We start from the raw sequence: 53,999 nt of genomic DNA, 5'->3' as shown, positions 1-53,999 counted from the left end.
TTCTTCAGGAACCCGGTGTCGTCCACGATCAGCACGCCGCCCGGCTCGCCGAGATGCTCGACCACGTAGTCCCGCACGTCGTCACGCACCCCGTCGATGTCCCAGTCCGCCCAGCGCAACAACCGCTGCATCCCATCCGGAGACACCTCACCGGACTGCTCCGCCAGTGTCCAGCCGTTCTTCCGCTCCAACCCCGCGACCAGCCCGGACACATACTCCCGAGCCCGGCCCCGCGGCTCCGACCGCCTGAACCGTCCCGCGATCCGATCATGAACCCGATCCAGCTGCCCCATCACCACATCGACCACCACAACGATGATCTACCACACGACGACCAACTGCCGTTGCAGTCCTAGGGCCAGGCTGCCTCGCGTGTGCTGCGTCAACGAGGTTTGTGCCTGCCCGAGGCAGGGTCCAGGTCATGCCGGAGGCCATGCTTGGCCGGTGGCGATGACCTGGACGAACGCCGATTATGGCCGGAGAATCAGAGCCTGTTCCAGCCCTCGACCTCTTCCGGGCTGCGCGGGCCGGGGCCCACGTAGGACGCCGACGGCCGGACCAGTCGTCCGGTGCGCTTCTGTTCCAGGATGTGTGCCGCCCAGCCCGCGGTACGGGCCGAGGTGAACATCGCGGGCATCATGTGCGGTGGCACCTTGGCGAAGTCCAGGATGACGGCGGCCCAGAACTCGACGTTGGTCTCGATCGCCCGGTCCGGACGCCGCTCACGCAACTCCGCCAGTGCCGCCTGCTCCAGTGCGGCAGCGGCCTCGTAGCGCTCGGCTCCCAGCTCCCGGCAGGTGCGGCGCAGCACCCTCGCGCGCGGGTCCTCGGCCCGGTACACCCGGTGCCCGAACCCCATCAGGCGCTCCTTGCGGTCGAGGATGCCCTTGACGACCGCCCGCGCGTCACCGGTCCGCTCGGCTTCGGCGATCATCGGCAGGACCCTGGCGGGCGCGCCACCGTGCAGCGGACCGGACATGGCGCCAATGGCGCCGGACATCGCCGCGGCGACGTCGGCTCCGGTGGAGGCGATGACCCGCGCGGTGAAGGTGGAGGCGTTGAGCCCGTGCTCGGCTGCCGACACCCAGTAGGCGTCCACCGCTTTCACGTGTGCCGGGTCCGGCTCGCCGCGCCAGCGGACCATGAACCGCTCGGTGATCGACGTCGCCTCGTCCACGGTGGACTGTGGCACGGCGGGCTGGCCGATGCCGCGCGCGGACTGGGCCACGTAGGACAGTGCCATCACCGAGGCACGCGCCAACTGGTCGCGGGCGGCCTCGTCGCTGATGTCGAGCAGCGGCTGGTAGCCCCAGATCGGGGCGAGCATGGCGAGCGCGGCCTGGACGTCCACGCGTACGTCGCCGGTGTGCACCGGGATCGGGAACGCCTCGGCGGGTGGCAGGCCCTCCCCGAACTTGCCGTCGACGAGCAGCCCCCACACGTCGCCGAAGGTGACCTTTCCGGCGAGATCCTCGATGTCCACACCGCGATAACGCAGTGCGCCACCGTCCCGGTCGGGTTCGGCGATCTCCGTGCGGAAGGCGACGACGCCCTCCAGGCCAGGCCGGAACCCGTCATCGGGCTGCTCGGCGGAAGCAGACTGACCGGTTGAGACAGGCGTGGGCGTCGTCATGTGAGAAGACCTTTCGATACACGTTCCCCGGCAAGTTCTCGCAAGGCGTGCGGGGGCGAACGCGTGTGGCGTGCCCCATCGCACGGATGGACAAACACTGCCCCTCCGGCCGCCTGGGAGCAATCGAAACAAGTGGTGGTTTCGGTCACGATTACGAGAACGATTCAGTCCAGGGGGTCAACCAGCGGTAAATCCTCCACCCGCGCAAGTGTTCCGGGCCGGTTTTCCGGCGAAGCGCGAGCCGAGCCAGTCCATCGCGATCGGCCCGCCGACCGAGACGCCGATGATGTGCTCGGCCAGCGGGATCCGCTGCCACTGCACGGTTGCCCCGAGGTCGCAGTACCGCGAGAGCAGGGCCTTCCCGGTCCTGTAGGGGATCAGCTCGTCGTACGCGGCGTGGTACAGGAACATCGGTGCGCCGGGCCGATCCTGACCGGCCTTGTTCTCCTCGAGCCGTGCCTGCCAGCTGGGGTGGGACAGCGGGTCGGGGATGGTCACGAAATCCTGGAGCCGGGCGAACGGAGCCGCGGCCCCGAGCTCCACGACACACGCCTGCCGCACCCGCTGCACCAGCGCGCGGCCGCGGTCGTTGAGGATCTCCGCGAACGGCACGTCCGGGTAGGCGCTGGAGAGCCCGGTCGCCGCGCCGATCACCAGACCGAAGGCCGCTCCGCCGTCGTTGAACCTGGCCACCTCGGCGAGGTCGGCGGGAACACCGCCGGGTGCGGCGCCGACGACGCGCACGTCCGGCGCGTAGCTGGGCTGCAGTTCGGCCGCGAACGCCGCGGCCTGCCCACCCTGGGAGTAGCCGAAGATGCCGACCGGCCCCGAGGAGGACAGCCCGGAGCCGGGCACCTTCGCGGCGGCCCGCGCCGCGTCCAGCATGGCCCGCCCTTCCGACTGCCCGGTCGCATAGGTGTGGGTGCCGGGAGTGCCGAGGCCCTCGTAGTCGGTGAGGACGACAGCCCAGCCCTTGAGCAGGGCCTGGGCGATCAGCGCGATCTCGTTCTCCGTGCCGGTGCGCAGTTTGTAGGACGGGGCGCAGGAATCGCCGAGGCCGTGCGTGCCGACGGCGTAGGTGACCAGCGGGCGGGGACCCTCCTGCCACGGGGTCGGCGGAACCAGCAGCGTGCCGGAAACGGCGTTCGGCGTTCCGGTCGCGGAGGTCGAGCGGTAGAGCAACTGCCAGGCCCTTACCGGTGCGGGCAGCACCCGCAGCGGTTCGGCGAAGACGTCGACCGGCCGCTGACGAAGGATGTCGCCAGGTGCCACGGCCGGCAGTGGGTCGGGCGGAAGGTAGAAGGGATCCTCCGCGGGTGCGGGCGGGGTGGCTGCCGCCTGAACCGCGCCGGGAGCGGCGGTGACGAGCAGCGTCACCGCCAGAAGCAAGGGAGCCAGCAGACGACGAACCACGATGTCCTCCGTGTGACGCAAGCTACAGTGGTAACTGAGATTTTCGCAATGTAGACCAGGCGGCCGTATTTGGCAATTCGCGTTACCAAATAAGCCGTCGATCTAGGAGGCCGCATGTCCGAGGAACCGGGCCGGATGTATCGCGGGGTCGCTCCCGGCCGCCGCCGGGCCGAGCGCAGGGAACGGCTGCTGGCCGCCGCGCTCGACGAGTTCACCTCGACCGGTTACCAGGCGACGAAGATCGCCGAACTGTGCTCGCGGGCGGGGGTGTCCACACGCAACTTCTACGAGGAGTTCCGGGGCAAGGAGGACGTGCTGCTGGCCCTGCACGCGCGGATCAACGACATGGCCATGGTCCGCGTGGGCGTGGAGCTAGGCGCTGTGGCCGAGGCCGACGTGGTCACCAGGATCGGAAAGCTGGTGGACGTCTTCGTCGCGACCGTCGCCGTCGACCCCCGGCTGCCCCGCCTCAACTACGTCGAGGCCGTGGGGGTGAGCCCCGCGCTGGAGGCTCAGCATCAGGAGTGGGTCGGCCGCTGGGCGGATTTCATCTGCGGTGAGGCGGAGCGGGCGGCTGAGGACGGAATCGCGCCGCGGCGGGACTACCGGCTAACGGCCATCGCGCTCGTCGGGGCGGTGACCGGCCTGCTCCGGGAGTGGCAGGCCCACGATCCGCCCATTCCGGCGGCCGCGATCGCCGAGGAGATGAAGGGAATCATGATCGCGGCAATCACCCGGAAGACGGATGCACCGTGAGGTAGGAGTAAGTAAGTGTCAGGTGTCACCGTTAGGGAGGTTCCCCCACGACCCCCGCACGCCCTACCGTCGGCTGGATAGGGCCGAGGCCGAATGCTGTTCGTGGGCGCGGAGGTTGGGCGGACATGCCGGAATTGGACAACATGGACGGAAGCACCGGAATCGGTGACGTAGCGGTACGCCTGCCGGGCATGCGGGTGGCCTATGACGGTGGTGCGCTCGAGGAGGCAGCACTTGCGCCGACGTGGGCCGACCAGTTGCAGGCCTGGCTGGACGACGCGGAGTCCGCGGGGGTCGCGGAACCCAACGCGATGGTGCTCGCCACGGCCGACGCCGAGGGCAAACCCTCCTCGCGCTCGGTGCTGTGCAAGGGTCTCGATCAGCGCGGAGTGGTGTTCTACACCAACTACACCTCGGCCAAGAGCCACGACCTCACCGCGACCCGGTACGCCTCGGTCACCTTTCCCTGGTACCCGCTGCACCGGCAGGTGAATGTCCGTGGCGAGGTGGAGAAGGTCGACGTCACCGAGACCGCCGCGTACTGGGCCTCCCGGCCGCGGGGGTCGCAGCTCGGGGCATGGGCCTCACCCCAGTCACGGGTGGTCGACGACCGGAGGGCGCTGGACAACGCGCTGCACGCGATCGAGCGCCGGTTCACCGACACCGAGCAGGTCCCGTTCCCGCCGCACTGGGGTGGCTGGCGCATCCGTCCCGACGTGGTCGAGTTCTGGCAGGGCAGGCGGGACCGGCTGCACGACCGGTTGCGCTATGTCCGCAGCGAAGACGGCTGGTCCGTCGAGCGCCTCGCTCCGTAGTCCGCAGCAAACCACCTCGTTAGTTGCCGTAAACTAACGATCTGTGGCGACAGGGGCGGGTGAGCGCAGGGGAGCACGCAAGGTGCTCGGCTCGATCACCGTCGACACCCGCCCGCTGCGCGTTCCGGCGTTCCGGCGGCTTTGGGTCTCCACCGCCGTCACGGCGATCGGCAGTCAGCTCACCACCGTCGCCGTGCCCAAGCAGGTCTACGACCTGACCGGCTCGTCCGGCTACGTCGGGCTGACCGGCGCGGTCGCGCTGGTGCCGCTGCTCGTGTTCGGTCTCTGGGGCGGCGCGATCGCCGACACCGTGGACCGGCGCAAGCTCCTGCTGGTCACGAACACCGGGATCGCAGCCACCTCCGTCCTGTTCTGGGCGCAGGCCTACTTCGCCGTGAACTCCGTCTGGGTGGTGCTCGCACTGCTCGGGGTCAATCAGGCGTTCTTCGCGGTCAACATGCCCACTCGCAGCGCCGTGATCGCCCGGCTCGTCCCGCTCGACCTGCTGCCCTCGGCCGTCGCGCTCGGCGCCACGATGATGCAGTTCGGCGCGGTGCTCGGGCCGATGCTCGCGGGAGCGCTCCTGCCGGTGCTCGGGCTGTCCACGCTGTACCTCCTGGACACGGTCGCCCTCACCCTCGCGCTGCTCGCCGTGTGGAAACTGCCGGCGCTACCGCCGCTGGAAGGCCCGACCCGCCGTGCCGGGCTACGCGACGTCCTCGACGGCTTCCGCTACCTCGCGACGAGAAAGATCCTGCTCGCGTCCTTCCTCGTGGACATCATCGCGATGGTCGCGGGCATGCCGCGGGCGCTCTTTCCGGAGATGGCCGAGCGCACGTTCGGCGATCCGTCCGGCGGCGGGCTCGCACTGGGCTGGCTGTACGCCGCGCTCCCGCTCGGCGCCCTCGCCTGTGGGCTCGCGTCCGGCTGGTTGACCCGGATCGGGCGGCACGGCGTCGCCGTGACCATCTCCATCTGCGTGTGGGGCGCCGCGATCATCGGCTTCGCGCTCGCCGACTCGCTCTGGCTGGCGGTGCTCTTCCTCGCGATCGGCGGCGCGGCCGACTTCGTGAGCATGGTCTTCCGCAGCGCGATCCTGCAGACCGCGACCACCGATGCCATGCGCGGGCGGTTGCAGGGCGTCTTCACCGTCGTCGTCGCGGGTGGGCCCCGGATCGCCGACGTCACGCACGGCTGGGCCGCGGCCGGCGTCGGCACCACGGTCGCCGCGGCCGGTGGCGGTGTGCTGGTCATCGTGGTCGTCATCGTGGCCGTCGCGCTGATTCCCGCGTTCTGGCGCTACCGCGCGCCCTCCGGAGACCGTCCGGTGGGTGAATGACGAAGTCATGAGCGAGTCGGTCTGTCGCTGACCTCGCTGGTCGGGCACACTCTTGCTCCATGGCGGATGCGCGCACGGAGCACGTCGAGACCGGCCCTTCCGGGCAGCCCGCGCTCAAGCGGGTGATGGGTTCGAAACTGCTGTTGTTCTTCGTCGTCGGCGACATCATCGGCACCGGCATCTACGCCCTGACCGGGCAGGTCGCGGGCCGGGTCGGCGGCGCGTTGTGGCTGCCGTTCCTGCTGGCCTTCGCGGTCGCTTTCATGACCGCGTTCGGTTATCTGGAACTGGTCGGCAAGTATCCGAGGGCGGCAGGCGCCGCGCTCTACACCAACCGTGCGTTCCGGATCCCGTTCCTGACGTTCATGGTCGCGTTCGCGGTGATGTGCTCCGGGATCACCTCCGCGTCCTCGGCCGCGGTCGCGTTCGGCGACACCTACCTGGCCGAGTTCATCAGCTCCCCGATGCCGTTGGTGGCCATCCTCTTCATCGCCGGACTCGGACTGATCAACTTCCGGGGGGTCAGCGAGTCCGTCAAGACCAACGTGGTGCTGACCTGCATCGAGATCGCCGGTCTGCTGATCATCATCGGTGTCGGCGTGTGGGCGGTACTCAACGGCAGCGGGGAGCCGGGCAGGCTTGTCGAGATCGACACCGCCGACCAGACCTGGCTGGTGGCGATCACCTCGGCGACCTCGCTGGCGTTCTTTGCGATGGTCGGTTTCGAGGACTCGGTCAACATGGCCGAGGAGTGCAAGGACCCGGTGCGGATCTTCCCCAAGGCCATGCTGTGGGGCATGGTCATCGCCGCCACGATTTACATCCTGGTGTCGGTGACCTCCTCGCTGCTCGTACCCGCCGACGAGTTGAAGGCCGCCGAGAGCGGCGCGCTGCTGAAGGTGATCGACGTCGGCGCGCCCGGTATGCCACGCGAGATCTTCTCCGCACTCGGACTGTTCGCCGTCATCAACTCCGCGCTGATCAACATGCTGATGGCCAGCCGGCTGCTCTACGGCATGGCCAACGAGAAGATCATTCCGAAGCAGTTCGGCTCGGTGCACCCGTTCCGGCGCAGTCCTTGGGTGGCGATTCTCTTCACCAGCGCGATCGCGATCGTTCTGGTGTCCACAGTGGATATCAGTGTGCTCGGCGGGACGACGGCACTGCTGCTGCTCGTGGTCTTCGCCGTCGTCAACGTGGCCGTGCTCGTACTACGCAGGGAGAAGGTGGAGCACAAGCACTTCCGCGCGCCCACCGCTATCCCGGTGTTCGCCGCGATCTTCTGCCTCTACCTGGTGAGCCCGTTGTCCGGTCGTCCCGCCCGGGACTACACGGTGGCCGCGATCCTGCTCGCCGTCGGGCTCGTACTGTGGGGCGTCAACTGGTTGATCATGCGTGCCCGCCACGAGCGGCCGCCGCAGCTCGACGCCAAGGACCTGGAAGGATGACCCGGGGACGCCGCTCGGCTATGCGGATGACGTGGCGCACGTACTCGGTGGATGAGGACGACCAGCTCACGGTGTACTGGTTTCGCAAAGAGCTGGACTGGCGCACGGGCTACGTAGCGAGCGCACTGGGCGTAGAGGGTCTGTCGCACGAGTACGTGGACGTGCTCGGCACAGCCGATGAGATCACTGGCTGGACCGCCGCCGCGACAGTGTATGTGGACGAGGTCGCTCTGGCCGTGGCCGAGTTGAACCGGGTGAAATGGCGGACCTGGCGATGGCGCAGGCGGCCGTTGGTACGCCGGTCGGCGGACGCGAAGTACAACGAGGCCAAGGCGCGCTATCTGCAGCGCGTACGGGCGGCTGTGTCGGTCTACCAACCGGTCCGGGATGTCATCGAGCAGCGGGTCGCCGAGCAGGAGGCGATCCGGCTCGCGGAGGCCGAGCGGTCGCGGCGGGAATGGGAGCGCCGCCAGCGCGAGGCGGAGGCCCGGTTCGAGGCGTGGCAACAGCGGCAGGCGGGTAGTCACGACTCGGTTCGCAACGAACAGGCACGGGCGGAAGCCGTGCGGACAGTGATCGAGGGGATCACTGCTACGGCAGCGGTTCTGGAGAAGGCGGGCCGGCCTGGGAGAGCAGTCATCGACGACAAGCCGCGTGAGGTGCTGCATGGCTGGTGGGTCGACTTCGACTGGCCCGACGTGTCCGACTTCCCGGGGCTGGACACGCCACCGGATGTGCCGGTGGACCACCTGCCGTCGGGAAACTGGGACGTGGACCTGTGCCTGTATCTGCCGGACCGGATGCTCTTCACTCCGACACCCTTCGGTGAGTACCAGTTCGCGACCGTCGTCAGCGAGCGGATCGGCTCGAGTGACTACACCCGGCCCGGGTGGTGGAAACGAGACATCGAGGAGTTCGCGGAAGACCTGTTCCCCGACTGGGTCACCTACCACACAGCCTTTTCCGGAATCGGCCCGGACGAGGACCTCCGAATCCCGTTCACCGACCACGCCGACCCGGCCGTCTTCGTGCCGTACGTCCGGGCGGTGGCCCAGCAGGCGTTGGCCGGTGTCCGGGCCTTGGTGCCGGGACCTCCACAGCCGAAACCGATGTGATTGCCGTCCACGCGCATGTGTTTGCCCGCTGTGCGCATGTGTTTGCCATCGGTGGACTCGACATTGCCATTCGCGCTCGGCAACAGTCGCGTCCATCGGCTCCGTAGTGAATTGGCGGCGCTGAGAATCCCAGATCGTCGTTCCCGTACGGCATGATCGCGTGATCACTCGGGTACGGGAGGTAACGGGGTGAGCACTCGCACCAGCCCGGTGCTGCGGAAACGGCGGCTGGGACGCAGGCTGCGGCAGATGCGGGAACGGGCCAGGATGAGCCTGGAGGAGGCGTCGGCCCGGCTGGACACCACGCGCAGCAGCCTGAGCCGGATCGAGAAGGGCGAGAGCCGCGCCGACGTGCACCTGGTCCGCTCGATGATGGACCTCTACGACCACTACGACGCGGACCTGCTCGACCTCGCCAGAGCGGCAAAGCGCAAGGGCTGGTGGCACGCGTACGGGATCAAGGATCGCGGCTACATCGGCATGGAGACCGAGGCGGTCGAGGTGCTGACCTCGCAGCTGGTCTACGTCCCGGGACTGCTGCAGACCGAGGACTACATGCGCGCGGTCTTCGCGTCGGGCTCGGTACGTCGAACGCCGGACGAACTGGAAAACCAGGTACATGCACGGCTTTACCGCCAGGAGCGACTTCGGGACGAGGAGTCGCCGTTGGGATTGACCGCGATCGTGGACGAGTCCGCGTTGCGCCGACCGTTGGGTGGCCCAACCGCGATGCGTGCACAACTTCGGCACCTAGTCGAGGCCGCCCAGTTGCCCAGCGTCACTCTTCAGGTTCTTCCTTACACCCCGAAAGCCCATTCCGGTCTGGAAGGCGCCTTCACGATCCTGCGATTCGCCGATCTGGAGGACCCGGACTTGCTCTACGCCGAGTACCCGACAGGCGCGATCCACGTGGAGAAACCGGACGAGCTACGCGCGGTTATGCTGGTCCTGAACCAGCTGCGTTCCGAGGCGCTGACGCCGGAAGACTCGGTAGCGTTCATCGAAACGGTGGCTACGCAGATGTAGGCGATGTGAGCGAGGCGGTCTGTATGTCCACTGTGGATTTTTCTGGAGCAGTCTGGCGAACGAGTAGCTACACCGGGAACGGCAACAATGGTGACTGCGTGGAGGTCGCCTTCGCGCCCGAGGTGACCGCGCTCCGGGACTCGAAGGACCGCTCAGGTGGGGTGCTCGTCGTCGATCGTGCCTCCTGGGCCGCGTTGCTGGAGATCACCCGCCGGTAGATTCGCTGGCATGGGAAATCCGACCGGGGAACAGTTCGAACTCACCAGGGGCAGTGCCAGGGCGGTGGTCACCGAGATCGGCGCCGGGCTGCGGGCCTTCGAGATCGGCGGTGTGCCGTACCTCGAGTCCTTCGACGCCGACGAGAAGCCGCCGAAGGGTGCCGGCCAGGTGCTGCTGCCCTGGCCCAACCGGACCAAGGACGCCCGCTGGACCTATGACGGTGAGCCCCAGCAGCTGAAGGTCACCGAGCAGGCCCGGGGCAACGCGATCCACGGCCTCACCCGACACGAGGAATGGCAACTGCTGGAGCACGCGGAGTCCTCGGTCACGATGTCGATCGACATCCCTGAGCAGGAGGGCTGGCCGGTGCCGCTGCATGCGGTGATCACCTACGACCTGGCGCCTCGCGAGCTGACCGTCACGCACCAGGTGCGCAACGACGGGGACTCGCCGATCGGTTTCGGCGTCGGCACGCATCCCTACTTCCGGATCGGTGACGTGCCCACCGACGACCTCACGCTGACCCTGCCCGCCGCGCGGGTGCGTCCGTACCTGGCCGACGAACAGCTGCCCTACGGCGAGGAGCAGGACGTCGAGGGCACTGAGTACGACCTGCGCTCGGGTGTCCGGGTCGGTGAGCTCGACCTGGACACGGCGTTCGGCGGCCTGGTGCCCGGGGTTGACGGCCGTCACCACCACCTGCTGGCCCACGAGTCCACGACCGTGGACGTCTGGACCGAAGCGGACTTCCGGTGGGCCCAGGTCTTCACCCCCGCCGAGCTGAACGGCCGGGGCCGAGCGGTGGCGATCGAGCCGATGACCTGCCCCGCGAACGCACTGAATTCCGGCACCGACCTCATCACCCTCGCCCCAGCCGAAACCTGGACCGCGAGCTGGGGCATAGCTGTCCACCTCTGAGCCCACCCCACCCCTCGCACTTTCCCGGGAAAGTGCGGTACTTGCGCGTGCACGGATCGCACTTTCCCGGGAAAGTGCGAGGTGGCTGGATCGTGACTGGCGGGTGGTGGCGTTGGGGGCGGGTAATTCGTTAGCGTGTCGAACTATGTACAGCGCGATCACTGGTGGCTATGTAGTTCCCGTCGACGGAGACCCCATCGACGGCGGCACTGTCCTCATGTCCGACGGCAAGATCGTCGCCGTGGGGACCGAGGCCGACGTCGACATCCCGGACGAGGCGAGGCTGATCGACGCCTCCGGCTCGTGGGTGCTCCCCGGCTTCATCGACGCGCACGCCCACCTCGGCGTGCACGAGGACGGCGAGGGCTGGTCCGGCAACGACACCAACGAGATGACCGACCCGAACGGCGCCCGGTTCCGTGCGCTGGACGGCATCGACCCCTACGAGGTCGGTTTCGACGACGCACTCACCGGTGGCATCACCAGTGTGGTGATCAAGCCGGGCTCGGGTAACCCGATCGGCGGGCAGACCGTCGGCGTGAAGACCTGGGGCCGCAACGGTTTCGACATCGTGTTCGCCGAGGACGTGAGCGTGAAGAGCGCGCTGGGGGAAAACCCGAAGCGCGTGTACGGCGAGAAGGACAAGACCCCTTCGACGCGACTCGGTGTCGCCGCCGTGCTGCGCGAGGCGTTCACCAAGGCGCGCAACTACGCCGCCCAGCGGGACCACGCGCTCGCCGAGGGCAAGCCGTTCGACGTCGACCTCACGCTGGAGACGCTGGCCAGGGTGCTCGACGGCGAGCTCTACTGGGACCAGCACGTGCACCGGGCCGACGACATCGTCACCGCGATCCGCCTCGCCGAGGAGTTCGGCTACAAACTCGTGCTCAACCACGGCACCGAGGCGCACCTGATCGCCGACCTCGTCGCCGAGCGGAACATCCCGGTCATCCTCGGGCCGCTGTTCACCAGCCGCGTCAAGGTGGAGGTGCGCCACCGCACGATCCGTTCGGCAGGCATTCTCGCCCGCGCGGGGGTCAAGCTGGCGATCACCACCGACCACCCGGTCATCCCGATCAACTTCCTCGTCTACCAGGCCGCGCTGGCGGTGAAGGAAGGGCTGGACACTGACACCGCGCTGCGCGCGCTCACCGTCAACCCGGCCGCGATCCTCGGACTGCAGGACCGCATCGGCGCCCTCAAGCCAGGCCTGGACGGCGACGTCGTCATCTGGTCCGGCGACCCCCTGGACGTGATGAACCGGGCCATGCGCGTGTTCGTCCGGGGCCGCGAGGTGTACCACTTCGACGAGGCTCGGGGCGAGGGTGTGGTCGCGGAGCGCCGCTACCAGGAGAGCTGATCTGCCAACTCGCGCCCCGGATCTGCCAAGTCAGGCGTTTTTGAGGTCGCGGGCTATGACCAGACGCTGGATTTGGTTGGTGCCTTCGAAGATCTGCGGGACCTTGGCCTCGCGCATGTACCGCTCCACCGGGAAGTCCCTGGTGTAGCCGGCGCCGCCGAGTACCTGCACGGCGTCGGTGGTCACCTTCATCGCGGCATCGGTCGCGACGAGCTTGGCCACCGACGCCTGCCGCTGGAACGGCTTACCACGATCGCGTCGGCGGGCGGCTTCGAGGTAGGTGGCCCTTGAGGACTCCACGGCCGCGGCCATGTCCGCCAGCAGAAACTCGACGCCCTGGAAGTCGATGATGTTCCTGCCGAACTGCGCCCGGCCCTTCGCGTAGGCGACGGCCTCGTCGAGCGCGGCCTGTGCGAGACCCACCGCGCAGGCCGCGATGCCCAGCCTGCCCGAACTCAGCGACGACAGGGCGATACGCAGTCCCTCACCCTCCGCCCCGATCAGCCGGTCGGTCTCCACCCGCGCGTCAGAGAAGATCATTTGCGATGTGGTGGAGCCGGTCAGGCCCATCTTGCGCTCCGGCGGCGCGGCGGAAAGGCCCTGCGTCTCCCGGTCCACCAGCAGGCAGCTGATGCCGCTGCCGGTCTCCTCGCCGCTCTCACTGGTCCGGGCCATTGTGGTGTAGAAGTCGGCCTGGCCGCCGTGGGTGATCCACGCCTTTGTCCCGTTGATGACGTAGTGGTCCCCTTCGCGCCGGGCCCTGGTGGACAGTGCTGCCGCGTCCGAGCCCGCGTGCGGCTCCGACAGCGCGTAGGCGCCGAGCAGTTCGCCGCCGAGCATCGCGGGCAGCCAGCGGTCGCGCTGCGCGTCCGTGCCGTGGTGGGCCAGCGCGAAGCAGGACATCGTGTGCACCGAGAGTCCGACACCGACCGACATCCAAGCCGAGGCGATCTCCTCCAGCGCCTGCAGGTAGACCTCGTAGGGCACCTCGCCGCCGCCCCAGCGCTCGGAGTAGGGCAGGCCGAGCAGGCCGGACTTGCCGAGCAGGGCGAACTGTTCGCGCGGGAAGCGTTCCGCCTCCTCGTACTCCGCGGCGAGCGGCGCCAGCTCGTCACGGGCGATCTCGCGGGTCAGCGCGATGAGGTCCGCCGCCTCGGTGGTGGGGAGCAGTCGGTCCGCCAGCATGAAGGTCCTCCGCAAGAGCTGAAAGTACTGAAGACAGTACTGTGGACCTCTCTACGGTACTGTATGGGGATGGGACCTGTCGACGCGTACGCTTCGGTCGTGCTTCCCGGATCACCGGCCCGCAGGCCGCTCACCAACCGGCAGCGGGCATTGCTTGCGGACCTGGAGGAACTCTTCCTCGCCGAGGGGTTCGTGGAATTCACCCTCGAGGATCTCGCGGCCCGCATGCACTGCTCGAAGTCGACGCTGTACGCACTCGCCGCGAGCAAGGAGCAGCTCGCGGTCCGGGTGGTCGGGCACTTCTTCAAGGGCGCGGCCGAACGCATCGAACGCCGGATCGACGGGGTCGACGACGCGGCCAAACTCATCGAGACCTACCTCTCCGGCGCGGCGGAGGAACTGCACAGGGCCTCGCCGGAGTTCATGCGTGACGTCGCCGCGTTCGCCCCGGCTCGGCAGGCCTACGAGCTGAACTCGCAGGCCGCGGCGGCACGGATCCGGGCGTTCATCGCGAAGGGGGTCGACGACGGGGCGTTCCGCGACGTGCACGCCGGGTTGATCGCGGAGATGGCCGGGCTGATCGTGGAGGCCATTCAGACCGGGGTGGTGGGTGAGCGCGCCGGGGTGAGCGACGCCGAGGCCTTCCGGGCCCTCGCCGACGTGCTGCTCGGCGGGCTGGCCGCCGACTGAGGCGGCGGGATAGCATCGCGACGTGATCGTGGTGGGTGGAGAGGCACTGGTCGACCTCGTGCCAGGAGAGTCCAATCCGGACAGTGGAGTGCGGCCCCTGTGGCCGCGACTCGGCGGTGGTCCGTACAACGTCGCGCTCGCCGCGGGCAGGCTCGAAGCGCCGGTGTCATTCCTGTCCAGGGTGTCGAACGACCGGTTCGGCATCGCTCTGCTGAAGCGGCTAGAAGAGTCCTCAGTAGACGTATCCATGGTCCAGCGTGGTGCCGAACCGACCACGCTCGCCGTCGTCGCGCTCGACGAAACCGGCTCGGCGCACTACACGTTCTACACGGAGGGCACCGCCGACCGGCTGGTCAGCGACCCCGGCCCGCTGCCGGAGTCCACCTTCGCGCTCTCGCTCGGCACGCTCGGCATGGTGCTCGAACCAGGGGCCACCGCGTACGAATCGGTGCTTCGGCGGGCGGCGGCCGACGGGGTCCTCACGGCGCTCGACCCGAACATCAGGGAGGCGCTGATCGTCGACGGCGCCGCCTACCGGGCCCGGTTCGCCTCCTGGCTGCCGCACGTCCGGTTGCTGAAGCTCTCCGTGGAGGACGCGGCGTGGCTGGCAGGCGGGGGCGACCCGGTCGAGGCGGCGAGGTCGTGGTTGGACACAGGCGTCCACGCCGTCGTGCTCACCCGAGGCGGGGACGGCCTGAGCGTGCTGACCGCGGGGGGAATTGACGTGACGATGCCCACAGCTCCGGCGACGCTGGTCGACACGATCGGCGCGGGCGACACCGTCCAGGGTGCCCTGCTGGCGTGGTTGCACCAGCGGAAGGCCGGTGACCTGACCGCGCTGGCCGAGGCGGATTGGCGCCAGGCGTTGGATTACGCGGCACGGGCCGCGGCCGTCACCGTGTCCCGGAGCGGCGCCGAACCACCGTGGACAGCGGAGCTGACGGCCTCCGGCGTGTGAACCTGGTCCCAAACCCTTAGCTGTGGGTAACTCAATGGCTGCGCGCACAGCTATTTGTGGACTAGCGTAGGGAAGAATTCATACCCCAGCGGGGCGGTGTGCGGCGAGAGGACTCCTGCTCGCGTGCTGACGAGGTGACCTGCGCAACCTGTGGGCACCGCCGTCCCGTGTGACCGTGAGAGGGACCTGCATGTCCGACGCGACCAACACGGGGGCGCAGACCGGTACCGGGAAAGTCGCGCTCCGCCTGCCCACCGGCGACGAGCACGAACTGAAGGTGGTCCAGGCCGTCGAGGGCGCTCCCGGTATCGAGCTCGGGAAGCTGCTGGCGCAGACGGGGTACATCACCCTCGATCCCGGCTTCGTGAACACCGGCTCCGCTTCCTCGGCCATCACCTACATCGACGGTGACGCGGGAATTCTGCGGTACCGGGGTTACCCGATCGAGCAGCTTGCCGAGCACTCGACCTTTATCGAGGTCTCCTACCTGCTGATCTACGGCGAGCTGCCGAACACCCAGCAGCTGGAGGACTTCACCTCCCGGATCAACCGGCACACCCTCCTGCACGAGGATCTGAAGCGCTTCTTCGACGGTTTCCCTCGCGACGCGCACCCGATGCCGGTGCTCTCCAGCGCAGTGTCCGCGCTGTCCACCTTCTACCAGGACTCGCTCAACCCGTTCGACGAACCGAACGTGGAGCTGTCCACCATCCGCCTGCTGGCCAAGGTGCCGACGCTGGCGGCGTACGCCTACAAGAAGTCGATTGGTCAGCCGTTCCTCTACCCGGACAACTCGCTGAACCTGGTGGAGAACTTCCTGCGGATGACCTTCGGTCTGCCCGCGGAGCCCTACGAGGTCGACCCCGAGGTCGCGAAGGCGCTGGACCTGCTCTTCATCCTGCACGCCGACCACGAGCAGAACTGCTCCACGTCGACCGTCCGGTTGGTCGGCTCGTCCGAGGCGAACCTGTTCGCCAGCATCTCCGCGGGTATCAACGCCCTCTTCGGTCCGCTGCACGGTGGCGCGAACGCCGCGGTGCTGGACATGCTCGAGGGCATCCGCAACGACGGTGGTGACGTCGCCAAGTTCGTGGAGCGGGTGAAGAACAAGGAGAAGGGTGTCCGCCTGATGGGCTTCGGGCACCGGGTCTACAAGAACTACGACCCGCGGGCGAAGATCATCAAGAAGACCGCGGACGAGATCCTGCGCAAGATCGGCGGCAACGACGAGCTGCTCGACATCGCGATGCGGCTGGAGGAGACGGCGCTGTCCGACGACTACTTCGTCGAGCGGAAGCTGTACCCGAACGTCGACTTCTACACCGGCCTGATCTACCGCGCGCTGGGCTTCCCGACAAAGTACTTCACCGTCCTCTTCGCACTCGGCAGGCTGCCGGGCTGGATCGCGCACTGGCGCGAGATGATCCAGGATCCGGCCACCAAGATCGGCCGTCCTCGGCAGATCTACACCGGCGAGAAGGAGCGGGACTACGTTCCGATGACCGAGCGCTGACTCCGGTTCTCAGCTGATCCGTCAGGGCCGCCTTGCCGACGCAGGGCGGCCCTGACCGCGTTTACGGCCCGATCTGCGGCGAGCTGGTCGGGCACTTAGTGTCTGGCTGTGCCCTCGGTGCTGTGGTTCCGTCGTGATCTCCGGCTGGGTGACAATCCGGCCCTGCTGTCCGCCGCCCGTGCCTCGTCCGGTGTGCTCGCGCTCTACGTCCTGGACGACGCGCTGATCGCCCCTGCTGGGGCCGCGCGCACCGCGTTCCTGCACGGCTGTCTGCGTGCCCTCGACGCCCAGCTCGGCGGCAGGCTGCTGGTCGTCCGGGGCGATCCGGTGCGGGTTGTGCCGCGCATCGTGGCGGCCGTCGACGCCTGCAGTGTCCATATCGGCGCCGACGCGGGTCCCTACGGGCGCAGGCGCGACGCCGAGGTCGAGCGGGCGCTGGACGGCGTGGAACTCGTGCGGACGGGTTCGCCGTACGCCGTCACCCCTGGCCGGGTGCGCAAGCCGGACGGCGAGCCGTATCTGGTGTTCACGCCGTTCTTCCGTGCCTGGCTCCGCCACGGCTGGCCTGCCCCCGCGGACACCGGTAGGTCCACAGTGGAATGGGTGGAGTCGTCGAAGCTCGGATGTGCCGCCGAGGTGCCGAACACTCCGGCACCCGCAGGGATGGTGCTGCCCGAACCGGGTGAGGATGCGGCCCTCGCTCTCTGGCACGACTTTCTCGGCCATGGACTGGCGGCGTACGCCGAGGACCGGAACCGCCCCGACCGGCCTGCCACCACACGGCTCTCGCCGTATCTGCGCTGGGGTTGCCTGCACCCACGCACCCTGCTCGCCGAGCTCGCGGGCCAGGAGGGCACGGGTCCGGACACGTTGCGCGGTGAGCTGGCTTGGCGGGAGTTTCACGCCGACGTCCTCTGGCACCGTCCGGACGCCGCGAGACACAACCTGGACAGTAAGTTCGACGCGATGGTCACGGAGACCGGAGCGGCCGGACGGGCGGCGTTCGACCACTGGCGCGAGGGTCGCACGGGTTATCCGATCGTCGACGCGGGAATGCGTCAACTGCTGGCCGAAGGCTGGATGCACAATCGGATCCGTATGGTGGTGGCCAGTTTCCTGATCAAGGACCTGCACCTGCCGTGGCGCTGGGGAGCTCGGCATTTCATGCGGTATCTCGTGGACGGCGATCTCGCCTCGAACCAGCTCAACTGGCAGTGGGTGGCCGGATCGGGTACCGATGCCGCACCCTACTTCCGGATCTTCAATCCGGTGACGCAGGGAGAGAAGTTCGATCCTTCGGGCGACTACGTGCGGACGTATGTCCCGGAACTTCGTCAGATCGCCGGCAAAGCCGTGCACCAGCCCTGGAAACGGCCGCCTGCCGAGTGGAGCGGCTACCCGGCGCCCATGGTCGAGCACGCACCTGAGCGCCGGGTCGCACTGGAGCGCTACGGCCGGATCACCGGGTAGCGCGCCGAATCAGCCGCGCAGTGCCTCGGTGAGCTTGACGCGGCTGCCGGTCCGCAGCACCGCGTTGCGGTACACCTTCCCGCTGAGCCAGGTGAACAATGCCACCGTTGCCGCCGTAAGCAGGATCGAGACCGCGATCTCCCAGCCTGGAACGGTTCCGGTCGCGATCCGGCCGGGCATCAGCACCGGGGAGAGCAACGGAATCATCGAGAGGACCTCGGTGCCAGTGCCCTCGGGGTCCTGGATCATCAGGTTGAGCCCCACGATGAACCCGATGATCAGCACCATGGAAACCGGTGTCACCACCGACTGCACGTCCTCCTGTCGCGACACCAGGGATCCCGCGCCTGCGAAGATCGTGGCGTAGAGGAAGAAGCCCAGCAGGTACCAGAGCAGACCCCACAGGATCGCGCCGGTGGCCACACCGGACAGGGTCAGCACTCCCGTCGCGGTCGCCATCGCCAGCCCGGCGCCGGCCAGGATCACCAGCTGGGCGAGCCCGACAAGGCCGAGCCCGATCACCTTGCCGAGCAGGAGGTGCCACGGTCGCACGGTGGACAGCAGGATCTCGACCACCCGGCTGGCCTTCTCCTCGACCACGCCCTGCGCGACAAGACTTCCGTAGGTGACGATGCTCATGTAGAGCAGGAAGACCATGATGAGCCCGATCGCCATCCGCTGGCCGCGCTCGGGGTCAGCTGGTTCGATCGACGTGACGGAGACCTGCGCCGCGTTGACCTCGCTCATCACCTGCGCCGGGTTGACGCCCGCCTCGGCAAGTTTCGCGTTCAGCACCTCGTTCTGCGAGATGGCGTTGAGCAGGACGCGAAGCTCTTCGTCCAGTTCGGACTTGACCAGCACCTGCAGGCTCGCGGCGTTACCGGAGACCACCGCGTCCAGATCGCCGTTCGCGACCTGTTCGCGTCCTGCTTCCACACTGGACACCTGAGTGGTCTCGATGTCCTGGCCGAGCTGCTCGGCCTGTGTCCGCAGCGGGGCGTCGATGCCCGCGGCCTGCCCGGCGAGCCCGACCTCCTTCTTGTCCGCATCGCTGAACAGGGAGGCCTGCAGCAGCAGGTAGCCGGCGAGGACCAGCAGGATCACGGCCGTGCCGATCACGAAGGACTTCGTGCGCAGCCGCATGTTGAGCTCACGCTGAGCCACCAGGCGGATCGCGGTCAGCGGCCGGACCGAACGGCTGTTCCCCGTTGCCGGAGTAGTCGTGGGAGTGCTCATGCTCGGGCCTCTCCTTCCGGGGAAGCGGTGTCGTCGGAGACGGCGCTGCGGAACAGTTCGGTGAGCGAGGGACGTCGCCTGCTGAATTCGGTGACGGGTCCCGTGGCGAGCGCGGCGTTCAGCACGGCCTGGTCGTCAGCTTCCGGAGTCAGCTCGAGCAGCGTGCCGGACCCGTTCTGCGAGAGCACGCGAACACCGGGCAGCTGCGCGGCCCAGCCTTCAGGCGCGTGCGGCGCGCCGACCCTGAGCTGGGTGGCCGCGGATGTGGTGAGCTCGTCGACGGTACCCGTGGCGACCATCCGTCCTGCCCGGATGATTCCGACCCGGTCACAGAGCCGTTCGACCAGGTCGAGCTGGTGACTGGAGAACACCACCGGCACACCTTCGGCCGCCTTCTCCCGCAGCACCTGGCTCATCACGTCCACCGCGAGCGGGTCCAGGCCGGAGAAGGGCTCGTCCAGCACGAGCACGGTGGGGTGGTGCACGAGGGCCGCCGCGAGCTGAACCCGTTGCTGGTTGCCGAGACTGAGCTTCTGCACCTCGTCACCGCGTCGTTCGCGCAGGCCGAGCCGGAGAATCCACTCCTCGGCACTCTTGTGCGCCTCGTTGGTGCTGAGGCCGTGCAGCTGCGCCAGGTAGACGAGCTGGTCGAGCACCTTCATCTTCGGGTAGAGCCCGCGCTCCTCCGGCATGTAGCCGATACGCGTCCTGGTCTCGTGATTGATGGGATGGCCGTTGTAACGGACCTCACCGGAATCGGCGGCGAGCACGCCGAGCGCGATCCGCATGGTCGTGGTCTTTCCGGCGCCGTTGCTGCCGACGAAGCCGAACAGCTCACCCGGCCGGACGTCGAAGCTGACCGAGTCGAGGGCGACGATGTCGCCGTACCGCTTGGAGATCCGATCGATCTCCAGCGTGTTGTCTGGCACGGGAATACGCTCCTTGCACAATCGCGAGATCTGTCAGGTCGTGAGCCGGCAGCCTGTTCTGTTCTTGACCAGAATCGTGCCTGATTTGCTACGGAGCGTGCCCCCGGCCCCCAGTGGTTTATCCAGGGTCCAGTACTGGACCCGCTTTACAACCGTACGTTGGCAAAAACCCGAAAAAAGGTCAACTTTGGCGGTGCTACCGGTTCCGCAGCCCGGCCAGCGAACGCCGGACCAGATTCACCACGACGGGTTCGGCCGCTGCCCGTTCATCCGGAATGAGACCGAGTCGTGTCCTTCGATCGAGCACGTCGGCCGCGTCGAGTGCTCCCTCGTGGCGCACGGCCCACACCACCTCGGCAGCCGTGACCGCGCAACCCGGGAACAGCGGTGCCGCGAGGTCCGGGTCCAGTTCGCCGGGTGCGGCGACCCGTGGGGCCTCGATCCCGTACTTCTCCACGAGGCGTGCGGGCGCTTGGACCGCGGGCAGGCGGTCCCTCCTGGTCGCGCCGAGCAGTGGCAGCCATCGCGTGCGCGCCGGTGCCGCCTCCAGCGCCGCCGCCGAAATCGCGGCGTCTACGGCATCCTCGGCCATTTTCCGGTAGGTCGTGAGCTTGCCGCCGACCACGGTGAGCACGCCCTCCGGTGAGGTCAGCACGGCGTGCTTCCTGGAGAGGTCCGCCGTGTTCCCGTCGGCCTGGAGCAGCGGCCGCAACCCCGCGTACCGTCCCAGAATGTCGGCTTCCCTGAGATCCCTTTCGAGCGCCGTCGACGCCGTGGCGAGCAAGAAGTCCACATCGGACTGCGGAACCACCGGCACGTCCGGCGGGTCACCATGTGTCGGCTCGTCGGTGAGACCGAGGTACAGCCTGCCGCCGGGTTGGGGCAGCAGGAAGACGAACCGGTTGTGCTCGCCGGGAACCGGCACCAGCACGGACGTGCCGGTGAGACCGGTTGCTCCCGTGTCGAGCACGAGGTGTGAACCACGGGAGGGTGAAAGCCGGACCGAGGGGACCAGCTTTCCCGCCCACACACCCGTCGCGTTGACAACCTGGCGTGCCCGCAGTTCGAGTGTCTCGCCGGTCAGTTCGTCGGTGGCCAGCACGCTGTCGCGGTCCAGCGCGCTCGCCCGCACCCGGGGGAGAATCCTGGCGCCGAACGCCGCCGCGGTCCTGGCGAGGGAAATCACCAGGCGTGCGTCGTCGGTGAGGGCGCCGTCGTACGACAGCAGTGCGCCACGCAGGCCACTGCGGCGCAGGCCAGGCGCGAGTGCGAGTGCCTCGACGGGCGGGATCGCCCTGGGCCTCGGCAGTACCTCCGAGGACGTGCCCGCCGCGCGGCGCAGTACGTCCCCGGCCCGCAGACCCGCGCCGACGATCGCGCGTTCCGCTCGTGATGTCTGTGGCAGCAAGGGAAAGACCTGGCCGAGTGGCCGGGTCAGGTGCGGAGCGGTCCTGGTCATCAGGATGTGCCGTTCGACCGCGCTCTCGTGGGCGAGCGGGAGATTGCCCTTGGCGAGATAGCGCAGTCCACCGTGTACCAGTTTGCTGGACCACCGGGAGGTGCCGAACGCGAGGTCGTTGGCTTCGATCAGCGCGACCGACAGGCCCCGGGATGCCGCGTCCAGCGCGATCCCGGCTCCGGTGACACCGCCACCCACCACCAGCACGTCGACCGTCTCGCCCTCGGCCATGCGCTCGAGTTCGGTGCGTCTGCGGTCCGCGTTGAGCGAGCCGTGGATCATCTCGCGGACCCCGGGCGCAGGGTGGTGTCCAGGATGTGCCGAAGCTCCGCGAGCAGGGCGGCCTCGTCGACGTCGGCTGTGGCCGGGCGCAGGGAGAGAACGAAGGACTGGACCACGAGCAGTACTGCCCGCACCTGTGCGGCCGTGTCGGTCCTGCGGATGGAGCCGTCCTGGTGGCCTGCCGCGACCTGGGCGGTCAGTACCTGCTCGGCAAGACGTTGGGTGGCTCCCAGGCGTTGTACGACGTACGGCATGAGGAGTTCGGCGTCGAGGTCGAGCACCGTGCGCATCAGCGGGTCGCCGACCAGGGCGTGCACCGCGGCGACGGAGCTGTCGACGAGTCGTTCCCGTGCGCTGGCCGCCGTGGCCGCACCGGCACTGGCGCTGCGCAGCAGGGCGCCGAACTCCCTGGTCATCAGCGCGGCCAGGACGTTGCGAACGTCCGGAAAGCGTCGGTACAGCGTCATCCGGCTGACGTGGGCCGTGCGGGCGATCTCAGCGAGGGTGGTGCGGCGCACGCCGCTGGCGAGCACGCACGTGCGGGCCGCGTCGAGCAGCACATCGTCGGAGACTCGGGATGCGGCCGAGCGGGCACGCGTGCCGGACAGCGCACTACCGGTGGCGAGGTCGCTGTGACGTTTGGGCTCCATGTGTCACACTGTAGCGGTGAACGACATTGTTGACCACCGCATTCGACGCACCTGGACGCCTGAGGGTGCCTCGGCCGCGGAGCTTCCCGCCAAGGCCCTTCGCTGGCTCTCCGAGCGTATCGGCCCGCTGACGCCGGAGACAGCCGAACAAGCGGTCGCACCCGATTCGGCGATCGCCGTCCCGGTGTCCGGGCTGCCCGCCGATGCGGCGGCGGATCTGCTGGCCGTCGTGGGCCGCGAGAACGTGCTGGACGACCGGGCCGAGCGCCTCGGCCGGGCAGGTGGGCTCTCGTACCTGGACCTGATCCGCAGGCGGCATCCGGCACTGGGGCTCGCGGTGCCCGATGCGGTGGTCCTGCCCGCCGACCCCGACGAGGTGCAGCGGGTGCTGGAGGTGTGCACCGCGCACGATGTCGGAGTGGTGCCGTTCGGCGGTGGCACCTCCGTGGTCGGCGGGGTGAACGCCCTGCGTGGCAGCAAGGAGTCCGTGATCGCCCTCGACCTGGCTCGGCTGGACCGGCTGGTGTCGGTGGACCCGGTTTCCAGGACGGCGGTGTTGCAGGCAGGGGTGCGTGGACCTGAGGCGGAACGTCTGCTCGCCCTGCACGGGTTCACGCTGGGCCACGTGCCGCAGTCGTTCGAGCGCGCCACGATCGGTGGTTTCGCGGCCACGCGGTCCGCTGGTCAGGCGTCCTCGGGATACGGCCGGTTCGAGGACATGGTGACCGGGGTGCGTCTCGCGACCCCGCGCGGGCAGTGGCGGCTCGGTGCGGCTCCCGCTTCGGCGGCGGGACCCGACCTCCGGCAGCTGGCTGTCGGCAGTGAAGGTGCACTGGGGGTGATCACCGAGGTCGAGGTCCGGGTGCGGCCGCTGCCCGGGGTGGAGCGGTACGAGGCCTTCGTGCTGAACGGTTGGCAGCAGGGCAGTGCCGCGGTGCGGGCAATGGCACAGGCCGGATTGCTGGCGGATATCACGCGGCTCTCCGACAGCGAGGAGACCGAGGTGTCCCTGTCGCTGAACTCCGGCTGGAAGATCTTCGCCCTGCGCCGCTACCTCGCCGCTCGCGGAGTCGGGGAGCCCTGTCTGCTCGTCCTCGGCTGGCACGGATCGTCACGTGGCCGGATCGCCGAGCGTCGTCGCCGTACCGTGCGCCTGCTCCGCGCGGCGGGCGCGGTCTCCATCGGAACGGCTCCGGGGGAGTCGTGGCGTCGTGGCCGTTTCCACGGGCCACGTCAGCGCGATGCGCTCATGGAGCACGGCGTCTGCGTCGAGACGCTGGAAACGGCGACCTACTGGTCCAGTCTGGACCGGTTGCGGGACGAGGTCCGCGCGGCGTTGCGTGGTGCGTTGCCGAGCGGCGCGGTGGTGATGTGCCACATCTCGCACGCGTACGAGACCGGCGCCTCGCTGTACTTCACCACCCTGGCCGCCAGGGACGGTGCGGATCCGGTGGGTCAGTGGGAACGTGCCAAGGCAGCCGCGTCCAGGGCGATCAGCGAGGGGCAGGACCGCCCGCTGGGCACCATCTCGCATCATCACGCTGTCGGCGTCGATCATGCTCCCTATCTCGGTGCGGAGATCGGCGAACTCGGCCTGCAGGTGTTGCGTGCGGTCAAGGCCACGGTCGATCCCGAGGGAATCCTGAACCCCGGCAAGCTGCTCGAACAGGACCCGGCCGACGGCCGGGCCTGGATCAGGGACTGATCACGTAGACGACGCCACCGGGGCCACCGGCCACGTCACCGTCCGCGTCGATGCGCTGTGTTCGTTGCCAGATCGTCTCGAACTGCGCGCGGTCGTACACGTTGCGCACCCCGGCGTTGCTGTTGGACGCCGGATCGTTGGCGATCACGTCACCGTCCTCCGTGAACCCGACGACGACCATGATGTGTCCAGCGGTGCCGTAACCCGCCCCGTCCAGCTCGCTCTCCAGGAACGACTGCGACGTGATCACCGGGATGCCCCTGGCGATGTAGCCCTCCAGTTCCGCCAGTGAGTGCAAGCGGGTGATGTGGCCGCGGAGCCCGTAGTGCGCGGCGTAGGCGGTGTTGAAGGGCCAGTTTCCGGTGCCCTCGTAGGAGTAGTCGTAGGTGTGGCGGGCGGCATGCGCGACGCTGCGATCGGTGTAGCCGGCCGGGATCCAGGACAGCTCCCGCTGACTCGGCTTCCGGCCCCAGTACTCGATCACCATCTGCGTGGCCGTCGGGCTGCACCAGTTCTGCCCGCCCCCGCCGTACTCCGGATACTGTCCTTTGTGGAGATTCTGCGCGTAACGCGGCACCGGAAGTTCGATTCCCCGTGCGGCACCCGGCTCGGAGATGGGCACCTCGAAGCGGTCCGGCACGGTAGAGGTCATCGCGCCGACGGCGCGCAGTACCGGCGTGGTCCTGCTGCCCTGCTCGCGGTACAGGGTGACCCGCAGGCGGTAGGACCGCAGAGTCACGCCCGCTTTCGTCGCCAGCGTGTCGACGAAGACGGTGGCGTGTTCGTCGCGCTGGCCCTCGACCGTGGTGCGCTGGATGTCGTCGTCGCCGTGCGCCCACTGGCCGAGCACGTACCAGTTGGTGTCGTCTCCCTGCGCGGTCCTGGCGCTGGCCTCGACCTGCAACCAGGTCTTGCGCGGCGTGCGCGCGCTCCAGGAGGCGATGAGCTCGGTGGCATCGAAGCCCGGCTTGTAGCTCGGCGAGGTCCACGTGCCGAACTCGTAGGTCCGGTTGGTGCCGAGTGCGGGTTCACTGCGCTGGATGGTGCCCGCGGGGCGGCTGATCCTGAGCCCGCCCGCGCCGAGGGAGACGCCGTCGCGCACGCCCTTCGCGAAGTCTCTGCTGGAGTCCCACTGGTGGTAGTCGATCGACTCGTCCCCGCTCGCCGGGGTGGTGGAAGGCCGCGCGGCAGGTTGTGCGGCCGCGGGTACGGCCATCGCCGCCATCGTCAGGACCAGCATCATCGTGACGGCACGTCCGCGCATATCGCTCCCACTCTCCGAACTAGCAAGGTAGTGGAGGATTTTCTCCCTTCTTCTCCGTGTTGTAAACCTCTGTCTGGACTAATCGCGAACTCGTCGGCGAGGTCCGGTCAGAGCACGGCCTGGGTCTGGGTGACCTTGGCGATCAGGGAGTGCTGGTCGTCGTGGATCTCGGTCTCCACGACGATCACCCTGCGGCCCGGGTGCAGTGGCCGGGAGGAGGCGACCGCGTTCCCGGACCGCAACGCGCGCAGGAAGTTGGTCTTCGACTCGATCGTGGTCGTGCCCTGTGCGCCCTCCGGCAGGTTCAGGAAGGCGCAGACCGCCGCGTTGGCGTCGGCCAGTGACATCAGCACGCCGCCGTGCAGCGCGCCGCCGAGCGTGCAGAGCGTCTCGTCCCACGCCACGCTGCTGCGGACCAACTCGGCCGCGTGTTCGAGCACCCGGACGCCGAGGCGTTCGGTGAACGGCATGGTGCGGTGGAAGAGCGCGGTTCCTTCGGTGTCCATGCCGAAAGCCTGCACGGGCGCCCGAAGTAGGTCCATTACTCCCGGGGTAATGGCGAGGTCGTCAGCGCAGTGGGTGCACCAGGAGCAGTTCGGTGTTGCGGTCCGCCGCGGAACCTGCCCGGCTGAGGTCGGCGTGCACGTCGTTGTAGGACAGTTCCCGGTACAGCGAGGCCAGGGCTCCGGGAGAGGTGTCGTCGTAGTCGGCGGCGTAGGGCGCGTCGGACTCGACCAGGGTGGTGAACAGCGAAAGGGTGCCGTCGGCGTTGTCGGCGACCTCGATCACCCGCGCGTGCTGCGGGAAGTCGACGTGCGAGGCGGTGTTGATCTCCCAGAACCCCTGTGCCGGCGTGTTGCCGGGGTGGGCGACGACCTTGTTCAGGTGGGTGTGGCCGTTGACCCACGCGAGCACGTTCGGGAACCGGTTGAGCAGTCCGACGAAGGTGTCCCCGTTCAGGCGTGGGTCGAGCAGGTTGCGTGAGTCCGGCAGGACGTTGCCCATCGTGCCGCTCGTGTGATGGCTGAAGAGGACGAACAGTTCGTCACTGACGTTCTGGGTGACCCTGCTGCCCCACACGTTGTAGTAGGTGGAGCTGGCGCGCCGTAGCGTTCGCTCGACCCAGAGGTACTGGGCAAGGCCGATCGAGCCGTCGGCGAAGCCGGCCAGTGTGGTGGTGTCGAGGCTGATTCCGGTGATGCCAGGGGCGATCCGGAAGGTGTAGTAGACCTCGCGGCCGTCGGCATTGGCCTCGGTGAAACCGTGCCCGTGCGGTCCCGGTCCGGCGTTGGCCGGGTCGAGGTGGGCTTGCACGAACTCGGCGGTGCTGAACGGGGTGCGCCGGTCGTCGGGGGTGACCTTGCGGATCGTGCCGCCACCGCCGAAGAGTTCGGCCACCGGGAGCGAGCCGCCTGGCTTCTCCATCGCCGACGCCAGCGCCCTGCAGGTGCGCTCGTCCTTGCCGATCACCTTGCGCTCGCCGGTGTAGAAGTACTCGATGCCCGGGATGTTGGCGGGCAGTGTGCCGACGGGGGTGTTGTCGTGGTTGCCGAACGTGCAGTACCAGGGGATGTCCAGGCCAGGCGAGGAGAACCGCGCTATCGCGGCGTCGAGCAGTCCTGGCAGGTGCGGGAAGCCTTTCTCCGTGTAGTCGTCCCGCAGCACCGTGTCCGGATTCCAGTAGTGCGACGATCCCGAGTCCTGCACGCCTTCGTATCGGTTCGGATCACCGGTGTTGGGCGTGATGCTGCCGCCGCCCAGCAGGTCGAGGAACCAGGAGAGTTCGATCTGCTCGTGGTTGTCGGTGTTGTCCCCCGTGGTCATCATGAAGTCCAACGGCCGCCCGGTGAAGGGGCCGCCGCCGAGATCGTTGACCCGGCGCACGAGTGCGGCCGTGGAGACCACCCCTAGCGTCTCTTGTGGACGGTGGGCGGAACCGGTGAAGGAGTGCAGGTACTCGAAACGGACGGGCGACTGCGTGTCGGTGACGTGCAGATCGGTGAACTGCACGAAGGAGGCGAGGCCGGTGCGCCGGTCATCCCGGTCGGCCTTGCCCGCCACGAGTTCCTGCCGCACGACGAGCGGCCAGCCCGGCCCCGAGGTGAGCCGGGTGTAGCGCGGCCCGGAATTGACCGGTGCGGCCGCTGACTCGAGGGTGGTGCCCGCCGGGGCGATCGTGCGCCGGGTCGTTTCCCGCAGCACACGGTCGATCGCGCTCGCGGTGGGGGTGCACAGCAACAGTCCGACGCCGGAAAGCCCGGCCGCGTTGACGAATCCTCTGCGAGTCAGTTCGGCCACGGCGCTCCCCAGTCGATGTGCGGACGGTGCAGGAAACCTCACGGTGCCGCACGAGATTAACCGAGCGGTGAACGCCAGGGAAGCCAAACGCGAAAATTCATCATGTTCAGCCGCGCGCTGAAATCGCCTCCGGGCCGGCGTGTGCACCCGTTGCGTATCTGGGCAGGAACCGCATCGCGACCACGCCGAACCAACCCAGGCTGATGGCCAGGTTGATCCGCTGCCAGAGCCCGTGGTACGTCCCGGTTTGACTCTCGGCGTCGTAGAGGCCCGCGGCGATCGCGAAGGTCACCGGTACCGCGATCGCGGTGGCGACGCAGAACCACATCCAGGGCCGCCCTCCGGGTTCGGTCGCGAAGCGCCGGGCCAGCACGCAAATGAGGGCGATCAGTGACAGGTAGAACGGAATGGGATTGGCGTCGTGGATCAGGCCGTGCACTGTCGGTTCGGCCGTTCCGGCGCTGCCTTCCGGGTAGCCGGGCTTGGGGTCGGTGACGAAGACGCCGCCCGTGATGAGGCATATCCCGAAGACGGCCGCGAGTGCGGGGGCAGCTGTCGATCCGAGGCCGTCGCGCAGCACCCGGCGCAGGCCGAGGGCGAACCCGAGGACGAGTAGCCCACTGACGACAAAGTTGGCGATCTGCACCCATCCCCGCTCGCCCAGGGCGAGCTCGCTGCCGAAGCGGTGCAGCGGCTCATAACCAGCGCGGAGCGCGCCCTCGACGAGGATCACTCCCACGAACAGCATCGAGACGATCAGGCCGCAGGTCAGTAGAAGCTGAGTGGAACGCGCGCGGGACATGGCTTTCCTTATCGTTGATAAACCATCGAAGTCATGAGGATGCCTTATCGTTGGTAAGGAAGCAACTGCAGACAGGAGGTCAGGACGCGAAGTGGACCGGTCGACGATCATCAGTGCGGCGCTGGAGGTGCTGGAGGAAGTCGGGCTCGACGAGTTGACGACGCGCAGGCTCGCCGCCCGGCTGCAGGTCAAGTCCCCAGCGCTCTACTGGCATTTCCGCAACAAGCAGGAACTCCTCGACGAGATGGCCCGGTCCATCCAAGCGCGGCAGGATCTCGGCCCGCCGCGTGCGGGCGAGCAGTGGCGCGACTGGCTCGTCCGCCGGGCTCGGGAACGCCGGGACATCCTCCTGGCTCATCGCGACGGCGCCCGTCTCATAGCCGGAAGCAGTCCGGGACCCGGCATCGCCGTGATGTTCGATCAGGAGCTGAACGCGTTGGTGCTCCAGGGATTCACTCCCGTGCAGGCGATGCGCGCCATCACCACACTCGGCTCCTACATAACCGGCTTCGTCCTGGAGGAACAGGCGCGCCATGGGCGGGACGAGCCCCCACCGGTCGACCTCGACAAAGCCCGGGAAACCCCCACGCTCTTGGCTGCCATCCGCGAAGGCGGCCCGCCGGACGGCCCCATCGCCTTCGAGGACGGACTCGCTCTCGTGCTCGGCGGCATCGAGGCCAGCCTGCTGAACAACGACGACACGTCCTCGGCCAGGTAAAGCCGGTGAACGGTCCATCCGGTAGGGCCTGCTCCGACGATGTTGCTGGAGCAGGCCCTACCGGTGTGGCCGGGTCAGAGGCGGCTGATGTCCAGCTTGCCCTCGGTGTGGAAGGCGCGCAGCCGCTTCTTGTCGAACTTGCCGACGCTGGTCTTCGGCATTTCCTCGACGAAGGCCCAGTTCTCCGGCAGTTGCCACTTGGCGACCTTGTCGGCGAGGAACTCCCGCAGCTCGGCGGGTGTGACGTTCTGCCCCTCGCGGACGACCACCGCGACCAGTGGGCGCTCGTCCCACTTCTCGTCCGGCACGCCGATCACCGCGGCCTCCGCGACGGCAGGGTGGCCCATCACGGCGTTCTCCAGGTCCACCGACGAGATCCACTCGCCGCCGGACTTGATCACGTCCTTGGCGCGGTCGGTCAGCGTCAGGAAGCCGTCCGGGGTGATCTTGCCGACGTCCCCGGTGCGCAGCCAGCCCTCGTGGAACTTCTCCGGGTCGACCGACTCGCCGCCGTAGTACGACCCGGCGATCCACGGCCCCTGCACCTCGAGTTCGCCGACGCTCTCGCCGTCCCACGGCATCTCCTCGCCGGAGTCGCCGATCAGCCTGGCCCGCACCGAGGCCGGGAACCGGCCCTGCGTGTAGCGGTAAGCCCATGCCTCCTGCCCGCTCACCGAAGCGGGCGGGCGGGCGACGCTGCCGAGTGGCGAGGTCTCGGTCATGCCCCACGCATGCAGCACCGGGACGTCGTACTGCTCCTCGAAGGCGTGCATCATCGCGGGCGGCGCGGCCGAGCCGCCGACCACCACCTCCCGGACGTGCGAGATGTCCTGCGGGTTGGCATCCAGGTGGGCCAGCAGCCCCTGCCAGATGGTCGGCACCGCGGCCGCCATGGTCGGCTTCTCCGCGGCGAGGATCTCCGCGATCGGGCCCGGCTGCAGGAACCTGTCCGGCATGACCAGCGACGCGCCGACCATCAGCGCGGCGTAGGGCAGACCCCAGGACATCGCGTGGAACATCGGCACGATCGCCAGCGACTTGTCTGCCTGGGACAGTCGCATGCTGTCACTCATGCACACCTGCATCGAGTGCAGCCAGATGGATCGGTGCGAGTACGCGACACCCTTCGGATCACCGGTCGTGCCGGATGTGTAACACATCGCGGCGGCGGAACGTTCGTCCACAACGGGCCAGTCGAAGGTCTCCGACTGCGCCGCGAGCAAGTCCTCGTATGAGTGCACCTGAATCGAGTCCGGCGCCTGCAGGGTCGACGCGTCCCCGTTCGCCACGATCACGTGCTTGACGGTCTTCATCTCCGGCAGCTGTTTCGCCAGCAGTGGCACCAGCGTGCCGTCCACGATGATGGCGTGGTCCTCGGCGTGGTTGGCGACGAAGACCAGCTGCTCGGGGAACAGGCGAATGTTCAGGGTGTGCAGCACGGCGCCCATCGCCGGAATCGCGAGGTAGGCCTCGAGGTGCTCGGCGTTGTTCCACATGAACGTGCCGACCCGCTGGTCGCCGTCCACGCCGAGGCCGCGCAGCGCGTTCGCCAGCCTGGCCGACCGCTTGCCGATCTCACCGAACGTCGTGCGGCGGGATTCCGAGCCCGTCCAGGTGAGGACCTCGCTCTCGGAGTGGACGGTAGTGCCGTGGCGGAGCAGATCCGCCAAAGACAGCTGTGCGTCCTGCATGGTGCTCAACATCGTGACTCCCGCATCGTTGCTCGCTCGACAGTGTGTCTTGTCCAGGACCTCTCAGTGAACCAAGTCACGGGCGACTCTAATGCGACTCGGGCATGCGTGACATGTGCACGATGCACAACCGTTGCGTGGTCCCACTGGGCCGGGTGATGGCCTCGCTCGCAGGTTGCGCCAGGTAGTGGCGTTGTGGCCGGTTGTGCTCTACCGGGTCATTTATGCGTGTCGGTGTCACACGCGAACGGCAGGTGGCGTTTACTGGGGCCGTGGCGGGGTGGCCCTACCAGCGCTTGCAGTTGCAAGCAATGCGGGTCTGCTGTTGCCACTGAGGGCCTCCGGCCGGATTTCACCGCGATGGTGCCGGGCGTGAGGTGGACACCTGAGAAGGAAGGACTAGTGCGTTGGCTCTGCCTACGTTGACTCCGGAGCAGCGTGCGGACGCCCTGGCCAAGGCGGCCGAGGCTCGCAAGGCGCGCTCCGAGCTGCTTGCGTCGATCAAGTCCGGCAAGGAGAGCATCGACAAGGTGCTCAAGAAGGCCAAGGAAGACAAGACGATCGGCAAGACCAAGGTCACCCAGTTGCTCAAGGCTGTACCGGGTCTTGGCGCGGTAAAGGTGGCGGCGCTGCTCGAGCAGGCCGGCATCGACCCGGACCGGCGTGCTGCCGGTCTCGGCGAGCGTCAGCGCGAAGCTCTGCTCGAAGCGCTCAAGTAGCCCAAGCCGGAGCGTTTCGAACTCGCGCGCGGCCGGGGTGTGCAGCACCCCGGCCCCGCGCGAGAAATACTCCTGCGCGCATTGCCGGTTTGCGAACCGCGCATGACCGACCTCACTGAAGGTCCGGTCCGTCGTGTCACCCGCACGGGTGCATGCTGGACTGGACGGGCGCGGAGATCCCGCGCGTGAAGGAGTTGAGGTCGGTGAGCGTGACGCACGAGAGTGTCGAGAGTCAGGCGGCAACCGCGCAGGAACTGCTCGACGACTACAAGGCTGGAGACTTCTTCCTCGCCACCAAGCGGCGCACCCTGCTCGGAGCGGGGAAGGCCGCCGAGTTCACCGACATCGACGCGGTGCGGCTGAGTGAGCACACGGCAGCGGCACTGGCCGACTCGCCTGCCGGTCTGGCCGCGGGCGCACTGCCCTTCGACACCACGGCCACCGCGGGGGCTCCCGGTCGCATCGTGCTTCCCGAGCGGGTCAGGATCGCCGGTCCCGCGCATCCCGGCGTCGCCGGTCTGCCGCGTCGCACCGTGGGCATTCCCATCGGTTCACGCTCGGTTCCCGAGCCCGCGCGGCATGTGGAGGCGGTGTCCAGGGCCATCACCATGCTGCGGCACCGCAAGCTGCGCAAGGTCGTGCTGGCCCGTGCGCTGGACGTCGAGTTCGCCGATCCCGTCGACCCCGCGACGATCCTGCACAACCTGGTGCTGGACAACGCGAACGGGTACACCTACGCCGCGGGCCTGCCCGGCGGCCGCGATCTGGTCGGTGCCACTCCGGAACTGCTGATCTCCCGCACCGGTCGTTCGGTGCTCGCGCACCCGCACGCCGGATCGGCCCCGCGTTCGGACGACCCCGCGACGGACGCCGCCAACGCCGACGCCCTGCTCGCCTCGGCGAAGGACCACACCGAGCACGCCGTGCTCGTGGAGGCCGTGGTGCAGACACTGGGACCGTTCTGCCGGAACCTGCACGTACCTGCCGAACCCTCGCTGGTGGCGACACCGACCGTGTGGCATCTGGGCACGACGATCAGCGGTGAGCTCATCGACCCCGACGTCACGGCGTTGCGACTGGCAGCGGCTCTGCACCCGACACCCGCCATCTGCGGCACCCCCACCGAGTTCGCACGCGAACTCGTCGGCAAGCTCGAGCCGTTCCAGCGCGGGTACTACGCGGGGACCGTCGGCTGGGTGGACGCCAAGGGCGACGGTGAGTGGGCCGTGGCGATTCGCTGCGCCGAGGTGGCCGGGCACGGCCTGCGGATGTACGCGGGCGGCGGGATAGTCGCCGACTCCGAGCCACACGCGGAGCTGGCCGAGACCTCGGCGAAGTTCCAGACCCTGCTGCGCGCGATGGGGCTGGAGCTGGACTTCTGACGGCCTGTTGGCAAACGCGCGTCAGGAGGGGGACCACTCGTGCTCGGTGACGGCGATCTCCTGGTCGGTGAGCAGGGCAACGGCAGCGCGGTAACCGGAGCCGGGCGTCAGATCGGCCAGCCTCGTGCGTTCCGGTGAGAGCGACTCGTCGTCCGAGGCGAGCAGGTGGGCGGATTCGCCGGGCGGGGCGAGGGTGATGCCCCGCAGCGGGATTCGCAGGCCCTTGCCGGTCGCCTTCATCACCGCTTCCTTCCGGGTCCAGTAGGTGAAGAAGGCGTTCGCACGCTCGTCCTCCGGAAGGGCGTGCACGACCCGGCGCTCCTCGTCGCTGAGCGCGTAGTCGATCAGTGATTCGTCGGCGCGCCTGTTTGCCGTCTCGACGTCGAGACCGACAGGGGTCCGGTCGGTCAGTGCGATGCCCACACGCTCCCCCGAATGCGAGATCGAGAACTTGATCGGCGCGTCGGGCACCCGCGGCGGACCGTGGTGTTTGCCACAGTCCGCACAGGTCGCGTCGAACCGTACGCTGCCGGGGGTGACGCCCAGTCTGGCCGCGACGAGCGTCTTCGCCAGAACCCGTCCGGTCAGGAAACGTCGCTGGTCCAGCTCTTGCCGGTAGGCGCCATACCGCTCGGTCTCCAACTGGCTGAGCAGCGGAAGGAACTCGCCGGTTTCGGCGATCGGAGTCGCCCACCAGACGGCACAGTCGATCACCAAACGAACGTACGGCCAAACACAGGGCTGCCGCCAGTGTCCGACGTAGGTTACGGTCGTGCTAAGCGACCGCTTAGTAGTGCGACCGCCGGGTAGTCGAAGGAGCCGTTCCCATGGATTTCAGTCTCACTGTCGAAGAGCGCGAGGTGCGCGACTGGGTGCGCACGTTCGTCCAGCGTGAACTCGTTCCCCGCGAGCAGGAGGTGTTGCGCAGGGAGCGGTCAGGTGAGCCGGGACTGACCAGGGATGAACTGACCGAGCTGCAGCTCAAGGCCAAGGAGTCAGGTTTCTGGGGAGTGCAGACTCCCGAGTCGTTCGGCGGCATGGGTCTGTCCGCGGTGATGACCGCACTGATCGAGGCGGAACTGGGTCGCTCGTTCGTGCAGTTCCAGTTCGGCGGCTCGGCGGACAACATTCTCTTCCACGGCAACGCGGAGCAGCAGGAGCGCTACCTGTTGCCGACGATCTCCGGCGAGCGGAAGTCCTGTTTCGCGATCACCGAGCCGGGTGCGGGCTCTGATGCCAAGAACATCCGCACGTCTGCCAAGAAGGACGGTTCGGACTGGATCATCAACGGCGAGAAGACCTTCATCACCGGCGGCAACGAAGCGGACTTCACGATGGTGTTCGCCATCACCGACCCGGAGAAGGGGGCGAACGGCGGAGTGACCTGTTTCCTTGTCGACAGGGAGATGGGCTGGCGCTCTGAGTACATCGACACGATGGGCGAGTGGGGCCCCGCCGCACTGGTCTTCGAGGACGTGCGGGTGCCCGAGAGCCAGATCCTCGGCGAACTCGGCAAGGGCTTCGAGCTGGCGATGCAGTGGATCGGCCGGGGCCGGTACCTGTTGCCCGCCAGGGCCATCGGCTCGTGCGAACGACTGCTGACGATGGCGATCGAGCACGCGAACACCAGGGAGACCTTCGGCGCGCCGATCGCCGAGCGCCAGGCCATCCAGTGGATGATCGCGGACTCCGGCGTCGAACTCGAGGCACTGCGCTGGCTCGTGCTGCACGCCGCTTGGCAGGTCGACTCCGGCCTCGACTCCCGGCACGCACAGTCGATGGCAAAGCTATACGGGGGCGTGAAGGCCAACGAAATCGTCGATCGGGTGATGCAGATCCACGGCGGGATGGGCTACACGCGGGAGTTGCCGATCGAGCGGTGGTATCGCGAACTGCGTCTGCTGCGGATCTACGAGGGCACCGACGAGATCCAGCGCCGCACCATCGCGCGCAACCTGCTGAAGGGGCACGTCAAGGTCAGCGGCGCGCTGGGCTGAACAGTACTGGGCTGAGCCGGACACTAGCCACCTTGGGAACCGTGGGCGCTCCCACGGTTCCCAAGGTGAATCGGATTCTCTGTCAGTCGTCCTTGCGAGCGCGTAGTGCCAGGGGAACGCCTGCCAGGTCTTCTTCGTTGCAGAGCAGTTTCAGGTCGTAGTACGGCGAACCTTCACGCTCGTCGTAGTCCAGGTGGATGGCGATAACGTCCACGGGTTCACCCAGCCACCGCTGTGCGTCCCGAAGCCACCCGGCGCAACGTTCCAGGGCCGCAGGTAGATCATCATCGCGGAACTCGACCGGGCGATAAGGCACATCCTGTACCTGGTCCCGAGGGTCGGTCGGCACCGGAAGACCAGGTGCGAGGCCCGATTCGGTGAGTTCCAGTTGGATCGTTTCCTCAGTCACCCTTCGAGCGTCCCCCAGCATCGCCGCCGGGGCAAGCGTTAGCGGGTCGCAACACGCTGCCGAATCCGCCTCTACCCCCTGTTCAGGGGGATTTTCCGGCCTCCACTGCGTCGCCGGCACCGAGTGCGCCCAGTGCCAGCCGGGCATAGTGGCGGGACAGCTGCTCGAGTGACAGTGCGCCGCGTGGGGAATACCACCTGGCCACGCCGTTGCACATCTCCAGCAGTGCGAGTCTGCTGACCGATGGTTCGTCGGTGTGAAAGATCCCCGCGCGGACGCCGTCGTCGATCGCGTCTGCCCACAGTGCCTCGTAGGTGTCCCGCAATCGGATGACGGCTGCTCGCGGCTCGGGTGAGAGCGACCGCACCTCGTTGTCCACCACGCGGGTCTCGTCCGGCTGTGTCGCATGCGTCGTGACGTGCAGGGCGACAAGACGGCGCAGCCGTTCCCGCGGGTCGGTGACGTCGGCCACGGTCGCGCGGGCCGAGTCGAGCAGCGTCTGCAGTGACTCCCGCATGAGCTCGGCCAGCAGCGCTTCCTTGGTGCCCATGTAGTGATACAGGCTGGCCGGGGACAATCTCGCCTCCTGCGCGAGATCGCGGATTCCGGTGCCGTGGAATCCCCGTGTCGCGAAGAGTTTCAACGCTGCCCTGCGCACGCGTTCCCGGCTCGGCACCGGATCCGTCACCGCCACGTGCCGTCCGTCCTGTCGTAGGAACCCATCCGCGGATCCTCCCCGGCCTTTCGCAGTTCGCCCTTGGCCACCCGTTCCGACGGCGTCATCGGCAGCTCGTCGACATACGTCCAGTAGCGCGGAACCTTGAAGTAGGCCAGTTTGCCCGCACAGAACTCGGCCAGCTCCGCGGGCGGCAGGGTGGACGGGTCGTGGTCGCCGCAGAGCACCACGTACGCCTTGATCTCCTCGCCGCGAATCTCGTCCGGAACGGCGATCACCGCGGCCAGCCGCACGCCGGGGTGCAACATCAGTGCCCGCTCCACCTCGTCGGCCGAGACGTTCTCCCCGCTGCGCCGGATCATGTCCTTGGTGCGCCCGACGTAGAACACGCGCCCCGATTCGTCCATCCTGGCGAGATCGCCGGTGTGGAACCAGCCGTTCCGGAACGCGCGAGCGGTCGCCTCCGGATCGTCGTGGTAGCCGTGCATCAGCCCCACACCGCGGATCAGCAGCTCACCGGTCTCGCCGCGCGGGAGCGGATGGCCTGCCTCGTCGGCGATCAGTGCCTCCCTGCCGGGAACAGGCCTGCCGAGGCAGCCGGCGCCGACCGAGACGTCGTGGTCCACCTCGGACACCCGGATGTCCCCGCCCGTCTCGGTCATGCCGAAGGCTTCGTGCCACGGCACTCCCCAACGGCGTTCCAGTTCCGCGTGCAGATCGCGGGGAATCGCCGAGGCACTGATCGCCCGCACGTGGTGCCTGCGGTCCGCCGCTGACTCGGGAACGCGAAGCAGCAGCGTCGGCATCAGGCCGAGGCAGTAGAACCAGGTGACCTCGTGCTCACGCACCTTCGCCCAGAACGTCGAAGGGTGGAACCGGTCGAGTACCACCAGTGTCGCACCGGACGCCAGCCCGAGCGCGACGTTCCACTGTGGATCGATGTAGTGGAACGGTTGTGCGGTGAGCAGTACATCGCCGTCGTGGATGGCGGGAAATTCCGTGGTCAGGCCGTAGGCGAGATTGGTCCAGTAGCGGTGTGGCAGCACGCATCCCTTGGGAGCGCCCGTTGTGCCGGAGGTGTACTGGATGTTCGCCACCGTCTCCGCGACAGAAGCTCTCTCCGGCAACGGTCCCCGCGCCGTCAGCTCCGCCACGTCGAGCACCCGCCGCACGGCGGTGCCAGGGACGATGGCGGTGAGCAGTTCGTGGAACTCCGGTGTGGTGACCGCGAACCGGGCGGCGGAGTGGGCCAGGACGTGCCTGCCGTCCAGTTCCCGGTAGTTGGTGTTCACCGGGACGAGCGCCGCGCCGAGCCTCGCCAGTGCCAGCCAGATCAGCGGGAACTCCGGCTGGTTGCGCAGCATCACGGCCACCCGGTCGCCAGGGCGCACCCCGGTTCCGGCGAGCGCGGCTGCCAGTTCCGAGCTACGGCGGCGTACCTCGGCGAACGTGAGCCGCTCACCGGTGGCGTCGAACACCCACGCGTCCTTGTCCGGCCAGGCCGCCGCTGCCCTGTCCAGCAGGGTGCCGAGATCGTCGACTTCGGCGAGTTCGGGTACGGGGCTCACCGGTCCGCTCCGGAACGGGACCGGAACCGGGCGGAGGACTCGGCGACCTCTGCGGAGTGCTCGGTGATCAGCGCGTGGCTGACCTCGAGTTCCAGCGCGGTTTCCAGCGAGCTGTCGATGCCCGCATCCAGCGCGCGCTTGGCGAGCGCCACCGAGGACGGTGGGTGCTCGGCCACCGTGTGTGCCCAGGCGAGTGCCTGCTCCAGCAGCGCATCGCCGGGCAGGACCTCGTTCACCAGGCCCAGTTCCGCCGCGGTCGTCGCGTCGATCCGCTCGCCGAGCAGCAACAACCGCTTCGCCTTGAGCGGGCCGACCAGCAACGGGAGCAGCCGAGACGCGGCACCGGTGACGCTCAGGCCGAGTCCTGCCTCGGGGAAGGCGAACACCGCGTCCTCCGCGGCGAGCACGAGGTCGCAGCCGAGCGCGAACTCGGCTCCCGCGCCGATCGCGTAACCGTGCACGGCGGCGATCACCGGTTGCCGCAGGCCACGCAGGCAGCGGGTGACGTCCTGCAGCTGCTCCAGCCGGGTCCGCGAGTCACCTTCCGCCGGTGGCTCCTTGAGGTCGTGGCCGGCGCAGAAGGCTCGGCCTCTCCCGGCCAGCACGATCGCCCGGACTTCCTCGTCGGCACCCGCCGTGCGCAGGGCCGCGAGCAGGTCGTCGACCAGTTCGGGCACGACCGCGTTGAGTCGCTGTGGGCGGTTCAGCCGGACGACGGCGACGCTGCCGTCCACGGCGAGTTCGACGGTGCTCGATGCGGAGGTCATGCGCAGAGCCTAGCCATTCGATCGATCGATCGATAGGGTCGGCACTCATGCGAGTTGATGCGGTGTACGAGAACGCGCGGGTGCTTACCCCGTGGCAGCCGGTGCGCGCCATGGCCGTGCTGCACGGCCGCGTCGTCGCGGTCGGGGACGAGGCCGTGGAACTCGCGGCGCGCAGGCGAGTCGACCTGGGCGGCGCCACCGTGGTGCCCGGGTTCCACGACGCGCACAACCACATGGCGTGGTTCGGGATGACCCTGGACGAGGTGCCGCTCGGGCCCGCGCACTGCGCGAGCGTCGAGGACGTCTATGACGCCGTCGCCCGCAGGGCCGCGACCGAACCGAAGGGCGGCTGGATCGTCGGCAGCGGGTACGACCAGAACAAGCTGGCGGGCGGCCATCCCGCCCGGCAGGGCCTCGACCGGGCCGCGCCGGAGCACCACGTACGCCTGAAGCACACCTCGGGGCACATGTCCGTGGTGAACTCCCGCGTGCTCGACCAGCTCGATCTGGCACACGTCCCGGTCGGCGGGGACCTCGTGCGCGACGCCGACGGCGCGCCCACCGGCCTGCTGCGTGAGCAGGCGCAGCTCCTGCTGCGGCCGCTGATCTATCCGACGCCCGTTGCCACCGTGGTCCGCGCGATCGACCGGGCGGGACAGCGGTTCCTCGCCGAGGGCATCACCAGCGTGCAGGAGGCGGGCGTCGGCGGTGGCCTCGTCGGCGAGACGCCCTGTGAGGTGGCGGCCTACCAGCGGGCCAGGGACGAGGGCCTGCTGCATGTGCGGTCCACCCTGATGGTGGCCTCGAGCGTGCTGCACGAACTCGAGCACGATCCGGCCGACGACGTGGCGTTCTCCCTCGACCTGGGCCTGCGCAGCGGTTTCGGCGACGACTGGCTGCGGATCGGCCCGATGAAGATCTTCGCGGACGGCTCGCTGATCGGCCGCACGTCGGCTATGCACGACGACTTCGCGGGCGAGCCGGGAAACCGGGGCTACTTCCAACTCCCCGAGGAGGAACTGGCCGAGACCATTCGGCGGGCGCACGCGGCGGGCTGGCAGATCGCCACCCATGCGATCGGGGACAGGGCGATCACCGCCGTGCTGGACGCCTACACCGCGGCATTGGCCGCGCATCCGCGAGCCGGTCACCGCCATCGCATCGAGCACTGCGGCGTGCTTCCGCCCGCCGAGTTGCACCGGCTCGCCCGGCTGGGACTGATCCCCGTGCCGCAGGGCCGGTTCGTCAACGAGATCGGCGACGGCATGCGCTCGGCGCTCGGCCCCGAACGGGAGGCGTGGTGCTACCGGGGCCGGAGTTTCCTCGACGCGGGCTGCGTGCTCCCGGCCAGCTCGGACCGGCCCGTGGTGAACGGTGCGCCCCTGCTCGGTCTCGCCGACCTCGTGCGCAGGCGTACCGCGGGCGGCCAGGTCCTCGCGCCGGACGAGTGCCTGACGCCGACAGAGGCACTGCGCGCGTACACCGAGGGCTCGGCGTACGCGGCGTTCAGGGAGCGGGACCTCGGCACACTCGAACCCGGCAAGCTGGCCGACTTCGTGGCGTTGTCGGCGGACCCGACCGACGAGGACAACCTCGACTCGGTCCGCGTGCTGGGTACCGCCATCGGCGGTGAACTGGTGTACCAGAGTTAGGAAAAGGAGAGCACATGCCCGTGCGCGACGCCGTGGAAGGCGATGCCGAGGAGATCTGCGCGCTGATCGAGGAGCACGCCCGCTATGAGGGGAACGACGAGCTCACCCTCGACCGCGAGGAGATGCGCGGCCACCTCTTCGGCGCCGATGCGAAGGCGTGGGTGCTGATCGCCGAGCCACCGGGGCAGCCGGGCACCGTGGCCGGATTCGCGTTCTGCACCTGGAGCTTCTCCACCTGGGAGGCACGCCCGGGAATCTGGCTCGACGATGTCTTCATCCGCCCCGAACACCGTAGGCACGGACTGGGCGGTGAGCTGCTGGCCGAACTGCGCGCCCGCACCACCGGGCGGGTCGAGTGGGACATGCAGGAGGGCAACGACCGGGCCGCGGCGTTCTACAAGCAACTCGGTGCGCAGGAGGTGCACGGCTGGACCCGCTACCGGTGGCGGCCCGCGCGGGACTGAACGCCGCGCGGGAACGAGCGCCGTATCGTATGCGGTATGCCTGATGGAACGAATCGGCGGTCCTCGTCCATCGAGGACTACCTCAGGGTGATCTACGGCCTTGCGGAGCGCGGCGAGGCGGTGACCAACACCTCGCTGGCGACCCGCCTCGAGGTGAGCCCCTCGTCGGCGTCGGGCATGGTGACGAAGCTGTCCCAGCAGGGGCTGGTCGCCCACGTTCCGTACCGGGGCATCGAACTGACCGGGGAGGGCAGGCTGCTCGCCCGCGCCGTGCTCCGCAGGCACCGGCTGATCGAGTCCTACCTGGTGTCCGAGCTCGGCTACACCTGGGACGAGGTGCACGTCGAGGCCGACCAGCTCGAACACGCCGTGTCCGACCGGCTGGTCGAGCGCATCGCGGCGAAGCTGGGCAACCCGGTGCGGGATCCGCACGGTGACCCGATCCCGGCGATGGACGGCAGTGTCGAGGAGCTGTCCACGCACCTGCTCGACGAGCTGGAGCCGGGCACCGTCGGCGAGATCGTGCGGGTCTGGGACACCGATCCGGACCTGCTGCGGTATCTCTCCGAGCGCTCGATCGGACTCGGCGAGCGGATCGAGGTGGTGGAGCGCCAGCCGTTCGGCGGGCCGATCGTGGTCCGGGTCGGATCGCAGGCCCAGGCGGCGACGCACGCGCTCGGCAAGGAGATCGCGCAGGCCCTCTCGGTGGCGGTGCGCTGAGCCCCGAATTTGCAGTTCTAGCGCCCGGAATCTGCAGACTCGGGCTTCTCGGCGACGCCGCACCAGGCGAACGGCTTCGCGGCAAGGTCGCGCGGCGGCAGGTTGTCCGCGTCGAAGTCGGGACGCCAGTCCGTCAGGTGCGTCACCCCGGGTTCGAGCAGCGTCAGGCCGTCGAACCAGGAGGCGATCTCGTCGCGGGGCCGCAGCCAGACCGGGTTGGCCGTCGACTTGTACTGTTCGGCGAACCGCAGCACCCCCGCCGCGGCCTCGGGGTCGTCCTCGGGGACGGTCATATGCGACAGCGCCAGCCAGCTGCCCGCGCACAGCCGGTCGAGATAGCCCCTGATGATGTCCAGCGGCCGGTCGTCGGGCCCGGCGAAATGCAGCACCGCGATCATCAGCAGACAGACCGGCTGGTCGAAGTCGATGAGCCGCTGGGTCTCCGGGTCGTCGAGGATCGCCTTGGGCTGCCGCATGTCCTGCTGCACGAGGGCCGCCCATTCGGTGGCGCCCTCGCGTTCCAGAATCAGCCTCGCGTGTGCTGCCGCGACCGCCTCGAAGTCGACGTAGACCACGCTCGCCTGTTCGGACTCCGGCAGGTGGTCACGGACGACCTCGTGGACGTTGCCCACGGTGGGCACGCCGGAACCGAGGTCGATGAACTGCCTGATCCCGTCGTCGAGTGCCGTGCGAACGGCGCGGTTCATGAACTGCCGGTTGTGCCGTGAGCCGTGCTTGGCGTGCGGCCAGAGCTGTTCGATCTTCCTGCCGAACTCGCGGTCGACCGCCCAGTTCTGGTTGCCGCCCAGATACCAGTCGTAGATCCGGGCCGCCGACGGCTTCTCCAGGTCGACCCCAGGGGGTGCGTCCGGTGAGCGGTCTTCGCCGTCGGTCATCCTCGGTCCCCCGTCACGTTCGGTGATGTACTCGCAGGCTAGCGGAACCCGCTGAGCGCCTGCCACGGCCGGGAGTCTGGTGCCTGGACGTCCGAAGTTCGACGCTGTTCACCGTGCGGGGGTCACCAGGCCGCTCTCGTAGGCGGCGATGACGAGCTGGGCACGATCGCGCGCGCCCAGCTTCGCCAGCAGACGACCGATGTGGGTTTTCACCGTCGCCATGCTCAGGTGCAACTCGGCGGCGAGTTCGTTGTTCGACAAACCCGTGGCGATCAGCGCCAGCACCTCCCGCTCACGCGCGGTGACGCCGTCGAGCGAGCGCTGCGGCGCGCGTCGTGGCTGCGGGCGGGCGGCGAACTCGGCGATCAGCCGCCGCGTGATGGCCGGTGCGAGCAGACCGTCACCCGCGGCGACGACCCGGATCGCCGCGAGCAGGTCGCCAGGCGGGGTGTCCTTGAGCAGGAAGCCGCTGGCTCCGGCCCGCAGCGCCGCGAAGACATAGGAATCCAGATCGAAGGTGGTGAGGATCAGCACACGGGGCCCGGCAGCGGCAGCGCCGGACGCGTTCGGCGCGCACAGCCGCCGCGTCGCCTCGATGCCGTCCATCTCCGGCATGCGCACGTCCATCAGCACGAGGTCCGGCCGCTCGCGTCCGGCCAGTTCGACCGCCTCGGCGCCGTTGCCCGCCTCGCCGACGACGGTGAGACCGGGCGCGCTCTCCAGCAGTACCCGGAAACTCCCCCGCAGCAGCGCCTGATCGTCGGCGATCAGCACCCGGATCTGGTCGTCCTCGCTCACGTCGCGACTCCGGTCTCGTAGGGCAGGGTCGCGGTCACCGCGAATCCACCCGAATCCCGCTCTCCCGCCTCGAATGTGCCGCCGTACACGGCCACCCGCTCCTGCATCCCGATCAGGCCGTGCCCGGGGACAGGGCGATCCGGGGCCTGCCGGAGGCCGGGTCCGTCGTCGGTCACCTCGATGCGCACCGCACCGTCGCCGATCCGCACCCGCACGAGGCAGTGCGCTGGCGCCGCGTGCCGCACCACGTTGGTGAGTGCTTCCTGCGCGATCCGAAAGGTCGAGACCTCCACGCCGTCCGGCAGCTGGTCCTGCCCCTCGACGTCCAGCCGCACGGTCACCCCGGCCATCCTCGCGTGCTCGGCCAGCCCGGGCAGCCCCGCAAGGCCCGGCACCGGTGCGAGTTCGGTGTCGAGTTCCCCGCCCGAGCGCAGCACGCCGAGGATGTGCCGCATCTCCACGAGCGCCTCCCGTGTGGTGGTCTCGATGACCCCGAGTGCGGCGCTGGCCTCATCGGGGCGGTCCTCGGCGACATGGTGCGCCACGCCTGCCTTCACCGCGATCAGGCTCATGCTGTGCGCCACGACGTCGTGCAGTTCACGGGCGATGCGCAGGCGCTCGTCGAGGACGGCCTGTCTCGCCCGGTGTTCGGACTCCGCCGCGATCTTGGCCCGCTTGTTCCGGACAGCGCGTCCCGCGACCCACGCCGCGCCGAGGAAGAACCAGACCGCGGCGAACGTGGCGTCACTTTCGGTCGCGCCCTGGTTCAGCAGTATCGCCGTCGCCGAGCCCGCCATGGCCAGCACGAGCCCGGCGGTGGAGCGGCGCACCGGTTCGGCGAGTCCGACCAGGTAGGTCGCGAAGGCCGAGGCGAGGTATGGCTCCAGGATCATGTGCAGAAAGGTCGCGGCCAACTGCCCGGCGACCACGACGACCAGCACCGGAAGCGGCCACCGTCTGCGCACCGCGAGCGGGAGGCCTACGGCGGCCGCGACGAGCCAGCCCAGCCACGGCTCGTCCTGGACCACCCTGACGGACGCGCCCTGGGCGAATCCGATGTAGACCGCCGTTGTGGCGATGGCGAAGGCCAGATCGAGCACGTACAGGTGGAGACCGCGAATTCTGCTCATCGCCTCACGTGCGCGGGTCTCGGCCACACCGACGACGCTAGCCGGTGTCCTTCCCTTTCGCGTCGTGCCCCGGTCCGTCAACCCAGGGTCTGACTTCCCCAGCGCGGTTCCAGGCCCCGGTTCGATGTGCCGGCGAGCCGACACCGGCAGCGTTGCGGGCATGATCGAAGTAGCGGAACTGACCAAGCGATACGGCTCGACGCTTGCCGTGGACCAGTTGAGTTTCACCGTGCGACCCGGGCAGGTGACCGGTTTCCTCGGCCCCAACGGTGCGGGCAAGTCCACGACGATGCGCACGGTGCTCGGGCTCGACAACCCGACCTCGGGGCGAACGCTGGTGAACGGCAAGCGGTACGCGGAGATCCGGTGGCCACTGCACGAGGTGGGTGCCCTGCTCGATGCCGCAGCGGTGCACGGCGGGCGCAGGGCGGCCGATCACCTGTACTGCCTGGCGCGGGCGAACCGGATCGGGCGGGCGAGGGTGACCGAGGTGATCGAACAGGTCGGGCTCGGCGGGGTGGCGCGCAAACGGATCGGCGGCTTCTCGCTGGGGATGAAGCAGCGGCTGGGGGTGGCTGCCGCGCTGCTCGGTGACCCGGGGGTGCTGCTGTTCGACGAACCGGTGAACGGGCTCGACCCGGAGGGTATCCGCTGGATCCGTGAGCTGATGCGCGCGCTGGCGAGCGAAGGGCGCACGGTGCTGGTCTCCAGCCACCTGATGAGCGAGATGGCACTGACGGCGGACCACGTGCTCGTGCTCGGCCGCGGCAGGCTCGTCACCGAGACGTCGATGACCGACCTGCTGGCCCGCTTCAACAGGGACGTGCTGGTTCGCACCCCGCGACCGGCAGAGCTGAGCGCGGCACTGGAGGCCGCGGGCGCCGTGGTGCTGACCGATCCGGACGGCGCGCTGTCGGTGACCGGATGCGACGCGGTGGCGATCGGTGACATCGCGGTGCGGCACGGGATCGCTGTGCACGAGCTGACTCCGCGCAGTGCCTCACTCGAGGAGGCATACCTGGAGATCACCGACGAAAGCGTGCAGTACCGGGCAGGACTGGAGGGAAGTGTCCGATGAGGACAGCAGTTTGGACAGACGTCGTGGCGTCGGAGTGGGCCAAGCTCCGGACGGTCCGCTCGACCTACTACGTGCTCGGAGCCGCGCTGGTCGCGCTGGCGCTGACCTCCGTCATCGCGTTCCTGATGACCGCCGACTGGGACAACTCGCCGCCGAGTGAACAGGCGATTTTCGCGAGTGCCGACGTGGGGCTGCTCTCGACACCGTTCAGCATGTTCTGCCTCGCGGTGCTCGCCGGACTGGCGGTCGCGGGTGAGTACGGCACCGGGATGATCCGGACGAGCCTCGTCGCCGCACCGCAGCGCAGGACGATGATGCTGGCGCGGACCGTGGTGCTCGGTGGCGGCGCTCTGGTCGCCGGTCAGGTGCTCGCCTGGCTGTCGTTCCTCGCGACCTGGCTGATCGTCGGCGACCGGCCGCGACCGATCTCGCCGTGGGAGACACCGACGGACATGATCCCGCTCGTTGTTTCCCACGGTCTGGTGGTGATGGTCGTGGCCCTTGTGGCGTTCGGGATCGCCACGGTGCTCCGCTCCAGTGCGGGCACCCTGGTGACCATGACCGCCCTGCTGTTCGTCGTGCCGGTGATCGCGATGTTCCTGCCGTCGTCGTGGCGTGACAGGGTTTCCGCCGTGCTGTTGACGAACCTGCCGAGGCAGTTGGCCGGAGAAGTGCCCGGCGCGCTCCTGTCGCCGGTGGGCGCGGGAGTCGTGCTGCTGGTCTACGTGGTGCTCGCGGTCGGTGTGGGGACGGCGGTGTTCTCCCGCAGGGACGCCTGAACTCACACCAGTTCCAGCGCGTCGGCCTCGAGTCCGAGCAGTTCGTGCAGTGCGGTCGCGCCTGCCGGTGTCAGCCGGACGGCGCGACCGCTGCCGGTTCGCCGGGTCCAGTCGTTGGCACTCAGCCGCAGCCGGATCTGCGCGCCCGCCGTTCCGGCGAGATGTGACCGCCGCTCGGTCCAGTCCAGACACTCCCGAGCGACCGGGCGGCGGCTCGTGCGCAACACGACCGGATCGACGCCGAGCGCATCGGTGAGCCAGTCCACTCCGGACGCGGTGAGCGCGAAGCCGTGTTGCCGGTCGAGTAGTCCGCCCGCGGCCATCGCGTCCGTGATGGCCACCCCGAGCCTGCCCGCCAGGTGGTCGTAGCAGGTGCGCCCGCGCGCCAGTGCCGCGGAGGCCGTGGCCGACCGCAGTGAGTTCGGCCGTGCTGGTCGTGGACCGAGGTGCGCGGTCAGCGTCTCCAACAGTTGCGCGGTCTCCGGCCCCGCGAGCTGGACGTAGCGGTGCCTGCCCTGCCTGCGCTGCACCAGCAGCCCGCCGGCGATCAACCGATCCAGGTGCTCGCTCGCCGTGGAGGCGGCGACACCGGCATGGGTGGCCAGCTCACCGGCGGTCCAGGCACGCCCGTCGAGCAGCGCGAGGCAGAACTCGGCCCTGGTGCGGTCGGCCAGCAACCCGGCGAGCCCCGCGAGTTCGGTGCTCCGAGACATACGCCCGATTCTGCTCCTGGCTCATTTCGGTCACCACCGAACCGTCCTGCTCGTAGGTTCCGCGCATGGAGATCTCCACTTCCCCGGTCGCGGCCACGCTCGCCGACGACCGGTTCGCCGTCCCGCCCGTCCCCGCCGGCATCGAGTGGCTCCGCTGCACCGTGGCCCGGTTCAGTACCGGTGCGGACCACGAGCGGCGCAGGGCACTTGCGGTCGAGCTGCTCGGCGAGGTGTCACCGGGCGATCTGCGAGCGCGGGCGGTGGCGAGCCCACACACACCGCCGGTCGAGTTGCTCGCCGAGGCACTGGGCATCCATGGGGTCCGTGCCCCGGCTGTGTCCGCGATCGGCAGGGCGTACCACCCGCATACCGCGACCGATCCGGCCGCGTTGTCCGCGGCGGACCGTGCGGTTGCGGAACTGGTCGCACGCTGTGGCGGGGTCCCCGACGAGCGCACAGCCGCCGTGCTCGGCCTGCTGGTGCAGGCGTGTGACGCCACGGCCACGCTGGTGGCCCGCACCGTGGACGCCGTGCGGCGTGGCGGGAATCGGGGGCCTGACGCCGTCGTCGCGGACGTGCTGCGCGACGACCCACCGGTTCGGGTCACCCGGAGGATCGACCAAGACGGCTCTGTACTGGAACTCGACCTCGCCGCGGGCGGGCTGCCGTTCGGGGCGGGGCCGCATCGCTGCCCTGGGCAGGCCCACGCCGTCGCCATCGCAGAAGGGGTCGCCGAGGCACTAGATTGACCGGCCATGGGATCTCCGAAAGCCGCCTACCAGCCACTGCCCGGCAGCGTCATGGACGTCGACAAGCCCTTCTACGACCGGTTGGCCGCGGAGGACGGCCGTGAGCTCGCGGAGAGTTTCGTGCTGCCGATCCGGTCCGGCAGGGCCTGGGAGGTCCCCGCGGGCCACGTGTGCCGGATCAGCACCCCGGAGGGCCCGCAGGTGGGCGATCTGAACGTGTGGAACCGGCACAACCCGCGTGAGCGGCTCTGGGCCTCGCGGACGCGGCAGTTGCAGGCCGCGCACGTCACCAGGTACGACCGGCTGTGGTCCACGCTGCCGTACCTGCGCCCGCTGCTCACCGTGATCGCGGACAGCCTGGAGGCCTACGGGTTGGACGACGAGGGGGGCCGGGTGCACGACCTGCTCGGCACCCGCTGCGACCCGTACGTGAACCGGATCCTCAGTGGTACCGACTACGACTTCCACTGCCACTCCAACCTGGTACGGGCGGTGCTGCCGTACGGCCTGACCGAGTTCGACGTGCACGACGTGCTGAACGTCTTTCAGTGCACCGGTCTCAACGACGAGGACCGCTACTTCATGAAGGCATCGCCTGCCCGCGCGGGCGATCACTTCGAGTTCTTCGCCGAACAGGACCTGTTGTGCGCGTTGTCCACCTGTCCCGCGGGTGATCTGTCGGTTCCATTGTGGGGCCCGGACGCCCGCGATCCGATCGAGGTGTGCAGGCCGCTCGGCGTGCAGGTGTACCGGCCGCGCCCCGAACTGACCGAAGGGTGGACCCCGCCGCCGGTCGCCTCGTATGCCGGAAGGCACGGGATGACCGTGCCGGCCGGGGAATCGACGCGGTCTCCGTGACCGGATCGTTCCGCACCTCGGCGTGATCGTGTCTGCCGAGCGGGGTTCGTCCGGGGAAGACTCGCCGCATGAGCAGAGCACTTCTCGTCATCGACGTCCAGGAATCCTTCGAGCAACGGCCCATCTGGACCGCCGTGTCCAACCCGGACATCGCGAACCGGACAGGGGTACTCGTCGACGCCGCGCGCGCCGGCGGCGATCTCGTGGTCTGGGTGTTGCACACCGAGCCGGGCACGGGCAACGTCTTCGATCCCAGCGGCGGGTTCGTCCGGCCGATGGCCGGGCTCGGCCCGCGTGATGGCGAACCGGTTCTCACTAAGACGTCCCGAAACGCGTTCACCACGACCAACCTGCAGCAACTGCTCACCGTCGCGGGTATCCGCGAGCTGGTGATCTGCGGTATCCAGACCGAACAATGCTGTGAGACGACCGCGCGGGTCGCCACGGACCTCGGTTTCGACGTCACCTTCGTCACCGAGGCGACCGCGACGTTCCCCATCCCGCACCCGGACGCGCCGCGGGACCGCTCGGTCGAGGAGCTGCTCGCCGACCCGCGCACGCTCTCCACCGAGGACGTCGTGGCGCGCACGGAGTACGCCCTCGCCCACCGGTTCGCCCGGATCGCCACGATCGCCGAGGTGGCGGGAACCGTCGGCGTACGCTGACCGGATCGTGAGCCGAGTCGTCTTCCTCCTCGTTCCTGGGCTGCACCTGCTCGATCTCGCCGGTCCGGCGCAGGTGTTCTCCAGCGCGGCTGACCTCGGCCTGGACTACACGCTGCTCCACGTGGCGGAGTGGGCCGAGGTGCCGACCGCGCAGGGGCTCCCGGTGCGGGCGCGGGAGGGCCTGCCCGAGCTGGATCCGAGCGACCTTGTCCTCGTGCCCGGCTGGCGGGCACCCCGGCTCGCCCGCACCGGGCCGCTGGCGGAGTCGAGTCTGCGCTGGCTGCGGGAGCACCACGCCTCGGGCGGCATGGTCGCCAGCGTGTGCGCGGGAGCCGAAGCGCTGGGCCGGGCCGGCCTGCTGGACGGGCGCCGGTGCACGACACACCACGAGCTGCAGGACGAACTGGCGAGCCGGTACCCGAAGGCGACCGTGGTCCGGGACGTGCTGTACACCGAGGACGGCGGAATCGTCACCTCGGCCGGAATCGCCAGCGGAATCGACCTCGCGCTGCATCTGGTGTCGGCCCGGCACGGTCCCGCGATCGCGGCGCGCATCGCCAGGACCATGGTCGTCTACGCCCGGCGCAACGGTGACGAGTGGCAGGCCAGCGCCATGCTGCGACACCGGGCGCACCTCAGCGACATCGTGCACCGAGTGCAGGACGTGATTGACAGCCGCTTCACCGAGACACTGCCGCTCGCTGAACTCGCACGAGAGTCCGGCAGCAGCGAGCGGACCGTGACCAGGACGTTCCTGCGGGAAACGGGGATCACGCCGTTGCGCTACCAGCAGATCCTGCGGGTGGAGCGCGCCGAACATCTGATCTCGCAAGGGGTCACGGTGGAGTCGGCCGCCCGCGTCGTCGGGTTCGGCGACGCCCGCATGCTGCGGCGGCTTCGGAGCCGGCCGGTCGACCGATGAGTTTCGGGTCGTGCTGAGGTCATAACCTGCGGGATCGCTGACAGACCGAGGCGGTCGTACCCGGAGGAGACGCATGGCAAAGCTCATCTACTCGATGATCACCTCGCTCGACGGCTACGCCGAGGCGGCGGAGGGCGGCCTCGGCACCGGGGCCGACGACCAGGAAGTGCACACCTTCATCAACGACCTCTTCCGCCCCGTCGGCACGTACCTCTACGGCCGACGGATGTACGAAACGATGGTCTACTGGGAGACCGCGCACACCGAGCCCGACCAGCCGGCGCACATCCTGCAGTACGCCCGCGACTGGCAGGCCGCGGAGAAGATCGTGTACTCCACGACGCTGGAGTCGGTCGCCAGCGCGAAGACCAGGATCGAGCGGACCTTCGACCCGGACGCGGTGCGCAAGCTCAAGGCCGAAGCTGATCACGACCTCACCGTCGATGGCCCGAACCTCGCGGCCCAGGCGATCGCGGCCGGTCTGGTGGACGAGTACCACCTGTTCATCACCACGAGCGTGGTCGGCGGCGGCAAGCGGTTCTTCCCCGACGGCGTGCGACTCGATCTCGAGTTGGCCGAGGAGCATGCTTTCGACAGCGGACTGATCTACGCGCGCTACCGGACCCGCTGAACCGCATAGGACATGCCCCAGTCGCGGGGAGCGCGGTCTCGTGTCCAGGGGTTGGACGGTGTTTCGCTGGGGTGTCCGGGTGGGGGTGGTCCCGCTCGGTGTCGGGGGCTCCGGCGACGACGAAAACCCACCACGAACGGGTCAAGCAACGGGCCGTTGGCGTACATTCGCGGCAGGGTTGACAGGGAGCGCAGCGGTTGAGAAGTGAGGAGGGTTATGGCGGAGCGGCAGGACTGGAAAGAACTCGCCACATCACTGGCGCACATGGCCCGGGACCTCCAACGCCGCACCACGGTGCAGGAAACCCTGGACCGGATCGCGGAGTTCGCGGTCGAGGTGGTGGACGGCTGCGAGGCCGCGGGCATCCTGGTGCTGCGCGGCGGCCGTGTGCTGACGATGGCCCGCACCGACAACGTGGTCCAAGCCTCCGATCGGATTCAGGGCGAACTACGCGAAGGCCCGTGTTTCGACGCCGCCTACTACAAGCGGGAATCGTTCCGCATCGGCGATATGAGCACGAGCGTGCGCCGGTGGCCGCGGTACGCGCCGAAGGCCCGCGAACTCGGGGTGGGCAGCATGATGGGATTCCTGCTGTTCGTCGAGGGGGACAACGAACTCGGCGCACTGGACCTCTACTCCTCCCGGCCCGGAGCCTTCACCGAACACTCGGAGCACGTCGGCTGGCTGCTGGCCTCCCACTCCGGGGTCGCTTTGTCCACTGCTCGGCACGAGGCGCAACTACGCGAGGCGATCGCCACCCGTCAGGACATCGGTGAAGCCCTGGGCATCCTGATGGAACGCCACATGTATACCGAACAAGACGCGTTCACCCTGCTCACCAAGGTCTCGCAGGACCTCAACATCAAACTGCGCGACATCGCACACACCATCGTCACAACCGGTGAAATTCCAAGCACGTCTTGAAATACCGCACTACCGATCGCGCTCCTCGATGAGCACGGCGATTCCGTCGAGGACTCTGCGCAGGCCGAACTCGTAGGCGTGGCAGGGGTTGTGTGCCCCGCCGTGCGCGGCTCCCGCGGCGGAACCGACTCGGGTGGCCGTGGGGAAGGCGGTTTCGTCGAAGACACGCGCCAGTAGCGGCTGGTTGGCCGCCCACCACTCCTCGTCGTTCATCGCACTGTCCTGTGTGGATGCGTGGGCGTCCAGGGCCGCCTTGGCGGATGACTGGACGAAGCCGAGTACGAAGGTGAGCGCGGAGTCCATCTCCACGTCGTCCAGTCCGACGCCCTCGAAGGCCAGCAGTTCGTGCTCGTACTTGGCCATCAGTCCGGGGCCGAGCGGTGGGCGGGTGGTCGACACCGCGGCCACCCAGGGATGCAGGTCGAACAGTGCCCTGTTGGCCCTGGCGATGGCCGTCACCCGGTCCCGCCAGTGAGCGTCGCCGTGGGCGCGCCTCGGCATCTCCGCGTAGACGGCGTCGAGCATGAGGTCGATCAGTTCCGCCTTGCCCGGCACATACGTGTAGACGGACATGGGCGACACGCCCAGGGCCTGCGCCACTCTGCGAATCGTCACCGCGTCCAGTCCGGCGGCGTCGGCGAGTTCGATGGCCGACCGAACGACCTCGTCCACGGTCCTGCCCTGCTTCGGCCCGCGGGCCGATCCGCCCTGGCCGGGCTGTCGCCACAGGAGTTCGAGTGTGCGAGCCGGGTCCCCTGCGCTACTGCGATCTGGAGGCATGCGCAGATTGTCCATCACCTTATCCTATACATTGTACAACGTACGATGTACAATGTTTTCTGTCCGACTCTTCCTCCTCGTGAATCCTGGGAGATTTCCTTGCAGGTAACCGCATCCGCTGTGTCCCTGACCGTTGACGACGTCGCCGCGTCGAGCACCTTTCTGACAGACCACTTCGGGTTCCGCGAGGACATGTCCGCCGACGGCTTCGCCGCACTCGCAAGGGACGACGCCGCGATGAACGTCGTCCTGCTTCGTCGTGGGCTGGAAATGCTGCCCGTGGACTTTCGCGACCAGCACGCGGCCGGGGTGATCGTCGTGTTCGTGGTCGCCGACCTCGGGCAGGAGGAGAAGCGCCTGCGCGCGGAGGGTGTCACCATCACCATGCCGCTGCGTGAGGAACCGTGGGGTGAGCGGCTGCTCCAGGTCACCGATCCCAACGGGGTCATCATCGAACTCGTGGAGTGGGTGCAACCTTCCGGCGCGTGAGAGTCGATCACAACCACCGGTTGTCATCGGGCCTGGAACAGCTGTTGGCCGGCGGATACTTCCCGGGGGTTTGCTTGTCCTCAGCAGCCGGACCACTCGGACCGGCGAAGGATGGAGGAGATCACGATGCAGACCTCGCCGCAGATCCAGGGTGTCGCCGCCGGAGTTCCGTTCGTGGCGTTGCCGCCTGCCGACGTGTCGGCGGCAACGCCAGTGGTGTTCACCTGGCATCTGATGGACGCGCCGCGATCAGCGGTCGCGATGGCGTCGGCGCTGCCGATGGCCGGTTTGCCTGCCTGGCGGGTGTATCTGGGGCTGCCGATGGCGGGAGCGCGGCTGCCGGAAGGTGGCTTCGACGAGTTCTTCCGCCGCGCGAGTGAGGACTACGTGCTCAACGTCGCGGAGCCGGTGACCGAGCAGGCCGCGAACGAGTTTCCCTCGGTGCTGGCGGAGCTTCGGTGCCAGTTGTCCCTTCCCGATGGCCCCGTCGGAGTCGCGGGCGGCTCGGCGGGCGCCACGATCGCCCTGGAGGTGCTGGCCCGCGCCGAGGTGGCCATCGACGCGGCGGCACTGGTCAGCCCGGTCACGCAGCTCGCTCCGGCCGTCGCGGCCAACGAGCGGCGGTTCGGCCTCACCTACGGATGGACCGAGCGCTCCAGGGCGGTCGCCGACCGGTATGACTTCGTGCGCCGGGCGGGTGAGCTCGACGCCCACGTGCTGCTGGTCGTCGGCGAGCAGGACGACATCGCCTTCCGCGAGCCCGCCGCCGCGCTGCACGACGTACTCGGCGAGCGTTCCCGGCTGGTCGTCGTGCCCGCCATGGAGCACGCCCTCGCCGAGGAGCCGGGTCTCGATGCAGCGCCGCAGACCCCGCACGCGGCCACGGTCGACGCCGAGTTCACCGCCTGGTTCGCGAAGCATCTCCGAGCGTGACCTGATCGGTCTCGGGCAGCCAGGAACGCTCGGGATCGTGGTCGCACCAGCCCGTCGACCGGCTCGTTCGGCCCAGCAGGGTCAGCAACCGCCGGAGGGCAGGGTGCTGTCCGTTCCTACGCCACACCACCGACCACGGGAACAGCGGCGCGGGATCGAACGGCAGCACCCGCAGGTTGAGGTCGGGGGCGAGTTCCATATCGGCCCCGGCCAGCGTGACCCGTTTCCTGCCGTACCTGGTCTGTTCCAGTGTGTGCCGCAGGTCGAAGCTGACGCCGGACGAGTCGATCGGGACGTCGAACGCCGCGCACATGCGCCGCAGGTAGGACAGCCACTCCACCGGCCCGGCCAGCGACGGCAGCCAGATCCCTTCGGCGCGCAGATCGGTCATCCTGATGGTCTCGCCGC

General features: G+C 68.6%; 55 protein-coding genes (1 of these 55 cut by a window edge). 31 read left to right on the top strand and 24 right to left on the bottom strand.

Going from position 1 to position 53,999, the window contains the following annotated elements:
- From BM199_RS21725 to BM199_RS21715, 3 genes are all read right to left on the bottom strand, one after another.
- Nucleotides 1-293: transposase (locus BM199_RS21725; protein WP_425425569.1), on the bottom strand; the 293-nt coding region annotated here is incomplete at its 3' end.
- Between the two features lie 191 nt (nucleotides 294-484).
- A complete protein-coding gene (locus BM199_RS21720) occupies nucleotides 485-1,633 on the bottom strand; it encodes a citrate synthase 2 (RefSeq protein ID WP_091675113.1) in 1,149 nt (382 codons plus the stop codon).
- A gap of 177 nt (nucleotides 1,634-1,810) precedes the next feature.
- Nucleotides 1,811-2,914: an alpha/beta fold hydrolase gene (locus BM199_RS21715; protein WP_091675152.1), complete on the bottom strand. Its 1,104-nt coding sequence runs from the start codon at nucleotides 2,912-2,914 to the stop codon at nucleotides 1,811-1,813.
- A 246-nt stretch (nucleotides 2,915-3,160) separates the two neighbouring features.
- Here BM199_RS21715 and BM199_RS21710 point away from each other — a divergent pair, with 246 nt between their 5' ends.
- From BM199_RS21710 to BM199_RS21670, 9 genes are all read left to right on the top strand, one after another.
- The gene (locus tag BM199_RS21710; RefSeq protein WP_091675112.1) at nucleotides 3,161-3,802 is read left to right on the top strand and encodes a TetR/AcrR family transcriptional regulator; all 642 of its coding nucleotides are present in this window, start codon (nucleotides 3,161-3,163) and stop codon (nucleotides 3,800-3,802) included.
- Nucleotides 3,803-3,927: 125 nt separating this feature from the next.
- The gene (gene pdxH / locus BM199_RS21705) at nucleotides 3,928-4,617 is read left to right on the top strand and encodes a pyridoxamine 5'-phosphate oxidase (RefSeq protein ID WP_177242727.1); all 690 of its coding nucleotides are present in this window, start codon (nucleotides 3,928-3,930) and stop codon (nucleotides 4,615-4,617) included.
- 43 nt (nucleotides 4,618-4,660) lie between these two features.
- Entirely contained in the window at nucleotides 4,661-5,956 is a 1,296-nt protein-coding gene (locus tag BM199_RS21700; RefSeq protein WP_091675111.1) for an MFS transporter, read from the top strand.
- Nucleotides 5,957-6,015: 59 nt separating this feature from the next.
- Nucleotides 6,016-7,404, top strand: coding sequence for an APC family permease (locus BM199_RS21695; protein ID WP_091675110.1), 1,389 nt, complete (start codon nucleotides 6,016-6,018; stop codon nucleotides 7,402-7,404).
- 26 nt (nucleotides 7,405-7,430) lie between these two features.
- Entirely contained in the window at nucleotides 7,431-8,519 is a 1,089-nt protein-coding gene (locus BM199_RS21690; RefSeq protein WP_143101882.1) for a hypothetical protein, read from the top strand.
- 189 nt (nucleotides 8,520-8,708) lie between these two features.
- Nucleotides 8,709-9,545, top strand: coding sequence for a helix-turn-helix domain-containing protein (locus tag BM199_RS21685; protein WP_091675108.1), 837 nt, complete (start codon nucleotides 8,709-8,711; stop codon nucleotides 9,543-9,545).
- A 23-nt stretch (nucleotides 9,546-9,568) separates the two neighbouring features.
- The gene (locus BM199_RS34980; protein WP_177242726.1) at nucleotides 9,569-9,763 is read left to right on the top strand and encodes a DUF397 domain-containing protein; all 195 of its coding nucleotides are present in this window, start codon (nucleotides 9,569-9,571) and stop codon (nucleotides 9,761-9,763) included.
- A 10-nt stretch (nucleotides 9,764-9,773) separates the two neighbouring features.
- Nucleotides 9,774-10,682: an aldose 1-epimerase family protein gene (locus tag BM199_RS21675; RefSeq protein ID WP_091675107.1), complete on the top strand. Its 909-nt coding sequence runs from the start codon at nucleotides 9,774-9,776 to the stop codon at nucleotides 10,680-10,682.
- Nucleotides 10,683-10,827: 145 nt separating this feature from the next.
- Nucleotides 10,828-12,042: an amidohydrolase gene (locus BM199_RS21670; RefSeq protein WP_091675106.1), complete on the top strand. Its 1,215-nt coding sequence runs from the start codon at nucleotides 10,828-10,830 to the stop codon at nucleotides 12,040-12,042.
- A gap of 30 nt (nucleotides 12,043-12,072) precedes the next feature.
- On the opposite strand, the gene BM199_RS21665 is transcribed toward BM199_RS21670, so the two are convergent.
- The gene (locus tag BM199_RS21665) at nucleotides 12,073-13,227 is read right to left on the bottom strand and encodes an acyl-CoA dehydrogenase family protein (RefSeq protein ID WP_091675105.1); all 1,155 of its coding nucleotides are present in this window, start codon (nucleotides 13,225-13,227) and stop codon (nucleotides 12,073-12,075) included.
- 69 nt (nucleotides 13,228-13,296) lie between these two features.
- Between BM199_RS21665 and BM199_RS21660 the strand changes: the two genes are divergently transcribed.
- The 4 genes from BM199_RS21660 (at nucleotide 13,297) to BM199_RS21645 (ending at nucleotide 17,858) form a co-directional block, all read left to right on the top strand.
- The gene (locus BM199_RS21660) at nucleotides 13,297-13,917 is read left to right on the top strand and encodes a TetR/AcrR family transcriptional regulator (RefSeq protein ID WP_245788517.1); all 621 of its coding nucleotides are present in this window, start codon (nucleotides 13,297-13,299) and stop codon (nucleotides 13,915-13,917) included.
- A 22-nt stretch (nucleotides 13,918-13,939) separates the two neighbouring features.
- Nucleotides 13,940-14,875: a carbohydrate kinase family protein gene (locus tag BM199_RS21655; protein WP_091675103.1), complete on the top strand. Its 936-nt coding sequence runs from the start codon at nucleotides 13,940-13,942 to the stop codon at nucleotides 14,873-14,875.
- Between the two features lie 190 nt (nucleotides 14,876-15,065).
- Entirely contained in the window at nucleotides 15,066-16,388 is a 1,323-nt protein-coding gene (locus BM199_RS21650; protein WP_091675102.1) for a citrate synthase, read from the top strand.
- A gap of 117 nt (nucleotides 16,389-16,505) precedes the next feature.
- The gene (locus BM199_RS21645) at nucleotides 16,506-17,858 is read left to right on the top strand and encodes a cryptochrome/photolyase family protein (RefSeq protein ID WP_091675149.1); all 1,353 of its coding nucleotides are present in this window, start codon (nucleotides 16,506-16,508) and stop codon (nucleotides 17,856-17,858) included.
- Nucleotides 17,859-17,867: 9 nt separating this feature from the next.
- Here BM199_RS21645 and BM199_RS21640 read toward each other — a convergent pair whose 3' ends face one another.
- The 4 genes from BM199_RS21640 to BM199_RS21625 form a co-directional block, all read right to left on the bottom strand.
- On the bottom strand, nucleotides 17,868-19,094 hold the full coding sequence (locus tag BM199_RS21640) for an ABC transporter permease (RefSeq protein ID WP_091675101.1): 1,227 nt from the start codon (nucleotides 19,092-19,094) through the stop codon (nucleotides 17,868-17,870).
- On the bottom strand, nucleotides 19,091-20,023 hold the full coding sequence (locus BM199_RS21635; protein ID WP_091675100.1) for an ABC transporter ATP-binding protein: 933 nt from the start codon (nucleotides 20,021-20,023) through the stop codon (nucleotides 19,091-19,093). The genes BM199_RS21640 and BM199_RS21635 overlap by 4 nt, the downstream gene beginning before the upstream one ends.
- A 196-nt stretch (nucleotides 20,024-20,219) precedes the next feature.
- Nucleotides 20,220-21,764 (bottom strand): glycerol-3-phosphate dehydrogenase/oxidase, encoded by a 1,545-nt coding sequence (locus BM199_RS21630; protein ID WP_091675099.1) that lies wholly within the window; start codon nucleotides 21,762-21,764, stop codon nucleotides 20,220-20,222.
- Nucleotides 21,761-22,414: a TetR/AcrR family transcriptional regulator gene (locus BM199_RS21625; protein WP_091675098.1), complete on the bottom strand. Its 654-nt coding sequence runs from the start codon at nucleotides 22,412-22,414 to the stop codon at nucleotides 21,761-21,763. The genes BM199_RS21630 and BM199_RS21625 overlap by 4 nt, the downstream gene beginning before the upstream one ends.
- A gap of 16 nt (nucleotides 22,415-22,430) precedes the next feature.
- On the opposite strand from BM199_RS21625, the gene BM199_RS21620 reads away from it, so the two are divergent.
- Entirely contained in the window at nucleotides 22,431-24,119 is a 1,689-nt protein-coding gene (locus tag BM199_RS21620) for an FAD-binding oxidoreductase (protein ID WP_091675097.1), read from the top strand.
- Here BM199_RS21620 and BM199_RS21615 read toward each other — a convergent pair.
- From BM199_RS21615 to BM199_RS21600, 4 genes are all read right to left on the bottom strand, one after another.
- Nucleotides 24,109-25,383: a C39 family peptidase gene (locus BM199_RS21615; protein WP_091675096.1), complete on the bottom strand. Its 1,275-nt coding sequence runs from the start codon at nucleotides 25,381-25,383 to the stop codon at nucleotides 24,109-24,111. The two genes, BM199_RS21620 and BM199_RS21615, sit on opposite strands and share 11 nt — an antisense overlap.
- A gap of 107 nt (nucleotides 25,384-25,490) precedes the next feature.
- The gene (locus BM199_RS21610) at nucleotides 25,491-25,889 is read right to left on the bottom strand and encodes a PaaI family thioesterase (protein WP_091675148.1); all 399 of its coding nucleotides are present in this window, start codon (nucleotides 25,887-25,889) and stop codon (nucleotides 25,491-25,493) included.
- A 61-nt stretch (nucleotides 25,890-25,950) separates the two neighbouring features.
- A complete protein-coding gene (locus tag BM199_RS21605) occupies nucleotides 25,951-27,681 on the bottom strand; it encodes a TIGR03767 family metallophosphoesterase (protein WP_091675095.1) in 1,731 nt (576 codons plus the stop codon).
- Nucleotides 27,682-27,787: 106 nt separating this feature from the next.
- Nucleotides 27,788-28,483, bottom strand: a complete 696-nt coding sequence (locus tag BM199_RS21600) for a DUF998 domain-containing protein (protein WP_177242724.1) — start codon at nucleotides 28,481-28,483, stop codon at nucleotides 27,788-27,790.
- A gap of 91 nt (nucleotides 28,484-28,574) precedes the next feature.
- On the opposite strand from BM199_RS21600, the gene BM199_RS21595 reads away from it, so the two are divergent.
- Nucleotides 28,575-29,201, top strand: a complete 627-nt coding sequence (locus BM199_RS21595; protein ID WP_091675094.1) for a TetR/AcrR family transcriptional regulator C-terminal domain-containing protein — start codon at nucleotides 28,575-28,577, stop codon at nucleotides 29,199-29,201.
- A 74-nt stretch (nucleotides 29,202-29,275) separates the two neighbouring features.
- On the opposite strand, the gene BM199_RS21590 is transcribed toward BM199_RS21595, so the two are convergent.
- Nucleotides 29,276-30,904: a long-chain fatty acid--CoA ligase gene (locus BM199_RS21590; RefSeq protein ID WP_091675093.1), complete on the bottom strand. Its 1,629-nt coding sequence runs from the start codon at nucleotides 30,902-30,904 to the stop codon at nucleotides 29,276-29,278.
- Between the two features lie 395 nt (nucleotides 30,905-31,299).
- On the opposite strand from BM199_RS21590, the gene mihF reads away from it, so the two are divergent.
- On the top strand, nucleotides 31,300-31,611 hold the full coding sequence (mihF, locus tag BM199_RS21585; protein WP_091675092.1) for an integration host factor, actinobacterial type: 312 nt from the start codon (nucleotides 31,300-31,302) through the stop codon (nucleotides 31,609-31,611).
- Nucleotides 31,612-31,814: 203 nt separating this feature from the next.
- Nucleotides 31,815-32,993 (top strand): isochorismate synthase, encoded by a 1,179-nt coding sequence (locus tag BM199_RS21580; protein WP_425425567.1) that lies wholly within the window; start codon nucleotides 31,815-31,817, stop codon nucleotides 32,991-32,993.
- Between the two features lie 21 nt (nucleotides 32,994-33,014).
- Here BM199_RS21580 and BM199_RS21575 read toward each other — a convergent pair whose 3' ends face one another.
- Complete coding sequence (locus BM199_RS21575; RefSeq protein WP_091675090.1) at nucleotides 33,015-33,707, bottom strand: 4'-phosphopantetheinyl transferase family protein; 693 nt, start codon at nucleotides 33,705-33,707, stop codon at nucleotides 33,015-33,017.
- A 113-nt stretch (nucleotides 33,708-33,820) separates the two neighbouring features.
- Here BM199_RS21575 and BM199_RS21570 point away from each other — a divergent pair, with 113 nt between their 5' ends.
- Nucleotides 33,821-34,990: an acyl-CoA dehydrogenase family protein gene (locus tag BM199_RS21570; RefSeq protein ID WP_091675089.1), complete on the top strand. Its 1,170-nt coding sequence runs from the start codon at nucleotides 33,821-33,823 to the stop codon at nucleotides 34,988-34,990.
- Nucleotides 34,991-35,072: 82 nt separating this feature from the next.
- On the opposite strand, the gene BM199_RS21565 is transcribed toward BM199_RS21570, so the two are convergent.
- From BM199_RS21565 to BM199_RS21550, 4 genes are all read right to left on the bottom strand, one after another.
- On the bottom strand, nucleotides 35,073-35,399 hold the full coding sequence (locus BM199_RS21565; protein ID WP_091675088.1) for a hypothetical protein: 327 nt from the start codon (nucleotides 35,397-35,399) through the stop codon (nucleotides 35,073-35,075).
- An 82-nt stretch (nucleotides 35,400-35,481) separates the two neighbouring features.
- A complete protein-coding gene (locus BM199_RS21560) occupies nucleotides 35,482-36,093 on the bottom strand; it encodes a TetR/AcrR family transcriptional regulator (RefSeq protein ID WP_245788515.1) in 612 nt (203 codons plus the stop codon).
- Nucleotides 36,084-37,643, bottom strand: a complete 1,560-nt coding sequence (locus BM199_RS21555; RefSeq protein WP_091675087.1) for an AMP-binding protein — start codon at nucleotides 37,641-37,643, stop codon at nucleotides 36,084-36,086. Before BM199_RS21555 ends, BM199_RS21560 begins: the two co-directional genes overlap by 10 nt.
- Nucleotides 37,640-38,410, bottom strand: a complete 771-nt coding sequence (locus BM199_RS21550; RefSeq protein ID WP_091675086.1) for an enoyl-CoA hydratase/isomerase family protein — start codon at nucleotides 38,408-38,410, stop codon at nucleotides 37,640-37,642. The genes BM199_RS21555 and BM199_RS21550 overlap by 4 nt, the downstream gene beginning before the upstream one ends.
- Nucleotides 38,411-38,457: 47 nt before the next feature.
- On the opposite strand from BM199_RS21550, the gene BM199_RS21545 reads away from it, so the two are divergent.
- The 3 genes from BM199_RS21545 to BM199_RS21535 are packed head-to-tail and all read left to right on the top strand — an operon-like array spanning nucleotide 38,458 to nucleotide 41,246.
- On the top strand, nucleotides 38,458-40,062 hold the full coding sequence (locus BM199_RS21545; RefSeq protein ID WP_091675085.1) for an amidohydrolase: 1,605 nt from the start codon (nucleotides 38,458-38,460) through the stop codon (nucleotides 40,060-40,062).
- A gap of 14 nt (nucleotides 40,063-40,076) precedes the next feature.
- Nucleotides 40,077-40,526, top strand: a complete 450-nt coding sequence (locus tag BM199_RS21540; protein ID WP_091675084.1) for a GNAT family N-acetyltransferase — start codon at nucleotides 40,077-40,079, stop codon at nucleotides 40,524-40,526.
- 36 nt (nucleotides 40,527-40,562) lie between these two features.
- Nucleotides 40,563-41,246 (top strand): metal-dependent transcriptional regulator, encoded by a 684-nt coding sequence (locus tag BM199_RS21535; protein ID WP_091675083.1) that lies wholly within the window; start codon nucleotides 40,563-40,565, stop codon nucleotides 41,244-41,246.
- 17 nt (nucleotides 41,247-41,263) lie between these two features.
- On the opposite strand, the gene BM199_RS21530 is transcribed toward BM199_RS21535, so the two are convergent.
- From BM199_RS21530 to BM199_RS21520, 3 genes are all read right to left on the bottom strand, one after another.
- On the bottom strand, nucleotides 41,264-42,142 hold the full coding sequence (locus BM199_RS21530) for an SAM-dependent methyltransferase (protein ID WP_091675082.1): 879 nt from the start codon (nucleotides 42,140-42,142) through the stop codon (nucleotides 41,264-41,266).
- 108 nt (nucleotides 42,143-42,250) lie between these two features.
- Nucleotides 42,251-42,940, bottom strand: coding sequence for a response regulator (locus tag BM199_RS21525; RefSeq protein WP_245788513.1), 690 nt, complete (start codon nucleotides 42,938-42,940; stop codon nucleotides 42,251-42,253).
- Nucleotides 42,937-44,097: a sensor histidine kinase gene (locus BM199_RS21520; protein WP_245788511.1), complete on the bottom strand. Its 1,161-nt coding sequence runs from the start codon at nucleotides 44,095-44,097 to the stop codon at nucleotides 42,937-42,939. The genes BM199_RS21525 and BM199_RS21520 overlap by 4 nt, the downstream gene beginning before the upstream one ends.
- Before the next feature lie 133 nt (nucleotides 44,098-44,230).
- Between BM199_RS21520 and BM199_RS21515 the strand changes: the two genes are divergently transcribed.
- Nucleotides 44,231-45,148 (top strand): ABC transporter ATP-binding protein, encoded by a 918-nt coding sequence (locus tag BM199_RS21515; protein ID WP_091675081.1) that lies wholly within the window; start codon nucleotides 44,231-44,233, stop codon nucleotides 45,146-45,148.
- Nucleotides 45,145-45,927, top strand: coding sequence for an ABC transporter permease (locus BM199_RS21510; RefSeq protein ID WP_091675080.1), 783 nt, complete (start codon nucleotides 45,145-45,147; stop codon nucleotides 45,925-45,927). Before BM199_RS21515 ends, BM199_RS21510 begins: the two co-directional genes overlap by 4 nt.
- A gap of 2 nt (nucleotides 45,928-45,929) precedes the next feature.
- On the opposite strand, the gene BM199_RS21505 is transcribed toward BM199_RS21510, so the two are convergent.
- Nucleotides 45,930-46,640 carry an ArsR/SmtB family transcription factor gene (locus BM199_RS21505; protein WP_091675079.1) on the bottom strand — a complete coding sequence of 237 codons (711 nt, stop codon included), beginning with the start codon at nucleotides 46,638-46,640 and terminating at the stop codon, nucleotides 45,930-45,932.
- A gap of 65 nt (nucleotides 46,641-46,705) precedes the next feature.
- On the opposite strand from BM199_RS21505, the gene BM199_RS21500 reads away from it, so the two are divergent.
- The 6 genes from BM199_RS21500 to BM199_RS21475 all read left to right on the top strand — a co-directional run bounded on the left by BM199_RS21500 (nucleotide 46,706) and on the right by BM199_RS21475 (nucleotide 51,389).
- On the top strand, nucleotides 46,706-47,389 hold the full coding sequence (locus BM199_RS21500; RefSeq protein WP_091675078.1) for a cytochrome P450 family protein: 684 nt from the start codon (nucleotides 46,706-46,708) through the stop codon (nucleotides 47,387-47,389).
- Between the two features lie 6 nt (nucleotides 47,390-47,395).
- Nucleotides 47,396-48,247, top strand: coding sequence for an urea carboxylase-associated family protein (locus tag BM199_RS21495; RefSeq protein ID WP_091675077.1), 852 nt, complete (start codon nucleotides 47,396-47,398; stop codon nucleotides 48,245-48,247).
- A 68-nt stretch (nucleotides 48,248-48,315) separates the two neighbouring features.
- Nucleotides 48,316-48,912, top strand: coding sequence for an isochorismatase family protein (locus tag BM199_RS21490; RefSeq protein WP_091675076.1), 597 nt, complete (start codon nucleotides 48,316-48,318; stop codon nucleotides 48,910-48,912).
- Between the two features lie 7 nt (nucleotides 48,913-48,919).
- Complete coding sequence (locus tag BM199_RS21485; protein ID WP_091675075.1) at nucleotides 48,920-49,834, top strand: GlxA family transcriptional regulator; 915 nt, start codon at nucleotides 48,920-48,922, stop codon at nucleotides 49,832-49,834.
- Between the two features lie 73 nt (nucleotides 49,835-49,907).
- Nucleotides 49,908-50,465, top strand: a complete 558-nt coding sequence (locus BM199_RS21480; protein WP_091675074.1) for a dihydrofolate reductase family protein — start codon at nucleotides 49,908-49,910, stop codon at nucleotides 50,463-50,465.
- A gap of 216 nt (nucleotides 50,466-50,681) precedes the next feature.
- A complete protein-coding gene (locus BM199_RS21475; protein WP_091675073.1) occupies nucleotides 50,682-51,389 on the top strand; it encodes a GAF and ANTAR domain-containing protein in 708 nt (235 codons plus the stop codon).
- 9 nt (nucleotides 51,390-51,398) lie between these two features.
- On the opposite strand, the gene BM199_RS21470 is transcribed toward BM199_RS21475, so the two are convergent.
- Nucleotides 51,399-52,184, bottom strand: a complete 786-nt coding sequence (locus tag BM199_RS21470; RefSeq protein WP_245788509.1) for a TetR/AcrR family transcriptional regulator — start codon at nucleotides 52,182-52,184, stop codon at nucleotides 51,399-51,401.
- 105 nt (nucleotides 52,185-52,289) lie between these two features.
- Between BM199_RS21470 and BM199_RS21465 the strand changes: the two genes are divergently transcribed.
- Together BM199_RS21465 and BM199_RS21460 are read left to right on the top strand one after the other, a co-directional pair.
- Entirely contained in the window at nucleotides 52,290-52,658 is a 369-nt protein-coding gene (locus BM199_RS21465) for a VOC family protein (protein WP_245788507.1), read from the top strand.
- A gap of 126 nt (nucleotides 52,659-52,784) precedes the next feature.
- A complete protein-coding gene (locus tag BM199_RS21460) occupies nucleotides 52,785-53,591 on the top strand; it encodes an alpha/beta hydrolase family protein (protein WP_091675142.1) in 807 nt (268 codons plus the stop codon).
- Here the strand turns inward: BM199_RS21460 and BM199_RS21455 are convergent.
- Nucleotides 53,557-53,999: the 3' portion of a LysR family transcriptional regulator gene (locus BM199_RS21455; protein ID WP_091675071.1), read on the bottom strand. It continues 532 nt past the right edge of the window; only the last 443 of its 975 coding nucleotides appear in the window; the start codon falls outside the window, past its right edge — the gene reads right to left on this strand; its stop codon occupies nucleotides 53,557-53,559. The two genes, BM199_RS21460 and BM199_RS21455, sit on opposite strands and share 35 nt — an antisense overlap.

This window comes from Amycolatopsis marina (assembly GCF_900111885.1).
GTDB classification, from domain to species: Bacteria; Actinomycetota; Actinomycetes; order Mycobacteriales; family Pseudonocardiaceae; genus Amycolatopsis; species Amycolatopsis marina.
The sequence above is the reverse complement of the archived record's forward strand: the minus strand, read 5'-3'. Positions and strand labels throughout refer to the sequence as shown.

What these genes read in the sequence shown, in the direction of transcription:
- BM199_RS21720 (WP_091675113.1), bottom strand. Translation starts at nt 1,633, where the DNA reads ATGACGACGCCCACGCCTGTCTCAACCGGTCAGTCTGCTTCCGCCGAG.
- BM199_RS21710 (WP_091675112.1), top strand. Translation starts at nt 3,161, where the DNA reads ATGTCCGAGGAACCGGGCCGGATGTATCGCGGGGTCGCTCCCGGCCGC.
- pdxH (WP_177242727.1), top strand. Translation starts at nt 3,928, where the DNA reads ATGCCGGAATTGGACAACATGGACGGAAGCACCGGAATCGGTGACGTA.
- BM199_RS21695 (WP_091675110.1), top strand. Translation starts at nt 6,016, where the DNA reads ATGGCGGATGCGCGCACGGAGCACGTCGAGACCGGCCCTTCCGGGCAG.
- BM199_RS21690 (WP_143101882.1), top strand. Translation starts at nt 7,431, where the DNA reads ATGACGTGGCGCACGTACTCGGTGGATGAGGACGACCAGCTCACGGTG.
- BM199_RS34980 (WP_177242726.1), top strand. Translation starts at nt 9,569, where the DNA reads ATGTCCACTGTGGATTTTTCTGGAGCAGTCTGGCGAACGAGTAGCTAC.
- BM199_RS21675 (WP_091675107.1), top strand. Translation starts at nt 9,774, where the DNA reads ATGGGAAATCCGACCGGGGAACAGTTCGAACTCACCAGGGGCAGTGCC.
- BM199_RS21670 (WP_091675106.1), top strand. Translation starts at nt 10,828, where the DNA reads ATGTACAGCGCGATCACTGGTGGCTATGTAGTTCCCGTCGACGGAGAC.
- BM199_RS21665 (WP_091675105.1), bottom strand. Translation starts at nt 13,227, where the DNA reads ATGCTGGCGGACCGACTGCTCCCCACCACCGAGGCGGCGGACCTCATC.
- BM199_RS21660 (WP_245788517.1), top strand. Translation starts at nt 13,297, where the DNA reads ATGGGACCTGTCGACGCGTACGCTTCGGTCGTGCTTCCCGGATCACCG.
- BM199_RS21650 (WP_091675102.1), top strand. Translation starts at nt 15,066, where the DNA reads ATGTCCGACGCGACCAACACGGGGGCGCAGACCGGTACCGGGAAAGTC.
- BM199_RS21640 (WP_091675101.1), bottom strand. Translation starts at nt 19,094, where the DNA reads ATGAGCACTCCCACGACTACTCCGGCAACGGGGAACAGCCGTTCGGTC.
- BM199_RS21630 (WP_091675099.1), bottom strand. Translation starts at nt 21,764, where the DNA reads ATGATCCACGGCTCGCTCAACGCGGACCGCAGACGCACCGAACTCGAG.
- BM199_RS21625 (WP_091675098.1), bottom strand. Translation starts at nt 22,414, where the DNA reads ATGGAGCCCAAACGTCACAGCGACCTCGCCACCGGTAGTGCGCTGTCC.
- BM199_RS21615 (WP_091675096.1), bottom strand. Translation starts at nt 25,383, where the DNA reads ATGCGCGGACGTGCCGTCACGATGATGCTGGTCCTGACGATGGCGGCG.
- BM199_RS21610 (WP_091675148.1), bottom strand. Translation starts at nt 25,889, where the DNA reads ATGGACACCGAAGGAACCGCGCTCTTCCACCGCACCATGCCGTTCACC.
- BM199_RS21600 (WP_177242724.1), bottom strand. Translation starts at nt 28,483, where the DNA reads ATGTCCCGCGCGCGTTCCACTCAGCTTCTACTGACCTGCGGCCTGATC.
- BM199_RS21590 (WP_091675093.1), bottom strand. Translation starts at nt 30,904, where the DNA reads ATGTTGAGCACCATGCAGGACGCACAGCTGTCTTTGGCGGATCTGCTC.
- BM199_RS21570 (WP_091675089.1), top strand. Translation starts at nt 33,821, where the DNA reads ATGGATTTCAGTCTCACTGTCGAAGAGCGCGAGGTGCGCGACTGGGTG.
- BM199_RS21550 (WP_091675086.1), bottom strand. Translation starts at nt 38,410, where the DNA reads ATGACCTCCGCATCGAGCACCGTCGAACTCGCCGTGGACGGCAGCGTC.
- BM199_RS21545 (WP_091675085.1), top strand. Translation starts at nt 38,458, where the DNA reads ATGCGAGTTGATGCGGTGTACGAGAACGCGCGGGTGCTTACCCCGTGG.
- BM199_RS21540 (WP_091675084.1), top strand. Translation starts at nt 40,077, where the DNA reads ATGCCCGTGCGCGACGCCGTGGAAGGCGATGCCGAGGAGATCTGCGCG.
- BM199_RS21535 (WP_091675083.1), top strand. Translation starts at nt 40,563, where the DNA reads ATGCCTGATGGAACGAATCGGCGGTCCTCGTCCATCGAGGACTACCTC.
- BM199_RS21530 (WP_091675082.1), bottom strand. Translation starts at nt 42,142, where the DNA reads ATGACCGACGGCGAAGACCGCTCACCGGACGCACCCCCTGGGGTCGAC.
- BM199_RS21515 (WP_091675081.1), top strand. Translation starts at nt 44,231, where the DNA reads ATGATCGAAGTAGCGGAACTGACCAAGCGATACGGCTCGACGCTTGCC.
- BM199_RS21510 (WP_091675080.1), top strand. Translation starts at nt 45,145, where the DNA reads ATGAGGACAGCAGTTTGGACAGACGTCGTGGCGTCGGAGTGGGCCAAG.
- BM199_RS21505 (WP_091675079.1), bottom strand. Translation starts at nt 46,640, where the DNA reads ATGTCTCGGAGCACCGAACTCGCGGGGCTCGCCGGGTTGCTGGCCGAC.
- BM199_RS21500 (WP_091675078.1), top strand. Translation starts at nt 46,706, where the DNA reads ATGGAGATCTCCACTTCCCCGGTCGCGGCCACGCTCGCCGACGACCGG.
- BM199_RS21495 (WP_091675077.1), top strand. Translation starts at nt 47,396, where the DNA reads ATGGGATCTCCGAAAGCCGCCTACCAGCCACTGCCCGGCAGCGTCATG.
- BM199_RS21490 (WP_091675076.1), top strand. Translation starts at nt 48,316, where the DNA reads ATGAGCAGAGCACTTCTCGTCATCGACGTCCAGGAATCCTTCGAGCAA.
- BM199_RS21480 (WP_091675074.1), top strand. Translation starts at nt 49,908, where the DNA reads ATGGCAAAGCTCATCTACTCGATGATCACCTCGCTCGACGGCTACGCC.
- BM199_RS21475 (WP_091675073.1), top strand. Translation starts at nt 50,682, where the DNA reads ATGGCGGAGCGGCAGGACTGGAAAGAACTCGCCACATCACTGGCGCAC.
- BM199_RS21470 (WP_245788509.1), bottom strand. Translation starts at nt 52,184, where the DNA reads ATGGACAATCTGCGCATGCCTCCAGATCGCAGTAGCGCAGGGGACCCG.
- BM199_RS21460 (WP_091675142.1), top strand. Translation starts at nt 52,785, where the DNA reads ATGCAGACCTCGCCGCAGATCCAGGGTGTCGCCGCCGGAGTTCCGTTC.